This window comes from Nocardioides sp. NPDC101246 (assembly GCF_044767415.1).
Taxonomy (GTDB): Bacteria; Actinomycetota; Actinomycetes; order Propionibacteriales; family Nocardioidaceae; genus Nocardioides.
In genome coordinates this window covers 110,205-167,541 of sequence record NZ_JBIWNX010000012.1, presented here as the reverse complement: position 1 = coordinate 167,541, position 57,337 = coordinate 110,205, and the positions used below count along the sequence as shown (strand labels likewise).

General features: G+C 68.3%; 52 protein-coding genes (1 of these 52 running past the window's edge). 17 read left to right on the top strand and 35 right to left on the bottom strand.

The window, feature by feature from the left end; all coding sequences use genetic code 11:
* The 15 genes from ACIRON_RS21900 to rplJ form a co-directional block, all read right to left on the bottom strand.
* A protein-coding gene (locus ACIRON_RS21900) for a DNA-directed RNA polymerase subunit beta' (protein WP_402995433.1) crosses the window boundary here: on the bottom strand, positions 1–2,047 show its 5' portion. It extends 1,829 nt beyond the left edge of the window; 2,047 of the gene's 3,876 nt are visible here — the first part of the coding sequence; its start codon is at positions 2,045–2,047; the stop codon falls past the left edge of the window.
* A gap of 88 nt (positions 2,048–2,135) precedes the next feature.
* Positions 2,136–5,606 carry a DNA-directed RNA polymerase subunit beta gene (rpoB, locus tag ACIRON_RS21895; protein ID WP_402995431.1) on the bottom strand — a complete coding sequence of 1,157 codons (3,471 nt, stop codon included), beginning with the start codon at positions 5,604–5,606 and terminating at the stop codon, positions 2,136–2,138.
* A 348-nt stretch (positions 5,607–5,954) separates the two neighbouring features.
* The gene (locus ACIRON_RS21890) at positions 5,955–6,905 is read right to left on the bottom strand and encodes a J domain-containing protein (protein ID WP_402995429.1); all 951 of its coding nucleotides are present in this window, start codon (positions 6,903–6,905) and stop codon (positions 5,955–5,957) included.
* Positions 6,902–7,534, bottom strand: a complete 633-nt coding sequence (locus ACIRON_RS21885) for a hypothetical protein (protein WP_402995427.1) — start codon at positions 7,532–7,534, stop codon at positions 6,902–6,904. Before ACIRON_RS21885 ends, ACIRON_RS21890 begins: the two co-directional genes overlap by 4 nt.
* A gap of 139 nt (positions 7,535–7,673) precedes the next feature.
* A complete protein-coding gene (locus ACIRON_RS21880) occupies positions 7,674–8,942 on the bottom strand; it encodes an MCE family protein (RefSeq protein WP_402995425.1) in 1,269 nt (422 codons plus the stop codon).
* Complete coding sequence (locus tag ACIRON_RS21875) at positions 8,939–10,411, bottom strand: MCE family protein (protein ID WP_402995423.1); 1,473 nt, start codon at positions 10,409–10,411, stop codon at positions 8,939–8,941. Before ACIRON_RS21875 ends, ACIRON_RS21880 begins: the two co-directional genes overlap by 4 nt.
* Positions 10,408–11,550, bottom strand: coding sequence for an MCE family protein (locus ACIRON_RS21870; RefSeq protein ID WP_402995421.1), 1,143 nt, complete (start codon positions 11,548–11,550; stop codon positions 10,408–10,410). The genes ACIRON_RS21875 and ACIRON_RS21870 overlap by 4 nt, the downstream gene beginning before the upstream one ends.
* Positions 11,551–11,629: 79 nt before the next feature.
* Positions 11,630–12,604: an MCE family protein gene (locus tag ACIRON_RS21865; RefSeq protein ID WP_402995419.1), complete on the bottom strand. Its 975-nt coding sequence runs from the start codon at positions 12,602–12,604 to the stop codon at positions 11,630–11,632.
* Positions 12,601–13,653 carry an MCE family protein gene (locus ACIRON_RS21860; protein WP_402995417.1) on the bottom strand — a complete coding sequence of 351 codons (1,053 nt, stop codon included), beginning with the start codon at positions 13,651–13,653 and terminating at the stop codon, positions 12,601–12,603. The genes ACIRON_RS21865 and ACIRON_RS21860 overlap by 4 nt, the downstream gene beginning before the upstream one ends.
* Positions 13,650–15,011 carry an MCE family protein gene (locus ACIRON_RS21855; protein WP_402995415.1) on the bottom strand — a complete coding sequence of 454 codons (1,362 nt, stop codon included), beginning with the start codon at positions 15,009–15,011 and terminating at the stop codon, positions 13,650–13,652. The genes ACIRON_RS21860 and ACIRON_RS21855 overlap by 4 nt, the downstream gene beginning before the upstream one ends.
* Positions 15,008–15,835 (bottom strand): ABC transporter permease, encoded by an 828-nt coding sequence (locus ACIRON_RS21850; protein ID WP_091042758.1) that lies wholly within the window; start codon positions 15,833–15,835, stop codon positions 15,008–15,010. Before ACIRON_RS21850 ends, ACIRON_RS21855 begins: the two co-directional genes overlap by 4 nt.
* 13 nt (positions 15,836–15,848) lie before the next feature.
* Entirely contained in the window at positions 15,849–16,631 is a 783-nt protein-coding gene (locus ACIRON_RS21845) for an MlaE family ABC transporter permease (protein ID WP_402995413.1), read from the bottom strand.
* Complete coding sequence (locus tag ACIRON_RS21840) at positions 16,631–17,614, bottom strand: ABC transporter ATP-binding protein (protein WP_402995411.1); 984 nt, start codon at positions 17,612–17,614, stop codon at positions 16,631–16,633. The genes ACIRON_RS21845 and ACIRON_RS21840 overlap by 1 nt, the downstream gene beginning before the upstream one ends.
* Before the next feature lie 394 nt (positions 17,615–18,008).
* Positions 18,009–18,395, bottom strand: coding sequence for a 50S ribosomal protein L7/L12 (rplL, locus tag ACIRON_RS21835; protein ID WP_091042766.1), 387 nt, complete (start codon positions 18,393–18,395; stop codon positions 18,009–18,011).
* An 81-nt stretch (positions 18,396–18,476) separates the two neighbouring features.
* Entirely contained in the window at positions 18,477–19,079 is a 603-nt protein-coding gene (gene rplJ / locus ACIRON_RS21830; protein ID WP_091042768.1) for a 50S ribosomal protein L10, read from the bottom strand.
* Positions 19,080–19,321: 242 nt separating this feature from the next.
* Here rplJ and ACIRON_RS21825 point away from each other — a divergent pair, with 242 nt between their 5' ends.
* The 4 genes from ACIRON_RS21825 (at position 19,322) to ACIRON_RS21810 (ending at position 24,041) form a co-directional block, all read left to right on the top strand.
* Positions 19,322–20,311, top strand: coding sequence for an aldo/keto reductase (locus ACIRON_RS21825; protein ID WP_402995408.1), 990 nt, complete (start codon positions 19,322–19,324; stop codon positions 20,309–20,311).
* Positions 20,312–20,614: 303 nt separating this feature from the next.
* On the top strand, positions 20,615–21,538 hold the full coding sequence (locus tag ACIRON_RS21820; protein ID WP_402995406.1) for a carbohydrate ABC transporter permease: 924 nt from the start codon (positions 20,615–20,617) through the stop codon (positions 21,536–21,538).
* A complete protein-coding gene (locus tag ACIRON_RS21815; protein ID WP_402995404.1) occupies positions 21,522–22,415 on the top strand; it encodes a sugar ABC transporter permease in 894 nt (297 codons plus the stop codon). The genes ACIRON_RS21820 and ACIRON_RS21815 overlap by 17 nt, the downstream gene beginning before the upstream one ends.
* A 15-nt stretch (positions 22,416–22,430) precedes the next feature.
* Entirely contained in the window at positions 22,431–24,041 is a 1,611-nt protein-coding gene (locus ACIRON_RS21810; RefSeq protein ID WP_402995402.1) for an alpha-amylase family glycosyl hydrolase, read from the top strand.
* A gap of 70 nt (positions 24,042–24,111) precedes the next feature.
* Here the strand turns inward: ACIRON_RS21810 and ACIRON_RS21805 are convergent, their stop codons facing one another.
* The 6 genes from ACIRON_RS21805 to cobA form a co-directional block, all read right to left on the bottom strand.
* Positions 24,112–26,142 (bottom strand): hypothetical protein, encoded by a 2,031-nt coding sequence (locus ACIRON_RS21805; RefSeq protein ID WP_402995400.1) that lies wholly within the window; start codon positions 26,140–26,142, stop codon positions 24,112–24,114.
* On the bottom strand, positions 26,139–27,326 hold the full coding sequence (locus tag ACIRON_RS21800) for a purine phosphorylase (RefSeq protein ID WP_402995398.1): 1,188 nt from the start codon (positions 27,324–27,326) through the stop codon (positions 26,139–26,141). Before ACIRON_RS21800 ends, ACIRON_RS21805 begins: the two co-directional genes overlap by 4 nt.
* A 45-nt stretch (positions 27,327–27,371) precedes the next feature.
* A complete protein-coding gene (locus ACIRON_RS21795; protein WP_402995396.1) occupies positions 27,372–28,088 on the bottom strand; it encodes an NUDIX hydrolase in 717 nt (238 codons plus the stop codon).
* A 402-nt stretch (positions 28,089–28,490) separates the two neighbouring features.
* The gene (locus ACIRON_RS21790; protein WP_402995394.1) at positions 28,491–29,294 is read right to left on the bottom strand and encodes a TrmH family RNA methyltransferase; all 804 of its coding nucleotides are present in this window, start codon (positions 29,292–29,294) and stop codon (positions 28,491–28,493) included.
* 88 nt (positions 29,295–29,382) lie between these two features.
* A complete protein-coding gene (locus ACIRON_RS21785) occupies positions 29,383–29,559 on the bottom strand; it encodes a multiprotein-bridging factor 1 family protein (protein WP_402995558.1) in 177 nt (58 codons plus the stop codon).
* Between the two features lie 113 nt (positions 29,560–29,672).
* Entirely contained in the window at positions 29,673–30,899 is a 1,227-nt protein-coding gene (gene cobA / locus ACIRON_RS21780; RefSeq protein ID WP_402995392.1) for a uroporphyrinogen-III C-methyltransferase, read from the bottom strand.
* A gap of 69 nt (positions 30,900–30,968) precedes the next feature.
* Between cobA and ACIRON_RS21775 the strand changes: the two genes are divergently transcribed.
* Entirely contained in the window at positions 30,969–31,496 is a 528-nt protein-coding gene (locus ACIRON_RS21775) for a YbhB/YbcL family Raf kinase inhibitor-like protein (RefSeq protein WP_402995390.1), read from the top strand.
* Between the two features lie 34 nt (positions 31,497–31,530).
* On the opposite strand, the gene ACIRON_RS21770 is transcribed toward ACIRON_RS21775, so the two are convergent.
* From ACIRON_RS21770 to ACIRON_RS21760, 3 genes are all read right to left on the bottom strand, one after another.
* Positions 31,531–32,199, bottom strand: coding sequence for a response regulator (locus ACIRON_RS21770; RefSeq protein ID WP_402995388.1), 669 nt, complete (start codon positions 32,197–32,199; stop codon positions 31,531–31,533).
* Positions 32,200–32,317: 118 nt separating this feature from the next.
* A complete protein-coding gene (locus tag ACIRON_RS21765) occupies positions 32,318–32,962 on the bottom strand; it encodes an FMN reductase (protein WP_402995386.1) in 645 nt (214 codons plus the stop codon).
* Complete coding sequence (locus ACIRON_RS21760; RefSeq protein ID WP_402995556.1) at positions 32,959–34,134, bottom strand: LLM class flavin-dependent oxidoreductase; 1,176 nt, start codon at positions 34,132–34,134, stop codon at positions 32,959–32,961. The genes ACIRON_RS21765 and ACIRON_RS21760 overlap by 4 nt, the downstream gene beginning before the upstream one ends.
* A gap of 138 nt (positions 34,135–34,272) precedes the next feature.
* Between ACIRON_RS21760 and ACIRON_RS21755 the strand changes: the two genes are divergently transcribed.
* The 3 genes from ACIRON_RS21755 to ACIRON_RS21745 are packed head-to-tail and all read left to right on the top strand — an operon-like array spanning position 34,273 to position 36,842.
* On the top strand, positions 34,273–35,094 hold the full coding sequence (locus tag ACIRON_RS21755) for an ABC transporter permease (RefSeq protein WP_402995384.1): 822 nt from the start codon (positions 34,273–34,275) through the stop codon (positions 35,092–35,094).
* Entirely contained in the window at positions 35,087–35,893 is an 807-nt protein-coding gene (locus tag ACIRON_RS21750; RefSeq protein WP_402995382.1) for an ABC transporter permease, read from the top strand. Before ACIRON_RS21755 ends, ACIRON_RS21750 begins: the two co-directional genes overlap by 8 nt.
* A gap of 1 nt (position 35,894) precedes the next feature.
* On the top strand, positions 35,895–36,842 hold the full coding sequence (locus tag ACIRON_RS21745; RefSeq protein ID WP_402995380.1) for an ATP-binding cassette domain-containing protein: 948 nt from the start codon (positions 35,895–35,897) through the stop codon (positions 36,840–36,842).
* Between the two features lie 401 nt (positions 36,843–37,243).
* On the opposite strand, the gene ACIRON_RS21740 is transcribed toward ACIRON_RS21745, so the two are convergent.
* Genes ACIRON_RS21740 through ACIRON_RS21730 form a run of 3 tightly spaced genes read right to left on the bottom strand, consistent with a single transcriptional unit; the run spans position 37,244 to position 41,422 of the window.
* Positions 37,244–38,617 carry a condensation domain-containing protein gene (locus ACIRON_RS21740; RefSeq protein WP_402995378.1) on the bottom strand — a complete coding sequence of 458 codons (1,374 nt, stop codon included), beginning with the start codon at positions 38,615–38,617 and terminating at the stop codon, positions 37,244–37,246.
* Complete coding sequence (locus tag ACIRON_RS21735) at positions 38,598–40,040, bottom strand: condensation domain-containing protein (RefSeq protein ID WP_402995376.1); 1,443 nt, start codon at positions 40,038–40,040, stop codon at positions 38,598–38,600. Before ACIRON_RS21735 ends, ACIRON_RS21740 begins: the two co-directional genes overlap by 20 nt.
* Positions 40,037–41,422 (bottom strand): condensation domain-containing protein, encoded by a 1,386-nt coding sequence (locus tag ACIRON_RS21730; RefSeq protein ID WP_402995374.1) that lies wholly within the window; start codon positions 41,420–41,422, stop codon positions 40,037–40,039. Before ACIRON_RS21730 ends, ACIRON_RS21735 begins: the two co-directional genes overlap by 4 nt.
* A 327-nt stretch (positions 41,423–41,749) precedes the next feature.
* Between ACIRON_RS21730 and ACIRON_RS21725 the strand changes: the two genes are divergently transcribed.
* The 4 genes from ACIRON_RS21725 (at position 41,750) to ACIRON_RS21710 (ending at position 47,427) form a co-directional block, all read left to right on the top strand.
* On the top strand, positions 41,750–43,102 hold the full coding sequence (locus tag ACIRON_RS21725; RefSeq protein WP_402995372.1) for a hypothetical protein: 1,353 nt from the start codon (positions 41,750–41,752) through the stop codon (positions 43,100–43,102).
* Entirely contained in the window at positions 43,102–44,493 is a 1,392-nt protein-coding gene (locus tag ACIRON_RS21720) for a hypothetical protein (protein ID WP_402995370.1), read from the top strand. Before ACIRON_RS21725 ends, ACIRON_RS21720 begins: the two co-directional genes overlap by 1 nt.
* Before the next feature lie 12 nt (positions 44,494–44,505).
* A complete protein-coding gene (locus ACIRON_RS21715) occupies positions 44,506–45,447 on the top strand; it encodes an alpha/beta hydrolase (protein WP_402995368.1) in 942 nt (313 codons plus the stop codon).
* Between the two features lie 366 nt (positions 45,448–45,813).
* Entirely contained in the window at positions 45,814–47,427 is a 1,614-nt protein-coding gene (locus ACIRON_RS21710) for a BCCT family transporter (protein WP_402995366.1), read from the top strand.
* A 45-nt stretch (positions 47,428–47,472) separates the two neighbouring features.
* Here the strand turns inward: ACIRON_RS21710 and ACIRON_RS21705 are convergent, their stop codons facing one another.
* The 5 genes from ACIRON_RS21705 to ACIRON_RS21685 form a co-directional block, all read right to left on the bottom strand.
* A complete protein-coding gene (locus tag ACIRON_RS21705; protein WP_402995364.1) occupies positions 47,473–48,141 on the bottom strand; it encodes a nitroreductase family protein in 669 nt (222 codons plus the stop codon).
* A gap of 18 nt (positions 48,142–48,159) precedes the next feature.
* Complete coding sequence (locus tag ACIRON_RS21700) at positions 48,160–48,948, bottom strand: sulfite exporter TauE/SafE family protein (protein ID WP_402995362.1); 789 nt, start codon at positions 48,946–48,948, stop codon at positions 48,160–48,162.
* Complete coding sequence (locus tag ACIRON_RS21695) at positions 48,949–50,046, bottom strand: SPFH domain-containing protein (RefSeq protein ID WP_402995360.1); 1,098 nt, start codon at positions 50,044–50,046, stop codon at positions 48,949–48,951. It abuts the gene before it with no gap.
* Between the two features lie 47 nt (positions 50,047–50,093).
* Positions 50,094–50,555, bottom strand: a complete 462-nt coding sequence (locus tag ACIRON_RS21690) for an NfeD family protein (protein ID WP_091041090.1) — start codon at positions 50,553–50,555, stop codon at positions 50,094–50,096.
* 69 nt (positions 50,556–50,624) lie between these two features.
* Positions 50,625–51,422: an ABC transporter ATP-binding protein gene (locus tag ACIRON_RS21685; protein ID WP_402995358.1), complete on the bottom strand. Its 798-nt coding sequence runs from the start codon at positions 51,420–51,422 to the stop codon at positions 50,625–50,627.
* Positions 51,423–51,475: 53 nt separating this feature from the next.
* On the opposite strand from ACIRON_RS21685, the gene ACIRON_RS21680 reads away from it, so the two are divergent.
* Both ACIRON_RS21680 and serB read left to right on the top strand, forming a co-directional pair.
* Positions 51,476–52,246 carry a hypothetical protein gene (locus ACIRON_RS21680; RefSeq protein ID WP_402995356.1) on the top strand — a complete coding sequence of 257 codons (771 nt, stop codon included), beginning with the start codon at positions 51,476–51,478 and terminating at the stop codon, positions 52,244–52,246.
* A gap of 34 nt (positions 52,247–52,280) precedes the next feature.
* Positions 52,281–53,525, top strand: a complete 1,245-nt coding sequence (serB, locus tag ACIRON_RS21675) for a phosphoserine phosphatase SerB (RefSeq protein WP_091041087.1) — start codon at positions 52,281–52,283, stop codon at positions 53,523–53,525.
* A gap of 121 nt (positions 53,526–53,646) precedes the next feature.
* Here serB and ACIRON_RS21670 read toward each other — a convergent pair whose 3' ends face one another.
* Genes ACIRON_RS21670 through fabG form a run of 3 tightly spaced genes read right to left on the bottom strand, consistent with a single transcriptional unit; the run spans position 53,647 to position 55,676 of the window.
* Positions 53,647–54,153 carry a SixA phosphatase family protein gene (locus ACIRON_RS21670; RefSeq protein ID WP_402995353.1) on the bottom strand — a complete coding sequence of 169 codons (507 nt, stop codon included), beginning with the start codon at positions 54,151–54,153 and terminating at the stop codon, positions 53,647–53,649.
* An 18-nt stretch (positions 54,154–54,171) separates the two neighbouring features.
* Positions 54,172–54,945, bottom strand: a complete 774-nt coding sequence (gene fabI / locus ACIRON_RS21665; protein ID WP_402995351.1) for an enoyl-ACP reductase FabI — start codon at positions 54,943–54,945, stop codon at positions 54,172–54,174.
* 2 nt (positions 54,946–54,947) lie between these two features.
* Positions 54,948–55,676, bottom strand: a complete 729-nt coding sequence (gene fabG / locus ACIRON_RS21660) for a 3-oxoacyl-ACP reductase FabG (RefSeq protein WP_176883516.1) — start codon at positions 55,674–55,676, stop codon at positions 54,948–54,950.
* A gap of 140 nt (positions 55,677–55,816) precedes the next feature.
* Here fabG and ACIRON_RS21655 point away from each other — a divergent pair, with 140 nt between their 5' ends.
* The 3 genes from ACIRON_RS21655 to ACIRON_RS21645 are packed head-to-tail and all read left to right on the top strand — an operon-like array spanning position 55,817 to position 57,297.
* Positions 55,817–56,140, top strand: a complete 324-nt coding sequence (locus ACIRON_RS21655; protein WP_091041081.1) for a DUF3099 domain-containing protein — start codon at positions 55,817–55,819, stop codon at positions 56,138–56,140.
* Entirely contained in the window at positions 56,140–56,334 is a 195-nt protein-coding gene (locus tag ACIRON_RS21650; RefSeq protein WP_091041080.1) for an acetone carboxylase, read from the top strand. The genes ACIRON_RS21655 and ACIRON_RS21650 overlap by 1 nt, the downstream gene beginning before the upstream one ends.
* A gap of 24 nt (positions 56,335–56,358) precedes the next feature.
* Positions 56,359–57,297 carry a nucleoside hydrolase gene (locus ACIRON_RS21645; RefSeq protein WP_402995347.1) on the top strand — a complete coding sequence of 313 codons (939 nt, stop codon included), beginning with the start codon at positions 56,359–56,361 and terminating at the stop codon, positions 57,295–57,297.
* Positions 57,298–57,337 lie beyond the last annotated feature (40 nt).

Genomic DNA, 57,337 nt, shown 5'->3' with positions numbered 1-57,337 from the left:
TGATCGCTCCGAGCTGCTTCTTACCGACCTCGTAGTTCACGAAGGGGTAGTCGGCGGGGAGGGTGTCGTTGAAGATCACCCGGCCCAGCGTGGTCTCGACGACGATCGGGTCACCCGCGGTCCAGCCCTCCGGCACGTCGTATCCGACGGACGGGACGATGTCGTCGAGGCGGATCTTGATCTTCGACTGCAGCGTGATCTCGAGGTGGTCGAAGGCCATGATGGCCTCGGCCGGGGACGAGAAGGCACGGCCCTCGCCGACCTCACCCTCGCGGTCGGAGGTGATGAAGTACAGACCGATGATCATGTCCTGGGTCGGCATGGTGACCGGACGACCGTCGGACGGCTTGAGGATGTTGTTGGTCGAGAGCATCAGGATGCGAGCCTCGGCCTGGGCCTCCGCCGACAGCGGCAGGTGGACAGCCATCTGGTCACCGTCGAAGTCCGCGTTGAACGCGGTGCAGACGAGCGGGTGCAGCTGGATGGCCTTACCCTCGATCAGCTGCGGCTCGAAGGCCTGGATGCCGAGGCGGTGCAGGGTGGGCGCACGGTTCAGCAGAACCGGGTGCTCGGTGATGACCTCTTCGAGGACGTCCCACACGACCGGACGAGCACGCTCGACCATCCGCTTGGCGGACTTGATGTTCTGAGCGTGGCTCAGGTCCACCAGGCGCTTCATCACGAACGGCTTGAACAGCTCCAGGGCCATCTGCTTCGGCAGACCGCACTGGTGCAGCTTGAGCTGCGGACCAGAGACGATGACCGAACGGCCGGAGTAGTCGACGCGCTTACCGAGCAGGTTCTGACGGAAGCGACCCTGCTTGCCCTTGAGCATGTCGGAGAGCGACTTCAGCGGGCGGTTGCCCGGCCCGGTGACCGGGCGGCCACGACGACCGTTGTCGAACAGCGAGTCGACGGCCTCCTGCAGCATCCGCTTCTCGTTGTTCACGATGATCTCGGGAGCACCGAGGTCGAGGAGACGCTTGAGGCGGTTGTTGCGGTTGATCACACGACGGTAGAGGTCGTTGAGGTCGGAGGTCGCGAACCGGCCACCGTCGAGCTGCACCATCGGGCGCAGGTCCGGCGGGATGACCGGGACGGCGTCGAGCACCATGCCGGTCGGCTTGTTGCCGGTCTTGCGGAAGGCGTCGACGACCTTGAGGCGCTTGAGCGCGCGGACCTTGCGCTGACCCTTGCCGGTGGCAATGGTCTCGCGCAGGTTCTCGACCTCGGCCTCGATGTCGAAGCCCTCGAGGCGCTTCTGGATCGCCGTGGCGCCCATGTGGCCCTCGAAGTACTTCCCGAACCAGGTCTTCATCTCGCGGTAGAGCAGCTCGTCGCCCATGAGGTCCTGGATCTTCAGGTTCTTGAAGGTGTCCCAGACCTCGTCGAGACGGTTGACCTCACGCTCGGTGCGGTCACGCAGCTGCTTCATCTCGCGCTCGGCGCCGTCCTTGACCTTGCGCTTGGCGTCGGACTTGGCGCCCTCGGCCTCGAGCGCGGCCAGGTCGGTCTCGAGCTTCTTGGCGCGGTCGTTGATCGCCACGTCGAGCCGGCCGGTCAGCATCTTGCGCTGCTGGTCGACCTTCGCCTCGAGCGAGGACAGGTCGCGGTGACGCGCGTCCTCGTCGACGGAGGTGATCATGTACGCAGCGAAGTAGATGACCTTCTCCAGGTCCTTCGGCGCGAGGTCGAGCAGGTAGCCCAGCCGCGACGGAACGCCCTTGAAGTACCAGATGTGGGTCACCGGGGCGGCGAGCTCGATGTGGCCCATCCGCTCGCGGCGTACCTTGGAGCGGGTGACCTCGACGCCGCAGCGCTCGCAGATGATGCCCTTGAAGCGCACGCGCTTGTACTTGCCGCAGTAGCACTCCCAGTCCCGGGTGGGACCGAAGATCTTCTCGCAGAAGAGGCCGTCACGCTCGGGCTTGAGCGTGCGGTAGTTGATGGTCTCAGGCTTCTTGACCTCGCCGTGGCTCCACGCGCGGATCTCGTCCGCGGTGGCCAGGCCGATCTTGAGCTGATCGAAGAAGTTGACGTCGAGCACGGTGGCTTCCAGTTCCTTCGTTAGTTCTTGGAAAGTTCAAAGGGGACTGAGGGAGGGGAGGTACGCCCGGAGGCGCACCTCCCGCTCGTCAGACTTCCTCTACGGAAGAGGGCTCGCGACGGGAGAGGTCGATGCCGAGCTCCTCGGCGGCGCGGAAGACGTCTTCCTCCGCGTCACGGAGCTCGATCGCCGAACCGTCCTGGCTCAGCACCTCGACGTTCAGGCACAGCGACTGCATCTCCTTGACGAGAACCTTGAACGACTCCGGGATACCCGAGTCGGGGATGTTCTCGCCCTTGACGATCGCCTCGTACACCTTCACACGGCCGGGCACGTCGTCCGACTTGATGGTGAGGAGCTCCTGCAGGGCGTAGGCGGCGCCGTACGCCTCCATCGCCCAGACCTCCATCTCACCGAAGCGCTGGCCACCGAACTGGGCCTTACCGCCGAGCGGCTGCTGGGTGATCATCGAGTACGGACCGGTCGAACGCGCGTGGATCTTGTCGTCGACCAGGTGGTGCAGCTTGAGGATGTACATGTAGCCCACGGCCACCGGCTCCGGGAACGGCTCGCCGGAGCGACCGTCGAAGAGGCGGGCCTTGCCGTCGGTGCCGACCACACGCCGACCGTCCCGGTTGGGGAGGGTCGCGCTGAGCAGACCGGTGATCTCGTCCTCACGCGCGCCGTCGAAGACCGGGGTGGCCACCTTGGTGCCCGGCTCGGCCTTGTCGGCGTGGATCTTGATGAGGCGCTGCTTCCAGGCGCTGTCCTCGGGGTCCTCGGAGAGGTTGAGGTCCCAACCCTGCTTGGCGAGCCAGCCGAGGTGGAGCTCCAGGACCTGTCCGATGTTCATACGACGCGGAACACCGAGCGGGTTGAGCAGAACGTCGACCGGGGTGCCGTCCTCCATGAACGGCATGTCCTCGACCGGCAGGATCTTCGCGATGACGCCCTTGTTGCCGTGACGGCCGGCGAGCTTGTCACCCACGGAGATCTTGCGCTTCTGCGCCACGTAGACCCGAACCAGCTGGTTCACGCCCGGGGGCAGCTCGTCGCCCTCCTCACGGTCGAAGACGCGGACACCGATGACGGTGCCCTCCTCGCCGTGCGGAACCTTCATCGAGGTGTCGCGGACCTCGCGCGCCTTCTCACCGAAGATCGCGCGGAGCAGACGCTCCTCCGGGGTCAGCTCGGTCTCGCCCTTCGGGGTGACCTTGCCGACCAGGATGTCACCGGTGGTGACCTCGGCGCCGATGCGGATGATGCCGCGCTCGTCGAGGTCGGCCAGCATCTCCTCGGAGACGTTCGGGATGTCCCGGGTGATCTCCTCCGGACCCAGCTTGGTGTCGCGGGCGTCGACCTCGTGCTCCTCGATGTGGATCGAGGTGAGGTAGTCCTGCTGCACCAGACGCTGGGAGAGGATGATCGCGTCCTCGTAGTTGTGGCCCTGCCACGACTGGAAGGCGACCAGGAGGTTGGCACCCAGCGCCATCTCGGCACCCTGGGTCGCCGGACCGTCGGCCAGCGGGGAGCCGACCTCGACCCGGGCGCCCTCGTCGACCAGCGGCTGCTGGTTGACGCAGTTGCCCTGGTTGGAGCGCTCGAACTTCGCGAGCTTGTAGGAGGTGTAGGTGCCGTCGTCGTTGAGGGTCTCGATCAGGTCGGAGGAGACCTCCTTGACCACACCGGCCTTCTTCGCGACGAGCACGTCACCGGCGTCGACAGCCGCGCGGTACTCGATGCCCGTGCCGACCAGCGGCGAGTCGCTGCGGACCAGCGGCACCGCCTGACGCTGCATGTTGGCGCCCATGAGCGCACGGTTGGCGTCGTCGTGCTCGAGGAACGGGATCAGCGCGGTCGCGACCGAGACCATCTGGCGCGGCGAGACGTCGATGTAGTCGACCTCGTCGGCCAGGAGCTCGGAGACCTCACCGTCGCGCTGGCGGACCAGCACGCGCTCGGTCGCGAACTTCATGTTCTCGTCGACGGCCGCGTTGGCCTGCGCGATGACGTAGCGGTCCTCGTCGTCGGCGGTCAGGTAGTCGATCCTGTCGGTGACGACACCGTTCTCCACCTTGCGGTAGGGCGTCTCGACGAAACCGAACGGGTTGATCCGGCCGAAGGAGGCCAGCGAACCGATCAGACCGATGTTGGGACCTTCAGGGGTCTCGATCGGACACATCCGGCCGTAGTGCGACGGGTGGACGTCTCGGACCTCCATGCCGGCGCGGTCACGGGAGAGACCACCCGGGCCGAGAGCCGACAGACGCCGCTTGTGCGTCAGGCCCGCGAGCGGGTTGTTCTGGTCCATGAACTGCGACAGCTGCGAGGTGCCGAAGAACTCCTTCAGCGCAGCGACCACGGGACGGATGTTGATCAGGGACTGCGGCGTGATCGCCTCGACGTCCTGGGTCGTCATCCGCTCGCGCACCACCCGCTCCATACGAGCCAGGCCCGTACGCAGCTGGTTCTGGATCAGCTCGCCGACCGTCCGCATCCGGCGGTTGCCGAAGTGGTCGATGTCGTCGGCGGCGATGTCGATCGTGCCCTGCGGCATGTCGAGCTGGGCGCGCCCGTCGTGCAGCGCCACGACGTACTTGATCGTCGCGACGATGTCGTCGACGGTCAGCGTCTGCTGGTCGAAGGCCTCGGTCAGACCGAGCTTCTTGTTGACCTTGTAGCGACCGACCTTGGCGGTGTCGTAGCGCTTCGGGTTGAAGTAGTAGTTGTTCAGCAGCGTCTGCGCGGCCTCACGCGTCGGGGGCTCGCCCGGGCGCAGCTTGCGGTAGATGTCGAGCAGCGCGTCGTCCTGAGCGGTGGTGCTGTCCTTCTCGAGGGTCAGCATCATCGACTCGTACTCGCCGAACTCCTCACGGATCTGCTCGTTGGTCCAGCCGAGGGCCTTGAGCAGCACGGTGACGTTCTGCTTGCGCTTGCGGTCGAGGCGGACGCCGACCAGGTCGCGCTTGTCGATCTCGAACTCAAGCCAGGCGCCGCGGCTCGGGATCAGCTTGGCGGTGTAGATGTCCTTGTCGGACGTCTTGTCGGCGGTGCGCTCGAAGTAGACGCCCGGGGACCGGACGAGCTGCGAGACGACAACACGCTCGGTGCCGTTGATGACGAAGGTGCCCTGTTCGGTCATGAGCGGGAAGTCGCCCATGAAGACCGTCTGGCCCTTGATCTCACCGGTGTCGTTGTTGGTGAACTCCGCCGAGACATAGAGAGGCGCGGAGTAGGTGAAGTCCTTCTCCTTGCACTCCTCGACGGTGTACTTGGGGTCGTAGAAGACAGGGCTCTCGAACGAGAGGGACATCGTCTCCGAGAAGTCCTCGATCGGGGAGATCTCCTCGAAGATCTCCTGTAGACCGGACTTGTGAGACACGTCCTCGCCCGCTGCTTCGCGGGCGGCGACCTGCTCCTGCCAGCGCTCGTTACCGATCAGCCAGTCGAAGCTGTCGGTCTGGAGGGCGAGGAGCTTGGGAAGCTCGAGAGGCTCTGAGATCTTAGCGAAAGAGATGCGGCGAGGGGTGGAGTCACCCGACGAGGTGCGCGCGGCCAAGAGGAATCCTTCGACAAGGTTCGCAGGTGGATTCGCGCTGCCGACCACCGAACAGCCACCGGGCAGGCTGAGGGGCATATGAAGGCATGCGCAAAGCGCCATAGTACGGCACAAAAGCGCACTTCACAACACCGGGCCCAATTAAAAGTCCGGCGTACCTTCATTCACACCTGCGGCGCTCGAACCTCGGCGTTGTCGGTGCAGTGCCATTGTCGAGCATCGCGGATGATCATGCGCCCCATCGGCACTCCGGGTCAAGCATCCGCGCCAATCGGTCCGAACCACGGAAATGTTATTCCAATCACTTGACAGGTAGCGCAAAGGTCTGGAAGCCCGGGCTGACCTGGCCTAGTCCTTGCTGGGCTGGGTCTCGACCTTGTCCACCAACCACTCGTCGCCGACCTTGGCCATCGTGAGCATCGCGTACTCCTGGTAGCCGATCGGGGTGCTCCGCTGGGCGTTGGTGACCTGGCGGTCGACCAGCACGAGGATCTGCACGGTGTCCTCGGAGACCCGGATGACACCGGCGTCGACCGGGGCGAGCGTCTTCACCACGGTCTTCGTCTCGGGGACGTTGTCGACGAGCACCGCGAAGAGCCGGTCGTAGTCCTCGCGGTAGTCCTTCGTCATCACGTCGTGAGCCTTGCTCTTCGACTCGTCCATCTTGCTGTAGTCGTAGGAGAGCAACGGGACGACGGCCTTCTTCGCCGCCTCGAGCGCGTCGCCGCCCTGCTCCTCGACGAGGAGCTTGTGGTTGCGGGTGATCTGCTTGCCCACCGCACCCTCGACCGTGCTGGTCGTGACGTTGTTGTTGGAGACGGTGGCGACCTTCTCCTGCCCGAAGAAGACCACGCCGGCAGCGACGACCGCGGCCAGGGCGAGCGTGCCGGCGGCGACCAGGCCCCACGTCGGGAGCAGCGGCAGCGTACGGCCCTCGGCCGCCGTCGCCTCGGCGTCCGGCTCCTCGTCGGCAGGCTCGTCGTCCTCGGGCTCGTCGTCGGTCGCGTCGGCTGCCGCCTCGGCCTCGACATCGGCTGCCTCGTCGGTCTCGACGGGGTCCTCGGCGTCATCCTCCTCGGCCGCAGCCTCCTCGAGAGCGGCCAGCTCCGCGTCGTACGCAGCGCGCTTCTTCTCGTCCAGCAGGACGGCGGCGGCTTCGTTGAGGGTGCGGAAGCGGCGATCGGTCGGGTCCAGGTCGGCGATCGCGGACTTCCACGCCGCGCGGATGTCGTCGGTGGCGGCATCGGGCTCGACGTCGAGCAGGTCGTACCAGGTCGGACTAGTCATCGTGGAACTCATGGTGTCACCCCTTCGCTGCTTTCGGCTGTAGGAGCTTCCTCGGCGGGGTACCAGTCGTCGACCAGCCACTTCCCGTTCTGCTTCACGAGCTCCACCTCCGTCCGGGCGAGCTGGCGCGCCGCCTCGACGCGCTCCTCGGAGCCCTCGGCCTTCGGGTAGGTGATCGCGAGCTCGGCGACGACGAGCACGGTCGCGCTGTCCTCGTCGAGGCCGGCGACGCCGGTGCTGTGCACGTTCGTGGTGCGGCCGACGCCCTGCTGGACGACGGTGGCCTCGGCGAAGGCGACGTTGCCCAGGAAGCTCTTCTCGAACTTCGGCGTCAGCAGCTCACCCACCCGCTCGCGATACTTCGGCATCGTCTTCTTGTCGGCGCCGACGTCGTCGGGACCGTAGGTGTTGACCCGGTCGACGAACTTGTCGGCCGCCGCCATCACCTGCTCGCGCTGGCTCACCACCGAGTCGTCGGCGCCGCGGGTCAGCTGCCAGCCGACGTAGCCGACGGCAGCCAGGATCACGGCGATCAGCAGGGCCAGGACGCCCCAGCGGAGCAGTGCGCCCCGCTTCGCGGTCGTCTGGTCGGTCTCTGCGCCGGTCTCCGTGTCGGGTCCGGGGTCGGTCGTGGTGCTCAAGACGGATCACTCTCTGTGGTCAGCGGCTCCAGGAGCCATTTCCAAGCGTCAACACCGTACGCCGCGGGCGGTTCGGTGTTGATTCGGCAGCACTCCGGGGCCCCGACCCCGGTCGGCTGCGTGATGGTCAGGGATGCGGCTACTCGGTCTCCATCGGCTGGAGGTAGAGCCACTTCCAGGCGTCCTCGCCGTAGGAGGCGGGAGCAGGGGTCGACACCGTGGTCTCCTCGGCCTCGCCCCAGGTGAGCTCGCCGGTGTCCGGGTCGAAGCTGGCGATCGAGTCTGTGCCACCGACGGCGGCACGCGGCACCTGGCTGGAGCCACGAGGGTTCGACTTGCTCGGGTCCTCGGTGCAGGAGACCTCCGTGTTGAACGGACGGCTCTGCAGGTCCAGCGGACTGCGCTTCTTCGTGCTCTCGTAGCCCTTCTTGCACGGCGCCTGGGTGGTCAGCGCCAACCCGAAGTGAGCCTGTGCCAGGCCGGGGTGGCCGACGTCGACGACCGCGAAGCTGCCCTCGACGACGACCGGGAAGATCGAGAGCAGGTGCCTGACGCCGGGCAGGTTCTTCTGGACCACCTTGCCGGTCACCAGCACCTCGTTGAGGAGCTCGCTGATCTCCACGTCGTTCTGCTCCAGGAACTGCCGCAGCTCGACCGAGCTGGCCGAGCCACTCTCGATCAGCCTGATCAGGTCCTTGTTGGAGCCGGCCAGGGTGCCGGTGAACAGCTCCAGGTCGGAGGCGAACGACTTGATCGCCGAGCTGCTGTCCAGCTGGCCCTGGAGGACGGTGTTGCTGTCGCGGATCAGCTGGGTGGTGAGTCCGAAGTTCTGGTCGGCGGTCTCGACGAAGGCGGTGCCGGTGTCGATGATGGTCTGCAGGTCCTGACCGGTGCCGGCGAAACCCTTGCCGAGCTCGTCGATGGTCGTCGTGAGCGCCTTCTGGTCGACCGAGTTCACCGTCGTGGTGACGTCCTCGAGGAGCTTCTCGGTCGGCAGCGGCGTGGTCGTCGCGGCGCGGGCGATCTCGGAGCCTTCCTCGAGGTAGGGCCCGCCCTTCGACTGGGGCTGCAGCTCGACGTACTGCTCACCGACGGCGGAGCGGTTGCCGACCACGGCGAGGCTGTCGGCCGGGATCTTGTCCTTCCACTCCTTGTCGATCTTCAGGGTCACATCGACACCACTGCGGTTGAGCACCAGCTCACCGACCTGGCCGATCTTGACGCCTCGGTAGTCGACCTCGGCGTCCTCGTAGATACCGCCGGACTGCGCGAAATGGGCCATCACGACGTAGTGGTCCTTGATGAACAGAGACCCCAGGCGGGCGTAGCGCGCACCGACGAAGCTGACCCCGACGAGGGTGATCAGCAAGAAGATCATCAGCTGCATCTTCGTACGGCGGGTGATCATGAGACGCCCTCCTGGTGAGTGTTGCTCGAGGTGCTCAGCGCGGGGATCATCAGCGAGGTCAGCCCCGGGTCGAGCTCCTTGCTGAGCTCGTCGTACGTCACCGCATGCGTCCCTGGGGTCGCCCCGGCACGACAGAACAGGAGCAGCACGCACCCGGAGCCGTCCTCGGTGGTGCTCCCGCCGCTGGTCGAGGGAATCCCGAGCCCGAGCAGGCCGTCGAGCGTCTTCCCGATCGAACCCAGCACACCCGTCACGCAGGCCTGGGGCGCCGACTTGGACTGTCCGGTCAGCACCTCCTGGCAGGTGTCGATGGCGCTGGCCAGCCCGCCGTCCTTGCAGACGTTCGTGAGGTTGTTGAGCCAGTCGAGAGCCGTCTTCTCGTCCGGGTACGTCTTGAGCTTCCGGTTGATCTCCTCGAGACCCCAGCAGACGGTGCTGCCGACCCGAGGAGCGTTCTGGAGCAGCGTGTCGAGGTTGAGGTCGACGGTGACGTCGAGGTTGACGAAGTCACCCATGTGCAGGTCGCGCGCCGCCTGCGGCGAACCACCGACCGCCGCGTCGACGAACGGATAGGTGAGGATCGTGTTCATCGCCCTGACGAAGTCGTCGCCGGAGTCGGCCAGGTTCGACAGGACCGGCTTGAGGTCCTTGATGATGCCGATGGTGTTGTCCTTGGACGCCCGGATGACGCGTACGCCGGTGTCACCGAGCCGCTCCAGGGCCTTGAGCATCTTGACCAGGTCGGCGCGCTGCTTGTCGATGCTGGAGATCGCCGAGGGCAGCTCGTCGAGGGCGGCGTCGATGGAGCCCATCTGCGCGTTGGTGGCCTTCGCGAGCGCATCGAGCGCCTCGATGGCCGCGACGATCTTCTCCTTGTTGTTGTCGAGGTCGCGCGCCAGCTTCTCCACCTGGTGGAGTACGGAGCGGGCGGAGTCCTCGCGGCCGGCGAGCGCCTTGTTGAGCTCGGTCGAGATCGTCTTCAGCTGGGCGACGCCACCACCGTTGAGCAGCAGGCTCAGCGCACTGAAGACCTCTTCGATCTCCGGGTTGCGGCCGGTCTGCGACAGCGGGATGGTCGAGCCGTCGGCGAGCTTGGTCGACTCGGGCTCGGCCGGCCGCTCCAGCGACACGAACTTCTCGCCCAGCAGGGAGGTCTGCTGGATCGACGCGCGGGCGTTGCTCGGCAGGCTGACGTCCTTCTTCAGCAGCATCTCGACGGTGGCGACACCGTCGTCGAGCCAGATCTTGTTGATCTTGCCGACGTCGATGTCCTCGAGCTTGACGGTCGACTGGGGCACCAGATCGAGGGTGTCCTCGAACTGCGCGGTGACCGAGATAGCGTCGTCACCGGCGTCCACACCGCCCGGGAGCGGCAGGTCGTAGACGGAGAACGTGCCGCAGCCGGTCAGCATCAGAGCACCGGCGACCACACCGACGAACGCCTGGACGGCGCGCTTCATCGTCGTCATCGTTTCACCTCCACGAGGCCGCCGAGCGACATGTCATAGGGCACTCCGTAGGACGACCCCGTGCCGAGACCGATCGCCGCGGAGCGGTTCAGCCCCGGCAGCTGCCGGATCTGCGTGCAGATCTCGGCGCTGCTGCCGTTGGTCGCCTGGTCCACGAGGCTGCACAGGAACGAGGCCGGGTTCTCGAGGATCTCGTCGAGGAGCATGGTGATGTTGGCGTTGGTGTCGAGCGTGCCGGTCTCCGGGTTGTACGCCAGACCCAGGTTGTTGAGCGCCAGCGGTGCGGTCCGGAGGCTCTCGTCGAGCGCCTTGCGCTGCCGCACCAGGACCTTGCCGATCCGGTTGAGGCTCTGGATGTCCTCGCGCAGGATCGACTTGTTGTCCCGGACGAACTGGGTCACCTTGGTCAGCGCCACCGAGAGGTTCTTCATCGACGCGGCGAGCTCTTCGCGCTCACCCTCCAGCATCGAGGAGACCTCGGCGAGCGCCTGGGCGAAGTCGCGTACGGTCTTGTCGTTCTCGGCGAGCGTGCCGATGAAGCCTTCGAGCTGCTCGGCGGAGTCGAAGAACTGCTCGTCGCGGTTGTCGAGCGTCTTGGTCAGCTTGCCGAGGTCGCCGACGGTCGAGTTGATCTTCTCGCCCTGGCCGCCGAGGTTCTTCGCGGTCTGCTGCAGCAGGTCGGTGAGGGCGCCGTTCTTGTTGGCTCCGTCGGGACCGATCGCGACGACGAGGTCGTCGACGCTGGAGTAGATCTGGTCGAGCTCGACCGGGACCGAGGTCTTGGCGGTGCTCAGCACCGCACCGTCGGCCAGCTTCTTGCCGCCGTCGTAGGCGGGCGTGACCTGGACGTAGCGGTCGCCGACGATCGACGGCGAGATGATCACTGCCTTGGCGTCCGCGGGCAGGTCGACGTCGCCCTTGTATTCCAGGGTGACCTTGACGTCGGTGCCGTTCGGCTCGACCGCGGTGACCTTGCCGACGGCGACCCCGAGGACGCGCAGGTCGCTGCCCTCGTAGACGGAGACGGTGCGCGGGAAGTGCGCCACCAGCGTCTTCTCGCCGGTGTCGCGGACCAGCGCCCAGGCCCCGACCCCGAGGACGAGAGCACCGATGATGATCGGAACGATGAACTTGTTCACGCCGTCACCCCCGTAGCGCAGGCGCCAGAGTACGGCCGCGGCGGCGTGAAGGGCTTCATGTTCACTCGCTGTCGCTCGTTCATGGGGTCCTCCCGGTGAGCGCCGGGACGGGAGGCATGTTCTGGATGTAGGTGTCCCACCACGGGCCGTTGCCCAGGGTGTTGTTGAAGACCTTGTAGAACGGCGCCATCAGCCGCAGGGACTTCTCGAGGTTCTCCTCGTTCTTCGTGAAGACGTCGAGGATCACGTCGAGGCTCTCCAGCGCCGGCTTGAGGTCGGCGCGGCTGTCGTCGACCAGCTGGGAGAGCTCCTTGGAGAGCTGCTGGGTGGAGATGAGCAGGTTGTGGACCGCCTCACGCCGCTCGACCAGCGCCGCGAAGAGCTGGTTGGCGTCGTTCATCAGCGTGATCAGATCCCCGTCGCGCTCGTCGAGCACCTTGGTCACCCGGTCGAGCTGGGTGAGCAGCGACTCGATGCGCTCGTCCTTGGCAGCCAGGTTGCGGGAGAGGTCGGAGACGCCGGTGAGGGCGGCCTGGAACTCCTCCGGCGTCGACCGGGTCAGGTCGGCGAGCGTGGTGAGCGCCGCTGCGAGCTGGTCCTTGTCGATGTTGGCTGAGGTGTCGGCCAGGCCCTCGAAGGCCTCGACCACGTCGTAGGGCGACTCCGTGCGGTCCACCGGGATGGTGGCACCCGCCTTCATCTGGCCCTCGCCTGCCGGCTGCAGCTCGAGGAACATGTCGCCGAGCAGCGTCTTCACGCGTACGCCGGCTCCGGAGTTCTCACCGAAGTTGACCTTCTCGCGGATCTTGAAGCCGACCTTGACCTGGTTGCCGTCCAGCTCGATCGAGTTGACCTTGCCGACCCGGACACCGGCCACCCGGACCTCGTCGCCGGACTTCAGACCACCGGCCTCGGAGAAGTTGGCGTAGTAGGTGGTGCCGCCACCGATCAACGGCAGGCTGTCGGCCTTGAAAGCCATCACCAGCAGCATCAGGAGGACGGCGATCGAGACGATGCCGATCTTGACCGGGTTACGTTCACGGAAGGGAATCATCCGAGGTTGCACCTCTTCTGACCGGGCTCGTAGAGCGGAATCTCGAGGTCCTTGCCCTCAGGGTCTCGGATCGTGCCGCGCAGGCCGCACAGGTAGAAGTTGAACCAACCGCCGTAGCTGGCCGTCGCGCCGATCTTGTCCAGCTTGATCGGCTGGAGCTCGAGGGCGTTGTCGAGCTGGCGCTTGTCCTTGGCCACCTCGTCGGAGAACCTCCGGGCCTGCCGCAGGTCCTCCAGGAGCGGGTCCTTCGCGTCGTGCACCAGGCCGGCGGTCTCCACGGAGAGCGCCGAGATCTGGTCCAGGGAGCCGAGGATCGCCTCGCGGTCGTTGTTGAGGCCGCCGACGAAGTCACGGAAGGTCACGATCAGGCTGGAAAGCTCCTTCTCGCGATCGCCCACGTGCTCGAGCACCTCGGTGAGGTTGTCGATCAGGGCGTTGATGACCTGGTCCTTCTCGGCCAGCGTCGAGGTCAGCGAGGCGGTGTGGGAGAGCAGGCTCTCCAGCGTGCCGCCCTCACCCTGGAAGACCTGGACGATCTCGTACGAGAGGGTGTTGACGTCGTTGGGCGACAGCGCCTGGAAGAGCGGCTTGAACCCGTTGAAGAGCACCGTCAGGTCGAGCGCCGGGTGGGTCTGTCCGACCGGGATCGTCTGGCCCTCCTGCATCGCGGAGGCGTCGCCGACCAGCTGCTTGGTCAGAGCGAGGTAGCGCTGGCCGATCAGGTTGCGGTACTTGATCGTCGCCTCGGTCGTGGTCGCGATCTGCTGCGCGCTGTCGACGGTGAAGGTGACCACCGCGCTGCGGGCATCCTCGGAGATCTCGATGCCCTTGACCGAGCCGACCTTGACCCCGGAGATACGTACGTCGTCGCCCTTGTTCACGCCGGTGACGTCGGTGAAGACCGCCTTGTACTCATCGGTCTGCCCGAAGGTGACGTTGCCGATCGTGATCGCGAGCAGGCTGGTGGCCAGGGTGGTGACGATCACGAAGACGACCAGCTTCCAGAAGTCCTGGAAGGTCTTGGCGTCGAAGAGCTTCACTGCGCTCATTCGTAGGTCACCTCCGCTCCACGTGCGGCCGGACCGAGCATCAGCGCACCGAGGTCGGGGACCTCGTCAGCGCTCATACCCATACCCGGGGCGAACAGCTCGTTGATGACGTCGGCCTCGGCCGACGTACCGACATAGGACAGGGCCGAGTAGCCGGTCGTCCCGGTGGCGGAGCGCATGACACCCTTTCCGGTGGGCTCGTCGACACCGTCGTCCTTGTTCGGGAAGGGCGCGAACGGCTTCTTCTGGCTCCAGGACGCGTTCGGCATCTCACCGCAGTAGGGCCCGCTGTCCTCGCCGTAGCGCGGCTTGTCCTTGGTGGAGTAGGGACGCGCCTGGTGCGGCAGGGTCTCCAGGGTGATGTGAACGGTGTTGTTGCGGAACACTTCGGTGAACTCGTCGGTCAGGATGTCCATGCCCCCGATGAGGCACGGGAACATCGGGGCGTAGCGGGCCAGCGTCTGGGTGACCGGTCGACCGACCTCGCCGACCTGGATCAGGGTGTCGCCGTTGTCGTCGAGGAACTTGTCGGCCGTGTTGGAGAACGCGGTGACGTCGGTCAGCATCTTCTTGAGCTCCACCTCGCGGTCCTCGAGGGTGGTCGCGGTGATGATGGTGTTGCGCAGGATCTGACCGATCTCCGGGAGCACGGCCTGATAGGTGCCGGAGACCTCGGTGGCGAGCTCGAGGTCCTCGATCAGCGCCGGGATCTCCGGGTTCAGCCGCTTCAGGTAGGAGTCGAGCGTGTCGAGCGACTCCCCGAGCTTGTCGCCGCGGCCCTCGAGCGCGGTGGCGAGGGCGTTGAGCGTGTTGTTGAGGTCGGCCGGCTGGATCGTGCGCAGCAGCGGGTAGAGGTCGCGCAGCACGGCCTGGACCTCGGTGGCCATCTTGGTCTTCTCGATGACGGCACCGGCCTTGATCGGCTCGGTGAAGTCGGTGTCGGGCGGGACCAGCGAGACGTACTTCTGGCCGAAGAGGGTCTTGGGGAGGATCGCGCCGGTCACGTCCGGGTGGACCTTGCTGATCTCCTCGGGGAACAGGCCCAGGGTCAGCTCAGCACCGTCGTCGGTCGGCTTCATGTCGAGGACCTCGCCCACGAGCAGGCCACGAACCTTGACGTCGGCACGCTCGGGGAGCTGCAGGCCGATGCGGTCGGCCTTGAGGGTGATCTCCTCGTACTGGGCGAACCTGTTGGTGAACTGCGCCCAGGTCAGGACGAGCGCGGCCAGGAGCAGCGCGAGGAAGACGATCCCGAGGATCTTGCCCTTCTGCCTGCCCCAGGCGAGCGCAACGGCGCTCCGCTTGTGAGGCGTGGGCAGGTCGTGATGGATCTCGTCACGAGTCAGTGTCTGGGTCATCCCGCCAACCTCACTGTCGTCGTGCTGCCCCAGATCGCCATCGAGAGCATCAGGTCGAGCACGGACACGGCGACGATGCTCGTACGCACCGCCTTACCGACCGCGACACCGACCCCTGCGGGGCCGCCGGAGGCGTTGTAGCCGTGGTAGCAGTGGATCAGGATCACCACGACCGAGAAGATCAGCACCTTGCCGAAGGACCACAGCACGTCGCCGGGCGGCAGGAAGGTGTTGAAGTAGTGGTCGTACGTGCCGGAGCTCTGTCCGTAGAAGAGCGTCACCGTGAACCGGGTGGCGACGTAGGAGGAGAGCAGGCCGACCACGTAGAGCGGCACGATCGCGATCAGGCCGCCGATGATCCGGGTGGTCACCAGGAACGGCAACGACGGGATCGCCATCACCTCGAGCGCGTCGACCTCCTCCGAGATCCGCATCGCACCGAGCTGGGCGGTGAACCCGCAGCCGACCGTCGCGGCGAGCGCGATGCCGGCGACCAGGGGCGCGATCTCACGGGTGTTGAAGTAGGCCGACACGAAGCCCGAGAACGCCGAGGTGCCGAGCTGGTCGAGGGCGGTGTAGCCGGAGAGCCCGACCTGGGCACCGGTGAAGAAGGTCATCGCCAGGATCACGCCGACGGTGCCGCCGATGACGGCCAGCGCGCCGGAGCCGAGGGTGACCTCGGCGAGGATCCGGAGGATCTCCTTCTTGTAGCGCGTCAGGGTGCGTGGGGACCACGCGAGCGCGCGCAGGTAGAAGCCGAGCTCGTCACCGAGGTGGTCGAGGCTCTTGGCAGGCTTCTGGTAGATCGCCTTGATGTTCGCCATCCGTCTCGCCTCCTCAGGTCTTGCTCGGAACGATCTGCAGGAAGATCGCAGACATCACGAAGTTGACGATGAACAGCAGCAGGAAGGTGATGACGACCGACTCGTTCACGGCGTCACCGACGCCCTTCGGGCCGCCACCCGCGTTCATGCCCTTGTACGCAGCCACGATCGCCGCGATCAGACCGAAGATGAGCGCCTTCGCCAGGCCCTGCCAGAGGTCGGCCATCTGGGCCAGTGCGGTGAAGCTGGCCAGGTAGGCACCCGGGGTGCCGCCCTGGATGATGACGTTGAAGACGTACCCGCCCATGACGCCGACGATCGAGACCAGACCGTTGAGGAAGACCGCGATCATCATCGCGGCGAGTACACGCGGGACCACCAGACGCTGGATCGGGTCGATGCCCAGAACCATCATCGCGTCGAGCTCTTCACGGATCTTCCGGGCACCGAGGTCGGCGGCGATCGCCGAACCTCCGGCACCCGCGACCAGCAGCGCGGTCGCGATCGGGGCAGCCTGCTGGACGACCGCGAGGACCGCGGCCGATCCGACGAAGGACTGCGCACCGAACTGGACGACGAGTCCACCGACCTGCAGCGCGATGACCGCGCCGAAGGGGATCGCGACCAGCGCGGTCGGGACGATCGTCACCGACGCGATGAACCACGCCTGCTGGATGAACTCTCGGAACTGGAAGGGGCGCCGAAACACGGCTCGCCCCACGTCCAGACCGAACGCGAAGAGTGAGCCAGCGGTCCCGATCGGCTTCAGGACCCTGGCGGCGGTCAGAGATGACATCAGTGAGGAGCCTCTGTGGGGTCTGCTTTCACTCCGCCGGGGGCCATGGCCGCATCTGCTCTGAAGGATCCCGGCGGCGGGGTGACACCGTTCTCTCGGCACCAGGCGCCCGGCGGACGCTGGTACTTGCGCGGAATGCCGTTGGACGGCTCGAGCTGCATCGGGATCGGCGGCAACGGCGGCAGACCCATGTCCTTCTCAGCGGCCAGCTCGTCGGCGTCCTTCTCCTCCGACATCCCGATCGGGCCGATCGTCTGGGCGTTGAGGAACTGGCGCACCACCGGCTCCTCCGAGCTCAGCAGCATCTCACGGGGACCGTACATCGCCAGGTGCTTGTGGTAGAGCAGGCCGATGTTGTCCGGCACCGTCCGCGTCGAGTTGATGTCGTGGGTCACGATCAGGAACGTCGCATCGATCTGCGCGTTCAAGTCGATGAAGAGCTGGTTGATGAACGCCGTACGCACCGGGTCCAGGCCCGAGTCGGGCTCGTCGATCAGCAGGATCTCGGGGTCGAGGACCAGAGCCCGCGCCAGACCGGCACGCTTGCGCATACCACCGGAGATCTCACCGGGGAGCTTGTTCTCCGCACCGATCAGACCGACCAGGTCCATCTTCTCCATGACGATGTTGCGGATCTCGGACTCGGACTTCTTCGTGTGCTCACGAAGCGGGAACGCGACATTGTCGAACAGATCCATCGAACCGAACATGGCGCCGTCCTGGAACAGCACACCGAACAGCTTGCGAACCTCGTAGAGGTCTCGCTCCGAACAGCTGGCGATGTCGACACCCTCGATGACCACCGAGCCCTGGTCGGGCTTGATCAGACCGATCAGCGTCTTGAGGAGCACCGACTTACCCGTGCCCGACGGCCCCAGCATCACGCTGATCTCGCCCGCAGGCAGGGTCAACGAGACATCTCTCCAGATGAGCTGCTTACCAAAGCTCTTGGTCAGCCCTTCGATCTTTACGTCTACACCCATCCGGGCCGGCTCCCTTCCTGTTCGCGGGGGTCTCCCTCAAGTCCCCTACTGCCGACTAACGGCAGTATGTGACGGGGGTTACGCACTTCCTGCGACACGCGTCACACTTTTGTAAACCATAGTGGCCTGCGAACGATGACGGTGATCACCACCCGAGACGAACTCCCCCAGCCAACACGTCGACGGTCGGATTGCGACCTTTCACGCCCGGTGTGTGTTCAAGATAACGAAACAAGCCGCGAGTTGCTACTCGGGAGTAGCAACCCACGGCTGAACGATCGCGGCGCTGCGCTGAAGCCTGACCGATCTGTTGCGGAACTGTGTCCGCGATGTAGAAAGCCCGGGCCCGGCGGAATCCGCCGAACCCGGGCTCTCAAGGGCCGAAGCCCTCAGATCACTTGACGGTGACCGTGGCGCCGGCGGCCTCGAGGGCCTCCTTCGCCTTGTCAGCGGTCTCCTTGTTGGCGGCCTCGAGGACAGCCTTGGGGGCACCCTCGACGAGCTCCTTGGCCTCCTTCAGACCGAGGGAGGTCAGGGCGCGCACCTCCTTGATGACGTTGATCTTCTTGTCGCCAGCGGACTCGAGGATGACGTCGAACTCGTCCTTGGCCTCCTCAGCGGCGGCGGCCGGGGCGCCCGGGGCGCCGGCAGCGGCAACGGCGACCGGAGCGGCGGCGGTGACGCCGAAGGTCTCCTCGAACTCCTTCACGAACTCGGAGAGCTCGATGAGGGTGAGCTCCTTGAAAGCGTCGAGCAGCTCTGCGGTGGTGAGCTTCGCCATGATGGCATTTCCTTTCGTGGTGGCATCCCGGCGTTTCGCCCGCCGGGGACCGGGTTACAGGTGGTGTGGACCGAAGCCTTCTCAGGCCTCGGCGGTCGCCTCGGCCTCAGCAGCCGGGGCCTCCTCGGCGGCGGCCGGCGTACCAGCACCACCTGCGAGGATCGAGGGGTCCTCCGCGGCCTTGGCCTCGAGAGCGGCAGCGAGCTGCGCGGTCTTCGAGGGCAGAGCGTTGAAGGCGTACAGAGCCTGCGACAGCGACGCGGTGAACGCGCCCGCAAGCTTGGCGAGCAGGACCTCGCGCGACTCGAGGTCGGCAAGCTTGCCAACCTCAGCAGCGTCGATGGCCTTGCCGTCGAGGTACCCGCCCTTGATGACAAGGTTGGGGTTGGCCTTGGCAAAGTCACGCAGACCCTTGGCCGCCTCGACGACGTCACCCTTGATGAAGGCGATCGCGGTCGGGCCGGTCAGCAGGTCGTCGAAGCCTTCGATGCCGCTCTGGGAGGCAGCGATCTTGGCCAGCGTGTTCTTGACCACGGCGTAGTTTGCGTTCTCACCGAGCGAGCGGCGAAGAGTCTTCAGCTCGCCCACGGTGAGACCACGGTACTCGGTCAGCACGGCACCGCTGGAGGCGCTGAACTCGTCAGCGATCTCCGCGACGGCAGCCTGCTTGTCAGCCCGCGCCATGGGTCTCCTTCTTCCGGGAATCGATCCCACCGGCGAGGGCCCTCAATGACAAACGCCCCGAGCGCAGGCTCAGGGCGTGACGTACGATCTCGTCTTGCTCTTCACCTACGCTGGCCGTCCGCATCCTGCGGAACCTTCGATCGAGTGCGTGCGCACCTGACAACCGGCGGTCTCTGGTTTCAGACAACAATTATGCGTACGCCGCGGGGTGCCGCCAAATCGACGGGCAGTACCTTGGCGGCATGGAGAGCCACACCTTCGGAAGGATCGGGCGCTCGGCGTCCGTCATCGGTCTCGGCACCTGGCAGCTCGGCGCCGACTGGGGCGAGGTCAGCGAGTCGGACGCGCTGGCGGTGCTCGAGGCCGCGGTGGGCGACGGGGTGACCTTCCTCGACACCGCCGACGTCTACGGGGACGGCCGGAGCGAGCAGGTGATCGGGCGGTTCCTGCGGTCGCGCGACGGCATCTTCGTGGCGACGAAGATGGGGCGCCGGGTGGACCAGGTGCCCGCCAACTACACGCTCGCAGCCTTCCGCGAGTGGCTGGACCGCTCGCGCACCAACCTCGGGGTCGACACCATCGACCTGGTGCAGCTGCACTGCCCGCCGTCGGAGACGATCGAGTCCGCGGCCACCTACGACGCGCTGGACACCCTGGTATCGGAGGGGGTGATCGCTGCGTACGGCGTCAGCGTGGAGACCTGCGACCAGGCCCTGGCAGCGATCGCGCGGCCCCACGTGGCCTCCGTCCAGATCATCCTGAACGCGTTCCGGCTCAAGCCCTTGGATCTCGTGCTGCCGGCGGCCGCGGAGGCCGGGGTCGGGATCATCGCGCGGGTGCCGCTCGCCTCCGGGCTGCTGTCCGGGCGCTACTCGGCGTCGACGACCTTCGCCGCGGACGACCATCGCTCCTACAACCGCCACGGCGAGGCCTTCGACGTCGGCGAGACCTTCTCCGGTGTCGACTACGCCACCGGGGTCGAGGCCGCCCAGGAGTTCGCCGCTCTGGTCGCCGAGCACGGCCCCGAGGACGCGACACCCGCGCAGGTCGCCCTCGCCTGGGTCACCCAGCAGCCCGGCGTCACCACCGTCATCCCCGGCGCCCGCAACACGTCCCAGGCCCACGCCAACTCCGCCGCAGGCTCGCTGCCTGCGCTCTCCGATGCGCTGCTCTCCGGCGTACGTCAGATCTACGACACCCACTTCCGCGAGGCCGTCCACTCGCGCTGGTGACGCCCCTCGCCGAGGCGTCACTCCCGCAGGCCGAAGCGTCAGCCCCGTGGGGGGGGGGGGGGGGGGGGGGGGGGGGGGGGCCCCCGCGCGGGGGGGGGGGGGGGGGGGGGGGGGGGGGGGGGCCGGGCGCCCCCCCCCCCCCCCCCCCCGGGGGGGGGGCGGGCCCGCGCCGCCCCCCCCCCCCCCCCCCCCCCGCCCGGGGGCCGCCCCCCCCCCCCCCCCCCCCCGGCGGCGCCCCCCCCCCCCCCCCCCCCCCCCCCCCCCCGGGGGGGCGGCCCCCCCCCCCCCCGCCCCGTCCAGCGCATGCGCGACTCCTACCGCCGCTACTGGTACGCCTACGCGATGGTCGCGCCCGTCGTGATCGTCCTCGGCGTGCTGGTCGGCTACCCGCTCCTGCGCGGCTTCTACCTGACCCTGACCGACGCCAACAGCCTCAACTCGGCACGCACCATCGGCGTCAACACGATCGACGCGACGTACAAGTTCATCGGTCTGGACAACTACGCCGAGATCCTGTGGGGCCCGGCGGCCTACGACCGCTTCTGGTCCCACTTCGTGTGGACGATCGTCTGGACCGTCACCTGCGTCGTCCTGCACTACGCGATCGGCCTCGGTCTGGCGATGCTGCTCAACCAGCGGCTGCGCGGGCGCGTGGCGTACCGGCTGCTGCTGATCCTGCCCTGGGCGGTGCCGACGTTCGTCACCGTCTTCGCCTGGCGGATCATGCTGGCCGACGCGGGCGTGATCAACTCGATGCTCGACACGATCGGTCTCGCCTCGCCGAGCTGGCTCGAGGACCCGACCTGGCAGCGTACGGCCGCGATCATGGTCAACACCTGGTGCGGCGTGCCGTTCATGATGCTCTCCCTGCTCGGCGGGCTGCAGTCGATCGACGAGAACCTCTACGAGGCGGCCGAGATCGATGGCGCCAACGCCTGGCAGCGGTTCCGCCACGTCACCCTGCCGGGGCTGTCGTCGGTGAGCTCGACCGTCGTGCTGCTCGGCGTGATCTGGACCTTCAACCAGTTCGCGATCATCTTCCTGCTCTTCGGCAACACCGCGCCGGACGCGCAGATCCTGGTCACCTGGGCCTATCGACTCGGATTCGGGCAGCAGCCCCGCGACTTCGCCATGTCGGCGGCGTACGGCGTGCTCCTGCTCGCGATCCTGATCGTCTTCACGTCCTTCTACTACCGGTGGTTGAAACGCAATGACCAGCTCGCCTAGCACCCACTCGCCCAGGACGGTCGCTCCCAGAAACCGGCAGAGGCGACGCGGCGAGCTCGGCCCCGTCGCACGCGTCGGCACGCACGTGACGCTCACGGTGGCGTCGCTGATCGCGCTGTTCCCGATCGTCTGGCTCATCTACCTGTCCCTGGGACCGGACAAGGACGACTACCTCCACCCCGGCGGGATCTTCGCGAAGGCGACGCTGGACAACTACTCGTTCGTGCTGACCAACACCGCCTTCTTCAACTGGCTGTGGTCGACGCTCGTGGTCGCCGGGGGCACGACGCTGTTCGGCGTGATGTCGGCGGCGACGACCGGCTACGCGGTCTCGCGGATGCGGTTCCCCGGTCACCGGCCGCTGATGTGGGTCCTGCTGCTGACGCAGGCGTTCCCGATCGCGGTGCTGATCGTGCCGATGTACGAGATCTTCTCCCAGCTCCGCCTGGTCGACTCGCACCTGGGCCTGATCCTGGTCAACTGCACCACGATCGTCCCCTACTGCTCCTGGCTGCTGAAGGGCTACTTCGACACCATCCCGGTCGAGCTCGACGAGGCCGGCATGATCGACGGGCTCACCCCGTTCGGTACGTTCTGGCGGCTGATCCTGCCGCTGGCCCGTCCGGGCCTCGCGGTGGCCGCGTTCTACGCCTTCATCACCGCCTTCGCCGAGGTCGCCTTCGCCTCGACGTTCCTGCTCGACGACTCGAAGTACACCTTCGCGGTCGGGCTGCAGAGCTTCGTCAGCGAGCACGACGCGCAGTGGAACCTGATGGCTGCCACCGCGGTCCTCATCGCCATCCCCGTGACCCTCTTCTTCTATCTCGTCCAACGACACGTCGTCACCGGTCTGACCGCCGGCGGCGTCAAGGGCTGAAAGGTATCTCTCCTCATGAGCACCGAATGGTGGCGCGACGCCGTCATCTACCAGGTCTACCCGCGCAGCTTCGCCGACAGCGACGGCGACGGCACCGGTGACCTTCCCGGGATTCGGGCCCGCCTCCCCTACCTGCGCTCGCTGGGCGTGGACGCCGTCTGGCTGAGCCCGTTCTACGCCTCGCCGCAGGCCGACGGGGGCTACGACGTCTCCGACTACCGCGCGGTCGACCCGCGCTACGGGACGTTGGACGACGCTCGGTTGCTGATCTCCGACGCCCACGAGCTCGGGCTGAAGATCATCGCCGACATCGTGCCGAACCACTCCTCCTCGGAGCACGTGTGGTTCCAGCAGGCGCTGGCGGAGGGTCCCGGGTCGCCGATGCGGTCGCGCTACCACTTCCTGCCCGGGCTCGGCGAGGACGGTTCGGAGCCACCCAATGACTGGGACTCGATCTTCGGCGGTCCGGCGTGGACCCGCGTCGAGGACGGCGAGTGGTATCTCCATCTGTTCGCCCCCGAGCAGCCCGACTTCAACTGGAACTCCCCCGAGGTGCACGCGGAGTTCCTGGACATCCTGCGGTTCTGGCTCGACCTCGGCATCGACGGGTTCCGCATCGACGTCGCCCACGGTCTGGTCAAGGCCGAGGGCCTGCCCTCCATCGGCCACGCGGACCAGCTCCACCTGCTCGGCAACGACGTGATGCCCTTCTTCGACCAGGACGGCGTCCACGAGATCTACCGGTCGTGGCGGCGGGTCCTCGAGGACTACCCGGGCCGGATCTTCGTCGCCGAGGCATGGACCCCGACGGTGGCGCGGTCGGCCAACTACGTACGCCCCGACGAGCTGCACCAGGCCTTCAACTTCGAGTACCTCGACACCGCCTGGGACGCCGCGGCGCTGCGCAAGGTCATCGACAGCTCGCTGGACGCGATGCGCCCGGTCGGCGCTCCGGCGACCTGGGTGCTGTCCAACCACGACGTCACCCGACACGCCACCCGGTTCGCCAACCCGCCGGGATCGGGGACCCAGATCCGGACCGCCGGGGATCGTGATCTCGGGCTCCGGCGGGCTCGTGCGGCAACGCTGCTGATGCTCGCGCTGCCCGGTTCGGCGTACGTCTACCAGGGCGAGGAGCTCGGCCTCCCCGACGTCACCGACCTGCCCGACGAGGTCCGCCAGGACCCGTCCTTCCACCGCGCCAGCGGCCAGGACGGCTTCCGCGACGGCTGCCGGGTGCCGCTGCCGTGGACCCGTTCCGGCTCGTCCTACGGCTTCGGCGACGGTGGCTCCTGGCTGCCGCAGCCTGCCGAATGGGGCGAGCTGAGCGTCGAGGCCCAGACCGGTGTGGACAGCTCGACCCTCGAGCTCTACCGCTCCGCCATCGCCATCCGCCGCTCGACCTCCGGCCTTGGCGCCGGCGACGCCGTCACCTGGCACGACGAGGCCCCCGCCGGCGTCCTCTGGTTCGAGCGCGACGGCTTTGCCTGCACGGTCAACACCACCAAGGAGCCCGTACGCATCGCCGCCCCCGGCGACGTACTCCTCTCCTCCGCGGGCCCCATCCCCGTCACCGACGGCTCCGCCGACCTCCCCGGTGACACGACCGTCTGGTGGCAGCTCTAGCCGAGAAGTCACCTACGCAGGCCGAGTTGGCACCGCCGTGCCAACTCGGCCTACGGGCATGACGCTTCGATCACGCGCTGGCGTGACGCTCGATCCAGCCCTTGCCGTCGGCGCCGATGCCCTCGAGCAGCCGCAGGGCGTGGTCGAACCCGGTGGCGTCGAGGTTGAGCCTCACGAGCTCCGACGACTCCGGGTCCTCCTCTGCGGACGTGGTCGTTTCGGTCCGCTCGTCGTCCGCGTAGGGGTCGTCGAGCGTCTCCGACCTGACCGGCTTCGGCGGCACGGTGCCGTCGACCACACGGATCTCACTTGGCTCTCCGTTGTTCAGCATGACGCCGAGCACCCGGCCACCACCGACTTCCTCCGTGACCTCGATGGCGGTGATGTTGTCGAGCTGGAAGTTACGGCGCGACTGTTCGCCGATGATGCCCTTCTTGAAGTCGAGCTCAGCGACCACGTTCCGCACTCCGTCGACAGTGACCAAGAAGATGTGGAGCCGGTATTTCGAGTAGCGCCAGGGGCCGCCTTGCTCTCGCTGACGAACGCTCCCCGGGGCAGGTTCGCGAATCACGGCGTGGGAGATGACATCCGACCAGTCCATCGTCGCCTCGCTCAGCGCCTTGTCGATCAGCACGGTGATGTCACTGAGCAGCCAGGTCTCCATCTCGTCCTCAGCGGGACACCAGTCGGCCAGCCGCTGCTTCCAATGCTCGAACGCCTGCTTTCGCCGGTCGAACTGCTCCTCGGCGTCCTCCGCATCCTCGTGTAAGTCCCGTCGGGCACGATAGAGGCGATAGCCGACGACCACGGCGAGACTGCCGGTCAAGGCCGCCACGAGCAGAACCAGCTGAGCGCCGATGTTGCTGGCCCGAAACAGCAGCACCCCAGCGAGGACTGCCGCAGCGACAGACCCGACGAATCGGACGACGGCCCGCCAGTCGATGTGGCTGTTAGCGCCGAAGTCGTAGAAGGTGCCGGCTCGATAGCTCTCTTTGGCCTCGATGGCGTGATAGCGGACCAGCCACCTGATCCTGACCACCGACGTACGCTGCTCGCGGTAGGTCTCCGCGAGTTCGCCACAGAGACGTTCCCTGACCCCGGTCGTCTCTTCGAGCCACTCTTGGGCCGTCTTGTCGGCTGGCCGATACTTGGCGAAGTTGTACTCGAACGACCTTCGCAGTGTCGCCACGAAGCCCTTCTCGTCAGCTGGTCTGCCGATGGGAAGTCCGTTCCCGTAGTGACGACGCTCGGTGAGGGCGACCCTATCCGTGCGGTAGCACCACTTGTAGGCGTCCCGCCCCGCGACCACGCTCGCCGCGACGAGCACCGGAAACGCAACGACCGCCACCGCGTTACCGCTGGTCAGTGCCAGCCAACCGAGGAGCAGGCTTGCGATCAGGAACACGCCTACGCCGGCTACCTCGGACGGATGGCCCTCCGGAGGATCGTGGGCTTTCGGCAGCGCCCCGAGCCGCGGCCTGGTCGGATCTGGCTCGAAATAGCTCCAGACCCGCCCCGACCGATCGTTCGCGAATTGCGTCATCTTGGCGCGCTCGAGGGTCCGCTTCCACAGCTGCTGCTTCGCGACGCCCGAGAGCACCCACTCGAGGTGATGGGTGATCTTGTCGAACAGGTCCGGATCCAGACCTAGGATCTGCTTCTCCACCGCTCCGGCATCGCCGTCCGCGCCGCTCAGCAGGTGGCCGATCAGGGCTCCGAGGGGCTCAAGGGCCCGGGCGTAGCGGTCGTGGCCGGCGATGGTGGCGAACGTCCCGATGGCTACCTGGAGCTGATCACGATCCACCTTATTGAGGTCCCGGAACGAGCGCTTGCTGAACATCGCCAGAACCCAGTGGAACCGAACCTCCGCATGGTCGTAGCCGCGGTTGATCGCCTCATTGATCAGCTCCTCCGCTCGGCGCGGCGATCCGCTGTCCAGGTACCGGATCCCGATCTTGTAGCGCTCTTCCGGCGCATCGTCCGGCGAGGAGCTGTAGTAGTGGTTCTGGTGGATCTCCTGCGCCTGGTTCTCCACATAGCTGCCATCCCCGGCAAAGTTGTAGGCGTTTCGCGAGCCCGGTTCTGCCTCCCAGCCGTTCACAACAGCCCCTGAACGTGACCAGCGGCGGTCGCCGCCTTGGCCGCGATCTCTGTCACGTCGGAGACGACCGCACCGAACTTCTTGAGCGCGAACATCGTCTTACGCCGACTGCTGGGGTCCTGCTGCTGCGCCAAGGACTCGGCGACCTCGAGCTCGTCGCGCGCCTCCTCGTACGTCTCCTGGTCGACATTCCCAGCCGTGTGCTGAGCCCTCAGAAGTGTCCGCAGCTCGACGATGAGGGCCTCGATGTCCGCGCCGCCTCCGCGCGCGGGTGACGGCATGTGCACGGTGGCATGGGTGATCGTGTGAGCCTGCATGCCCACCGTGCCCGAGCTGAAGTTGAACGCGTTGCCGCTGCCACCGATGCGAGCCCTACGCGACTCGTCAACGGACGAGTCGGGCCGGCGGCTGCCATCGTGGCGGAGCTCTTCCGTCGCCGCCTCGATCAGCTTCACCGCGAGCTCAACAGCGAAGGCCGCCGCATGGGCCGCCGCGCGCGGCTGCCAGTGCTCGTCGTTGGCCACCGTCTTGCCACCGTCCGCACGGTCGCTGATCCCGCGGACAACGCCGATCGGGACACCGTTGAGACGCCCCGCCTCAGCGATTCCGGCACCTTCCATCTCGATGGCGGCCGTGTCGTTGTAGTGCTCACGAAGCCACGTCGCCTCGCGCGAGATCCGCGACTTCTGCACCACGTCTCCGGCCGCGATGGGAGCGCGGGTGACCCGCGGCACGCCACCTCCCATCAGCAGCCGCTTCGTCCACGCCTCGCTCCCGGCGACGTAGCGAGCAGTCTCACTGACACCGTGATCCAGCGGCCACGCCTGCGGCCGCGCCATGAGGCCGTCATCCTCGCCCGCGGCGCTCTGGTAGGCGTAGATCTTCGACCCGACCACTACATCACCCAGGTTGATCGAGTCCTTCATCGCACCTGCGACGCCCGAGAAGAGGAGCGCCACCGGCGCATAGCGCTGAATGGCTCGTTCAGCGAGCACCGCGGCCGAGCTGTTGCCCGCTTCCGTCACGCCGATCACCACTCGGCACGAGGTGCCGCGAACGGTGCCGATCTCATAGCGCGTGCCGGACTCGAGACGCTGCGGCTCGAGGTCGACGAGGTGCTCTCGTACGGCGTTGTACTCAATATCCAGGGCGGTCAGCACGACGGCTACCCGTGGCTCAGTCATGGTGTCTCCTTGGTGTGGTTCGATCTGGTGTTGCCTGGTCTGGTGTCACTTATTGGATTCAGGACGCGTGATCGGCGGATGCAACACGGTGGCTTGGCCGGCGTGGAACAGGCGCGCAGGACGGCCTTTGGTCGCCCGGCGCTCAGTACCTGCAGACACGATGAAGCCCGACACGCCTTGGACCTTGCGATAGAAGTTGCGTGGATCGAGTTCGACGCCCCATACCGCTTCATAGACGCGCTGAAGCTCGGCGATCGTGAAGGTCGGTGCACAGAAAGCCGTGGCCAGCGCAGTGCCCTCGAGCTTCGTGCGCGCCCTTTCAAGGGCATCGTCGAGGATCTGTCGATGATCGAAGGCGAGCGCTACCCGACCGGAGATGATCTCTTCGACCGGCGTCCACGCGGCCGCCGTTGCGTCGGTCCCTGCGACGGGCTCAGGCAGGCCAGGTGCGATGGCCAGATAGACCACCGACACCACGCGTCCCCTCGGGTCGCGATCCGGCTTGCCGTAGAAGCCAAGCTGCTCGATGTGCAGCCCAACGCCATCTAGGTCGGTTTCTTCTTGCAGCTCACGCAGAGCCGCGTCGTAGACGTCCTCATCAATGCGCTTGAGAAATCCTCCCGGAAGCGCTCGAGATCCTCTGAACGGTTCGTTTCCGCGTTCGATCAGCAACACCTGGAAACTCGACCCGCGCAGCGTGAGGATCACCAAGTCAACCGCCACCAGTACGGGCGGCCGCGGCCGTGGCTTCTTCTCCTGCACCAAGCATCACCTTCTTTCTGTCGATCTGACAATAAGAAGGCTAGTTCAGGTTCTCGACGTCCGTGCCGACTTCTCTGGATTCGTGCCGCAGACCGGCACCGCGAACCAGCCGTCCCTGGTGCCAGCACCACTCCAGCGGCACAGCCACTACGGTCTGAGCAGGCTGGCCGCGCAGGCATAGACGACCTCGAACATGCCCCTTTCGGTCCTCAGCCTGAGCACGTACGGCATGCCCTATTCATTAGGTCGCTGCAGACTCCGTGGTGCCGCCCTCTGCGGATGCTGACGAAGTCCGGTCGCCCGGTTGCCGAGAAGTCACCTACGTCGGCCGAACTAACACATCAGTGCCGGCTCGGCCGACGCACGTGACGGCTCGGCCGACGCACGTGACGGCTCGGCCGGCTATCGGCGGGCGGTGACGTAGCAGGCGACGGCGGTGGCGGCGGCCACGTTGAGGGAGTCGATGCCGGCGGACATCGGGATGATGGCGCGGCGGTCGGCGGCCTGCTGCCAGCGCGGGGAGATGCCGTGGCCCTCCGAGCCGAGGACGAGGGCGACCTTGTCGACGCCCTCGACGGCCTTCTCGATGTCGACGGCGTCGTCGGCCAGGGTCAGGGCGACGGTGGTGAAGCCTGCGGCGGAGAGGGACGGGAGCGCTTCGTACCAGTCCGGGAGGCGGGTCCACGGCAGGGCGAAGACCGCGCCCATCGCGACCTTGATCGCCCGTCGGTAGAGCGGGTCGGCACAGCGCGGCGCCAGCAGCACGGCGTCGAACCCCAGTGCGGCGCCCGACCGGAAGATCGCGCCCACGTTGGTGTGGTCGACGATGTCCTCGAGCACCAGGACGGAGCGGGCGCCGGCCAGGACCGTGTCGACCGAGGGCAGCGGCCGCCGCTTCAACGACGCCAGCGCGCCCCGGTGCACGTGGAACCCGGTCACCTCCTCGGCAGCCTTCTCGCTCATCACGTAACACGGCGCATCGGTCGTGGCGAGCACGTCGGCGAGCCCGTCGAGCCACTTCGGCGCCATCAGGAACGACCGCGGCTCAAAGCCGCCGGTCACAGCACGGCGTACGACCTTCTCCCCCTCGGCCAGGAACAGTCCCTCCGAGGATTCCATCGACTTCCGCAGCTCGACGTCGCGCAAGTCGCGGTAGTCAGCGAGCCTAGGATCGGCAGGGTCGGAGATCTCGATCAGGTTCGCCATGTCTTCACAAGAGTAGGCCCGGAGTCCACGGCACGCCATTTGGGCAAAGAAGGGCCCGCTCTCAGATGGAGGAGCGGGCAGACGTGTGTCACTCCACCGGTCGATCCGTCACGCCACGGAGGCCCGCGCCTTCCTCCAGTCGCGAGATCACAGACTCGTTGGTCCCCAGCCGGGCAGCCAGGTCGCGCTGACTCAGCCCTGCCTCCGTACGCAACTCGTAGATCAGTTGAGCGAGGGCAAGATCTTGCTCAACGCTCACCCTCATCTCGTCGGACGGCGCGGAACGCTCAGCCCGGACGTCGGCCCATCTCATGCGGAAACAGTACGACCGGACTCATGGCAACGAGTCGACGGCGCGCCGAGTGCACGCGGCTGGACTCAAAACGAGTCGGGGTGGGCGACGCGGACGACCTCACCGACGACGATGATCGCCGGGGGTTGGACGTTCTCGTCGGCCAAGGTCTTCTCGAGGGTCTCGAGGGTCGCCAGGACCGTACGCTCGGTGGGCATCGTGCCGTCGCAGATGACCGCGACGGGGGTGCCGGGCTCGCGGCCGCCATCGAGAAGAGCCGTCGCGATCGCGGGGGCGTTCTGGACGGCCATGAGAAGGACCAGGGTGCCGCCCAGGCCGGCGACGGCGGACCAGTTGGTCAGGGACGTGGGATCGTTCGGCGGGACGTGGCCGGAGATGACGGTGAACTCGTGCGCGACGCCGCGGTGGGTCACCGGGATCCCAGCGACACCGGGCACGGTCACCGGCGAGGTCAGGCCGGGGATGACGTGGACCGGCACGCCGGCCTCACGACACGCCAGCACCTCCTCGAAACCGCGGCCGAAGATGAAGTTGTCGCCGCCCTTGAAGCGGGCGACCGCCTTCCCCTCCAGCGCCGCCTCGACGATGATCCGGTTGATCTCCTCCTGCTGGGCCGAGCGGCCGCGGGGAAGCTTGGCGACGTCGACCAGCTCGACGTCGGCGGGCAGCTCGGAGAGCAGCTCTCGCGGCGCCAGCCGGTCGGCGACGACGATGTCGGCCTCCATCAGGGCCTTGCGGCCGGCGACCGAGATCAGCCCGGGGTCACCCGGGCCGCCACCGATCAAGGTCACTCCGGGCACGCGCTGGCGCTCGTGCGGAGCGATCAGGTCACCGGAGCGCAGTCCGTCGAGGATCCGGTCGCGCACGCCCGCGGAGCGCCGCGGGTCACGGTTGGCGAGCACGGCGACAGTCAGGTCGCCGTCGTGTCCGGTCGCCGGCGTCCAGGCGGTGGCCTGGGTGCCGTCGTCGGAGCGTACGCAGAAGATCCGTCGCTCCTCGGCGGCGGCCGAGACCTCCTCGTTGACGTCGGCGTTCTGGGTCGCGGCGATGACGTACCAGGCGCCGTCGAGCACGTCGGCCGAGAAGCGGGCCTGGTGCCAGGTGATCTCGCCCGAGCCGAGCAGCCCCTCCAAGGCGGGGGTCAGCGACGGCGAGACGACCTCGACCCGCGCCCCCGAGGCGATCAGCGCAGGCACGCGCCGTTGCGCCACCCGGCCACCACCCACGACGACCACCCTGCGCCCCTCCAGGATGAGACCGGCGGGATAGGGAACGGCATGCTCAGAACTCATGGGTACATCCTCGCCCAACACCGGGGCGCGGCCTGACAACGGGTCGATTCGCGGACTACGTTGGTGGGCATGGCACTCGATCGTCCGGTGAAGCCGGATCCCTACTCGCTCATGCCCGCCCTGCCCTCCTTCACGTTGACCAGCGAGGACGTGACCGACGGCCAGCCGCTCAAGCAGGACCAGGTCTACGACGGCGGCAACACCTCCCCGCAGCTCAGCTGGAGCGGCGCACCCGAGGGGACGAAGTCGTACGTCATCACCTGCTTCGATCCCGACGCGCCCACTCCCAGCGGTTTCTGGCACTGGGCACTGGTCGACGTCCCCGCCGACGTGAGCGAGCTGCCCGCCGGTGCCGGGGCCGGCACCGCCGAGCTCCCGGGCAAGGCGTTCCACGTCGCGACCGACTTCGGCACCAAGGAGTTCGGCGGCGCCGCTCCCCCGGCCGGCGACCAGGTCCACCGCTACTACTTCGTCGTCCACGCCGTCGGCGAGGAGACGCTGGGAGTGAACGACGAGGTCACCCCGGCCGTCGTCTCCTTCAACCTGGCCTTCAAGGCGCTGGCCCGCGCCGTCGTCGTGGGCACCTACCAGCACTGAGCCTCCGACGGCGGGAGCCGCAGGGCTCCCGCCGTCAGCCGGATGCGAGGTGGGTCAGCAGCGTCGGCGTACGTCGATGCTCGACGTCGCCGGAGAGGCCGAACGCCAGAAACATCTCGCTCAGACACTGCTCGAACTGCCGCCTGCCACTGAAGAACCTGCTGATGATCGCGCGGTTGGGGAATCCGGCGTGGATCATGCCCAGCACCTCGCTCTGCCGCACCGTCAGCCTCGCGATCGCCTCCGGATCGGCGTCCTGCGACGCCTCGAGCATCTGAGAGATGACCTCCGGGTCGACGACGACCTCACCTGAGGCCACCCGGCCGACGACGTCGAAGAAGTGGGGGATGGTGCGTACGCGGGACTTGCGCAGGTAGCCGAGACCGCCGGTGCCGGTGCCGGCGAAGACAGCGGCCGCGTAGGTCGTCTCGACCGTGTCGGCGAGCACGACGATGCCCATCTCCGGGACCTTCTCGTGCAGCCGGAGGGCGGCCCTGATGCCCTCGTCGTCCGGTCCTGAGCCGAGCCGGGCGTCGGTCACGACCAGCGTGGGCAGCGTGTCGGTCGCCGCCTGGACGAGCGCCTCGGCATCAGCGGCGTCGGCGACCACCTGGTAGCCACCACGCGCGAGCAGGGCCGTGAGTCCAGCACGAAGGAGAGGCGACTCGTCGGCAACGACGACGCTCGGCTCATAGCTGGGCACAACGGCTCCGCTCGGTGCTGGGGGTAGCGGTCGAGACGCATTCTGTCGCACTTCCTCGCAAACCCCCGGTATCTCGGCTCCGTGTTCGCATCGGCAGCCGAACCGAACCCCCGACGGGTCAGAACTCCGGCGGCCCTTCGGAGGCTCGCTTGAGCAGCGTCTCGAAGGACGTCGGGTTCGCGAACTCGTCCTCCACCAGCGTCCGATGCTGCGCCGGGGAGGGCGAGGCGACGCCCACCGCCAGCAGGGCGGCGAGCTCGGTGGCGGCACGGTCGACCCGCTTGGGGAGCTCCGGGCCGCCCGCGAAGTCCTCGGTGGCGGCGAAGACCCCGGTCGGGACGACCACGGCGTGCAGGTACGCGAAGAGCGGCCGCAGCGCGTGCTCGAGCACCAGCGAGTGCCGGGCCGTCCCGGCGGTGGCGGCGATCAGGACCGGCTTCGCGTCGAGAACGCCCTGCTCGAGTACGTCGAAGAACGTCTTGAACAGGCCCGAGTAGGAGGCCGAGAAGACGGGCGTCACCGCGATGACGGCGTCGGCACGGCGTACCCGGTCGATGGCCGACTGGAGCGCCGGCTTGGCGAAGCCGGTGAGCAGGTTGTCGGTCAGCTCGTGGGCCAGGCCGCGCAGCTCGACGTGCTCGACCTCGACCTCCGCGCCCCGGGCCTGGACGGCCCGGGTCGTGGCGTCGCCGAGCATGTCGGCGAGCAGCTTGGTCGAGGACGGGACCGAGAGCCCCGCGGAGACCACGACGATCCGGGTCACAGCTCCCCCTCGAGCACCTTGGCGACCTCAGGGTCGGTCAGGTCGCGGTCGGAGGAGCCGGTGGCGGAGTCGCCCTCGGCGTAGACCGTCGAGTCCTTCGCGCCGCCGGCCTTCTCCACCAGGGAGGCGTGGGTCGGGGCGTCCGGGACACCGGGCTTGCGCAGCTTCTCGAACTCCGCGCGCAGGGTCGGGAGGATCTCGCCGTAGAGGTCGAGCTGCTCCAGCACCGTCTTCAGCGGCAGCCCCGCGTGGTCGAGCAGGAAGAGCTGGCGCTGGTAGTCACCGACGTACTCGTGGAACGAGAGTGTCCGCTCGATGACCTGCTGCGGCGACCCGACGGTCAGCGGCGTGGCCTCGGTGAAGTCCTCCAGCGAGGGGCCGTGACCGTAGACCGGGGCGTTGTCGAAGTAGGGCCGGAACTCATCGATCGCGTCCTGGGAGTTGGGCCGCATGAAGAACTGCCCACCCAGCCCGACGATGGCCTGGTCGGCGGTGCCGTGGCCGTAGTGCTCGAAGCGCTGCCGGTAGAGCTGCACCATCTGCTTGGTGTGCGAGGCCGGCCAGAAGATGTGGTTGTGGAAGAAACCGTCGCCGTAGTACGCAGCCTGCTCGGCGATCTCGGGCGAGCGGATCGAACCGTGCCAGACGAACGGCGCGACGCCGTCCAGCGGCCGCGGGGTCGAGGTGTAGCCCTGCAGCGGGGTCCGGAACCTTCCCGACCAGTCCACCACGTCCTCGCTCCACAGCCGGCGCAGCAGGGCGTAGTTCTCGACCGCCAGGTTGATGCCCTGGCGGATGTCCTTGCCGAACCAGGGGTAGACCGGGCCGGTGTTGCCGCGGCCCATCATCAGGTCGACGCGACCGTCGGTGAGGTGCTGGATCTTGGCGTAGTCCTCCGCGATCAGCACCGGGTCGGTGGTGGTGATCAGGGTGGTCGCGGTGCTCAGGATGATGTTCTCGGTCTTGGCGCCGATGTAGGCCAGCGTCGCGGTCGGGTTCGAGGCGATGAACGGCGGGTTGTGGTGCTCACCGGTCGCGAAGACGTCCAGGCCCACCTCCTCGGCGTGCTTGGCGATCTCGACCGTCGCCTTGATGCGCTCGTGCTCCGTCGGGGTCCTGCCGGTCGTCGGGTCCATCGTGACGTCACCGACGGTGAAGATGCCGAACTGCATACCCATGGTTCCCTGCCCCTTTCGTGGACTCTTCCACGATAGTTGAAATCCGAACTACTCGGCAAACAGTTGCTGCATCAACCTTATTCCAGGAAACCCGTTGGCGTACGCAGGCCCTGCTGTGCCAACGTACGTCAGGTGTCCGGGGCGCTGCATGCACAGATCAGTCTGTACGCCGCGATCGCGACCAGGTCCTTCCGCCGCTACTCCACCTACACCGTGGCGACGCTCGCCGGGATCTTCACCAACTCGGTCTTCGGCATCATCCTCAGCTTCGCCTATCTGGCGCTGTGGGAGCAGAACCCGTCGGCCGGCGGCTATGAGGCCGACCAGGCGGTGACCTTCGTCTGGATCGGCCAGGCGCTGCTGATGACGATCGCGCTGTGGAGCGGCGGGGCGACCGACGACCTCGCCGAGCGGATCCGCAACGGCGACATCGCCGTCGACCTCTACCGTCCCGTCAGCGTGCTCGGCTGGTATCTCGCCGCCGACCTCGGTCGCGGGCTCTACCACTTCGCGACCCGGGGCGTGGCCCCGACGATCATCGGCGCGCTGCTGTTCGGGCTGGTCATGCCCTCTCCCGCGGGTGCGATCGGGTTCCTCGTCAGCGTCACGCTCGCGGTGGTGGTCAGCTTCGCGGTCCGGTTCCTCTTCGCCGCCAGCGCGTTCTGGCTCCTGGACGCGACCGGGCCACGGGTGCTGCTGAGCGTGCTGGCGACGTTCTTCAGCGGGCTGACCCTGCCCCTCAACCTCTTCCCCGACGGCCTGCGCCAGGTCGCGCTGGCGCTGCCGTTCGCCTCCTACATCCAGACCCCGGCCGACATCTGGCTGGGCCGCCACACCGGGCTCGACATGCTCGCCGCTCTCGGTCTGCAGGTCCTCTGGGCGATCGTCCTGCTGGGGGCGTGCGCGCTCGTGCTGCGCGCCGCGACCCGCAAGGTGGTGGTCCAGGGTGGCTGAGGTCGCTCATGCGGTGCGCTCCTACTGGCTGATCGCACTGCTGTGGATCCGGGCGGCGATGGCCTATCCGCTCTCCTTCTGGACGATGACCGTCGGCGGGGTGCTGATCACCTTCCTCGACTTCGTGGCGATCTGGCTGATGTTCAGCCACATCGACTCCTACGGCGGCTTCTCGCTGCGTGAGATCGCGCTGCTCTACGGGATCACCTCGATCGCGTTCCGGGTCGCCGACATGCTGGTCGGCAGCGTGGAGAAGATCGGCCAGAAGGTACGCACCGGGGAGCTGGACGCGATGATGACCAAGCCGGTCCCGGTGCTGGTGCAGCTGTGCGCCGACCGGTTCGAGCTGCGCCGGCTCGGCCAGATCGCCCAGGCCGTCGCGGTGTTCGCGTGGGCCGCACCGATCGTCGAGTGGACCCCGCCGCGGCTGGCGGTGCTCGTGATGGCGCTGGTCTCGGGCGTGGTCATCTACTTCTGCGTCTTCGTGACCTTCTCGACGATCCAGTTCTGGACCCTGGACGCCTCCGAGTTCGCCAACGCCTTCACTTACGGCGGGAACACGATCATGCAGTACCCGATGACGATCTTCCCGCGCGAGGTCGTCCGGTCGCTCACCTACCTGCTGCCGCTGACCTTCGTGAACTGGTACCCCTGCCTGTTCCTGCTCGGCCTCCACGACCCGTTCGGTGCCCCGGACTGGTTCCGCTTCGCCTCTCCCCTGGCCGCGCTCGTGCTGGTCGGCGTGACCACGCTGGTGTGGCGCCAGGGGCTTCGCCGCTACCGATCGACAGGGAGCTGATGTGTCGCTGATCGAGGTGCGGGACCTGTCCCGCGATTTCACGATCCGCAAGAGGGCGGGTCGTCTGAGGCGTACGTCGGTGGTGAAGCACGCCGTCCACGACCTCTCGTTCGAGATCGACGCCGGTGAGATGGTCGGCTACATCGGCCCGAACGGCGCCGGGAAGTCGACGACCATCAAGATGCTCACCGGCATCCTGGTGCCCTCCGGCGGGTCGGCGCGGGTGGCCGGACTCGAGCCGTCGCGCCAGCGCCGGGAGCTCGCCCGGCGGATCGGGGTGGTCTTCGGGCAACGTACGTCGCTGTGGTGGGACCTGCCGCTGCGCGACTCCTTCGAGCTGCTGCGACGCATCTACCGGATCGGTGACCAGACCTACCACCGCAACCTGGACGACCACGTCGCCCTGCTCGACCTCGGCGACCTGATGGACACCCCGGTACGGCAGCTCTCCTTGGGGCAGCGGATGCGGGGCGACATCGCGGCCGCCCTGCTTCACGACCCCGAGATCCTCTACCTCGACGAGCCGACGATCGGCCTCGACGTGATCTCCAAGGGACGGCTGCGAGAGTTCCTGCGCGCCCTCAACCACGAGCGCGGCACTACCCTGATGCTCACCACGCACGACCTGCAGGACATCGAAGCGCTGTGCGACCGGGTCATCGTCATCGACCACGGCACCGCCGTCTTCGACGGCCCCCTGCCCTCCCTGCGCGCCAACGGCGACGCCTCCCGCACCCTCGTCGTCGACCTCGTCGACGAGGCCTCCCCGATCGCAATCGAGGGCGCTCGGGTCCTGAAGGTCGAGGGCCCCCGCCAATGGCTCTCCTTCCCCGCCGGCGCCTCCGCCGCGCCCCTGGTGGCGCAGGTCGCGGCTGCGTACGACGTCGCCGACCTGTCCATCCACGAGCCCGACATCGAGGACGTCATCCGGCAGCTCTACTCGCGCTGATCGTCACATGGGTCGCGCGTCGGCGACCTGGCGTAATGCTGAGACCGTGCCTACCCATGCGCCGGCCTCCGGATGAACCCATCCGACGAGCTCGACGGCGTCCTCGAGGTCCGGCGCTCATGTTCCACTCGTACAGCCGCAGGGAGCGACTGATGTCCTCGTCGCAGGCATGCAGGTAGGAACTCAATCTCTCTGCGGTCAGGAGATGACGAAGCGTCGCATCAGTCCATCCGCCGTTCCCTCGACTGGCGTTTGACATCCCACCGTTCCCCCGTAGAGTTGAACGCGAAGACCCCGGAACGATCCCTGGCAGCAGCCACATCGCCGGGGTTTCGCCTTGTCCGCGGCCTTGTGGCCGACTGTAGACGGACCCACCGACAACCTCGGATGACGCGGAGAGCTCAGGAGTCGATGCGGAGGATGGCGAGGTCGTCGGGCTGGCGGGAGAGGTCGGCGAGGGTGTGCCGCAGGCGGTCTAGGAGGAACTCGACGGAGGCTGCGGCGACCGCGGTGTCGGGGTAGCGGACGCGGACGGACAGGCCGGTGTGGGTGCGGGCGAACCAGATCTGGACGTCGTCGGCCTGGGTGGAGGCCGAGATGTGCTGGGCGTCGCGGTCGAGGTGGGCCGAGCCGCCGGGGACGTGGCGGTAGTCGACCCAGGAGACGACGAAGACGTCGCTGCGGGTCTGCACCAGCGGCTCGGTGAGCGAGCCGAGGACCTGGTCGAGCGGCACCGACCCGAGGCGTACGCCCTGACGGACCGCGTCGCCGGCCTCGGCCAGGCCCAGATCGGTGAGCGAGGCGGGGACGGTGAGCGGGACGGTGGTGGTGTACCAGCCGATCGAGCGGGTCAGCGCCTCGGCGGAGCGGGTCGAGACCGGCGCCATCGTGTCCAGCCGGTCGCCGCCACCGAGGTCGGAGATCGCGGTGGCGAGGCCGGCCAGGACGGCGGCGTACGTCGATGCGCCGCTGTTGCGGGCGCGGGTGCCGATGCGCTCCATCAGGGCGGCGTCGGCCAGCGCAGCGACGGCGGTGGCCTGGGCGGCCCGCTCCCCGGGCGCGAGGCCGAGCGGGAGCGGGAAGGTCGGCAGCCGGTGGTCGCGACCGCTCAGGAACTCGCTCCAGCCGCGGAGCAGCGGGTCGTCGGCGGCCACCCAGGCGGGACCGTCGCGTCCCTCGGCGACGGCGTCGAGGAACGACGTCACCGGCGGCAGCGACGGCTCCTCGCCGCTCTCGGTGAAGGCGGCGTAGAGGTGAGCGAGCTCCTCGACCGCGACGGCGACCGAGTGGGCGTCGCAGTGCAGGTGGTCCATGCCGAGGACGATCGTGGAGCGGTCGGGGCGGGAGATCGCGGCCGGCAGGAACGCCGGGTAGGCGAAGGGGCCGCACCGTTCGTCGAGGGCGGCGTGCAGCGCGGCGCGGGTCTCCTCGACGGTGACGGTGTGACCGACGGTGGCGACCGACCAGGTCAGGGTGCCGGGGTGGTGCCGGCGGGCATCGAGCCCCTCGGCCCCGGCGACGACCTCGAGCTGCAGGCTGCCGTGGCGGGCGAGGAAGGCGCGCCAGGTGCGCGAGAGCGCGACCGGCTCGATGGGCCCGTCGACGTCGAAGGCGGCGGCCAGCCAGACGGTCGGTGCCCCGGCCATCGCGCCGGCGAGGTGGTTGCGCTGGTTGAGCGAGAGCTCAACCAGCGCGCCGCGACCGGGCGCGGAGAGGTCCCAGCGCAGCAGCGTGCCCGGCCGGGGCTCCCACAGGTCAGCGGTCGTGACCAGCATGTCCGGTCCCGATGATCGCTTCGACATCGACCGGGCGCACCGACAGGCCGAGCCCGGCAAGAACGTCGTGGACAGCTTCGAAGAAGGTCGCCACCGCCAGTCCGCCCTGCGGCGTGTCGGGGCTCTGGGTGGCCAGCTCGAAGCGGTCCTCGAAGCGGTTGACCCACAGGCTCGCGTTGGCGGTGCGGCCCTCGCCGGTGAAGTGCAGCCCCGTGTCGAAGGGGGTGGTCCCGGCGCCGGGGAACTTGCGTACGTCGAGGTAGGAGACCATCTGCGGGCTCGCCAGCTCGGTCGGCGCGAGGATCCCGCCGGCGACCATCGCACCGAGCGGCACGTGGACCGGGGTCCTGGCCAGCTCACGAGCCACGCCGAAGGCCTTCTCCGCGCCGACCACGGTCTCGGCGAAGGTCTCCCCCAGCGGCATCGAGACGGGGGCGAAGTTGCAGAACCAGCCGTGCGACATCGCGGTCTGCTGCGACCGGGTTCCCAGGACGGTGATCCCCAGATAGTCCGAGGCGCCGGTCAGACGCTGCTCGGCGTGGGCCAGCAGCGCGAAGACGCCGCTGGTGAACCGTCCTCCGGCGGCACGGCACGACGACTCGAGCGCGTCCACCGCCTCACCCTCGAGCGCGGTCCACCGCCGGATCCGGACCGGCGCGGTCTCACCCTCGGCCAGCCCCAGCGAGACCGGGAACCGCGGCAGCCGCCCGTCGTGGCGCGAGACGATCTCGGCCCACTCGCGCACCGCGGGGGTCTCCGCGTCGCACGACGCCGCGAGCTGCTGCTCAGCGGCTGCGTACGTCACGAAGCTGTCAGCCTCCGGCAGCTCCGGCGACGGGGCTCCCAGGGCCGCGGCATAGGCGGCGCCGAGCTCGGCCGGGACCATCAACTGCGATGCGCCGTCGGTGAAGGCGTGGTCGCAGCCCCAGAAGTAGCTGAAGCCGTCCTCGCGCACGATCGCGCCGAGCAGGAACGGGGTCCAGGAGTCGGGACGGCACTGCTCGTCCCACAGGCTGACGAGGAGGTCCTGCCAGCCGCCGGACCAGTCGGCCGGTGCCTCGACCTCGACGGCCTCAAAGGCGATCGCCTCCGCCGGGACGAGATGTCGGACAGGGGTTTCGCCCGAAAGGTCGAACCAGGTCCGCAGGCCCTCGTGGCGCCGCACGAACGTGGTCAGCGCTGCACCATAGGCCGGCGCGGAGAACGCGACGTCGAAGGACCCCGCGGTGCCGGTCCAGGCGCGGTGCACGCCGCCGGAGGCGACCTTGGCCCGATAGGCGTTGAGGTGGTCGGCCTGCAGGAACGACGGCGCTCCGGGAGAGACCGGCGCAGCGTCGGCCGCCGCCTGACACGCGGCCGTCGGCCGCAGCACGACCACTCGCCCGGGCGCGGGCGCCAGCTCCGAGAGCGCCCCGATCCTCATGCCGTGCCCTCCAGCTCGGCGGTCTCAAGGCGCGCGATCTCCTCGAAGAGGTCACTCATCCCGCCGATCAGGTCGCGGACGACCCGCTCGGCGGCAACGGTCTCCGGGTAGCGCGTCGAGACGTTGAGACCGTCCCGGTCACGCACGAGCCAGAGGTAGACCTCGTCGTCTGCGCGGACGGGGGCGCGCAGCGTACGGGCGTCCCAGGAGTTCCAGCGCTCGGCGCCGGGGATGAAGCGGGTGTCGACGAAGGTGACCACGAAGTGGGGTGCGTCCGAGACGCCGAGCAGGTCAGCGACCCGCGCGAACGGCTGCGGGACCAGCGGCTTCGACTCGGCGAGCGCGGCCTGGACCCGGGCGGCGACCTCGGGCAGCGTCGACGCGCCGGAGATGTCGAGGGTGATCGGGACGAGGCCGACGTACCAGCCGACCGCGGCGGCGTGCTCGGCGGTGTAGCGGGTGTGCATCGGCGCCACGAAACGCATCCGTTCCACGCCGTGTCGGGCCCGCAGGACGTACGCCATCGCGCCCATCATCCCGGCCTGGAAGGAGACGCCGGTGCTCTTGCACAGCTCGCCGAGGGCTCTGGCCTGGCGCGGATCGCCGAGCCACTGGGACAGGCTCGCCTGCGGCAGCGGCTCCGCGGAGGCCGGTACGTCGGTGATGCCCGTGACCGGGAAGTCGGCGAACCGCAGCGTCCCCGAAGGGGTGCTCAGCCAGTCGCGCCAGACCCGCACCGACTCGCTCTCCAGCGACATCGCATCCCCGGTGACCCGCTCGGCGGCAGCGTGGTCGATGTGGCTCCCGGTCTCGGCGACGGCGAGGGCCGAGAACGGTTCGCCGGCCTGCGCCCGCTCGTAGAGCGAGGCGATCTCCTCGAACCAGAGCAGCTGGGAGTAGGCGTCCATCACACCGTGGTCGGCGCCGAAGACCAGGGTGAAGCCGTCGGCGTCGGCCACCGTCGCGAAGACGACGTAGGGCCAGGCCGAGGGGTCGATGTGATCGGCGAGGAAGTCCGAGATACAGCCCCGGGCGTCCTCGCCGTCGAACCGGCCGAGAACGGTCGTGGTCATCGACACGTCCGCGGGGGCGACCGCACGACGCTGTCTGCCGGCCGGCGTCTCCTCGACGGTCCCGCGCAACGCCTCGTGGCGGCCGATCCAGGCGCGGAGCGCGAGGTCGAGTGCCGTCACGTCGAGCTGCCCGTGCAACCGCATGATCGAGCCGATCCAGGAGCCCGCCTCGGCGGTGTCGAGGTGCAGCTCGTGGTTGTGGGACAGTCGGCGGTCGTCGTCGACCCAGGCACTCGGCTCCGCGGTGGGGATCCACGCGGTCACCTCGCCCGGGGGTACGTCGTACGCGGACAGCTCGGTGTACTCCATCGGAGGTGGAGTTCCTCTCTGAGGTGGGGGGCTCATTGCGGCAAAACGTCATCTCGGGGACCCGAACGAACCTCAAGAACGCCGTAGCCCGAGAAGGCGACCCGCCTGGGGACGACAGCGATGTCGTCCATGTCGCGGCCTATTGTGCACACAGGTCCGCACCCGAATTCGACCGCCCCCGGACGTGGGAATCGCCACACTTCTTTATTGCCCCCGGGGGTTTACATGACGTATCAACTCCGATTGACTCCTCCCCCTGCGCGCGCTATCGCTGTGTGATCTTGCCGGGCCTTCGCCCGGCCGCCCGCCTATCTCGAGGACTCCCCCATGCCCGCTGCCACTCGTGCACCCATCGACAACTCCGGCCGTCTCCAGTTCGCCGACGACCTCTTCGCCCGGCGTCATCGCGGTCTCGGAAGCCCGATCGCCAACCAGTGGATCTGGCGGATGAACAGTCCCTACGACGCCGACCGGCTGCGCTACATCGCGGCCGGACTGGCCGAGGGCGGGCTCTCGCGCAGGCTCCACCGGGCGAAGTTCCCGGGCGCTCGCGACCTGTGGACCAACGCCGACCGCGACCCGTCGATCGAGCTCTACGACGAGATCCTCCCCGTCGCCGAGATCACCGACTGGCTCCAGCAGCGTCACAGCGACCACCTCGACCCGCACGAGGGCCTGACCTACCGGCTGACCGCGACCAACCTCGACGACGGCACCTCGGTCGTCTCGATGCTGCTCGCCCACGCCGTCGGCGACGGTGGCTCCGTCCTCGACGCCGTGTCCCGGGCCTCTCGCGGCGAGCCGCTGCGGCTGCCGGCCGCGCCCGCCAAGGGCTGGGACCGCGTCCGCGCCGAGGCCGCCGACAGCCGAGCGCAGTGGCGCGCCGTGAGCGACTGGACCAAGGCCCGCCGTCAGGCGAAGAAGGACGGCACCGCCGCCCTGGCCACCAAGGCACCGCGGGTCTACCCGGAGGCCAACCCGAACCAGGCGCCCGAGGCCTGGCGGATGCCGCGGATGATCGCCGAGTTCGACACCGAGGCGATGACGAAGATCGCCGCCGAGCACGGCGGCTCGACCAACGCCTGGTTCATCAACGTGGTCGCCGACCTGCTCGTCCGCATCGACCACGTGCCGGTCGACCGGGGCGACGTCCCGGTCTCGCTGCCGATGAGCGACTTCCAGCCCGGGGACGTGCGCTCCAACTCGACGCGGGTGGCCATGGTCGAGGTGCCGCGCGACGTGCTCGAACGGCGCGACCTCGCCGCGATCAAGAAGCTCTCCAAGGCGGCCTACATCCGCCTCGGCCAGGCCGGCCCGGGGCTGGTCCCGGTGCCGCTGGCGATGATGCAGATGCTCCCCGACGCGGTGCTCGACAAGCTTCCGCAGCCGCCGGCGGCGGCGTGCATGGCCTCCAACCTGCCGCAGCTGCCCGACGACTACCGCTACGCGATGGGCGAGGACGTACGCCTCGTGGCCGGGCTCGCCGGCTATCAGAACGCCACCGCCCAGGACGCCTACGACGTCGGCGGCGGGATCATCTCCTGGCTGATCCAGTCGGGGCCGCGTACGACGCTCAACCTCGTCGCCGCCGAGCCCGACCGCGTGCCCGACCTGGAGTTTCTCAAGAATCTGGTCGTCGAGGAGCTCGGCTCGTGGGGTCTGAGCGTCGAGGTGTGGTGATGCTGCCGCCCGCGAGCCCCGGTGCCCGCCCGGCGCCGTTCACTCCCGAGCCGACCAACCGGCTGACGTACGACGACGAGGTCTTCCTCCGGACGGCGACCGTGATCGGGGTCCCGGTGGTCGCCCAGAGCGCCTGGCGGTTCCCTGCCGAGATCTCGGTGGAGGCCGTCCAGGAGGTCGTCGACGAGCTTGCCGAGGGCCCGCTCAACCGGCTGGTGGTCCGCCCCCGTGCCATCGGCGCGCGCTCGCACTGGGTGCCGGCGACGACGGTCGAGCCGGTCCGTCTGCACCCCGACCGGATCAAGCTCGACCAGGTCATGGCCTGGCTCGACAGCACCGCCGAGCAGGTGCCGTTCGACCCGGTGACGGGCCCGCTGTGGGCGTTCTTCATGGCGCAGACCACCGACGGTGGCACGGTCGTGGCCTACAACGCCTCACACATCGTCTGCGACGGCGGGATGAAGCTCGGGGCGCTGATCGCGGCCGTACGCCGCCAGCCCCTGCCACGGCTTCCCGTCGCCGAAGCGGAGACCGAGGTCACCCGGAAGGACGATCGGCGCGACGCGCGCACGATGGCCCGCGCCGCCGCTCGCGGCCTCCGCGCGGCCCGCAAGGCCGGGAAGCCCCCGGCGCTGGAGGCCCAGTCCTCCGAGCAGCGGCCGCTGCCCGCCCCACAGCCCGACGACGACGTCGTCCAGGAGGTCGCCTTCGCCGGCGTCGACTGCCCCGTCGAGGAGTGGGACGCGGCCGTGGAGCGGGCCGGTGGCACCTCCAACGCGCTGCAGGTCGCGATCTCGGTCGAGGTGCTCCTCGAGGCCGGGATCGTCCGCCCCGGCGAACCGGTCAAGATGTCGCTGCCCGTCTCGATGCGCGGCGAGGGCGACCTGCGCTCCAACGCCACCTCGGGCGTCTCGATCGCGGTCGAGACCGAGCTGCGCGACGGCGTCGGCCGGGTCACCGATCTCGCCCACATCCGGGAGCGCTCGAAGAAGGAGTTCTCCGCTCTCTTCAGGGGCACCCGCCCCGACCCGATCGCGCACATCGCGCCGCTGGCTCAGATGATCCCGGACAAGCTGGCCGGACCGTTGCTCAAGAACGTCGTCACCCCGCTCGGCCTGGCCTCCAACCTCGGCCGCCCCGACCCCGACTTCGTGGCGCCGTTCGGCGTGGCCGCCGACTCGATCCTCTTCCGCGCGCTGACGCTCGGCGCGACCCGCGGCGAGCTGCGCCGGATGCGCGGCGGCGTCACATCGTGGTGGAGCGAGGTCGGAGCGACCTGCACCTTCGGCATCCGCGCGCTCGACCCCGACGCGATCCCCGACTCCGAGCGGCTGAAGGAGATCGTGACCACCGTCTACGGACGTTGGGGACTCACTCCTTCCTTCTGGTGAGAGGATGCGTTCATGACGATCGACGTACTCGGTGAGCCCTACACCGTGGAGACCATCGAGCTCGCGGACGACTTCGAGGGCACGGTCGTGGCCACGCTGGTCAAGCGGCCGGCCGACGGCGACGCCAAGGGCGCCGTCCTCTACGTCCACGGCTTCTCCGACTACTTCTTCCAGAAGGAGTACGCCGAGTGGTGGACCGCCCGCGGCTACGACTTCTACGGCCTCGACCTGCGCAAGTACGGTCGCTCGCTGCGTGAGCACCAGTCGGGGACGTACGTCGGTGATCTCGTCGAGTACTTCGACGAGATCGACGCCGCCTGGGAGCGGATCACCGAGCGTGACGGTCACTCGCACGTCATGCTCAGCGCCCACTCCACCGGCGGGCTGACCGTCTCGCTGTGGGCCGACGACCGGCAGCCCGACGCCCTGGCCGGGATGGTGCTCAACTCGCCGTGGCTCGACCTGCAGGGCTCGTTCCTGCTGCGCGAGGTCGCCAGCCCGGTGGTGCGCCGGGTCGGCCACCGCGCCCCGATGCGCGAGCTCGGCCGCGACGTCAGCGGCTTCTACACCATGTCGCTCCACGTCGAGCACGACGGCGAGTGGGAGTTCGACCTCGGCCTCAAGCCGGTCGGCTCCTACCCGATCCGGCTCGGCTGGCTCAAGGCGATCCGCGACGGCCACGCCCGGCTCCACCGTGGCCTGGACGTGAAGGCGCCCGTACTGGTGCTCTCCTCCGACCGCTCCAGCAAGCCGAAGGCGATGGGCGAGCTCGTCCACTCGACCGACATCGTGCTCGACGTGCGCCAGATCCGCCGCTGGTCGACGGCCATCGGCAGCCATGTCACCTACGTCGCGGTCCCCGGAGCGAAGCACGACGTGATCCTGTCGCGCTCCGAGGTCCGCAAGCAGGCCTACGCCGAGATCGAGCACTGGCTGGCCGCCTACGGCGTCTGACCCCGTAGGGGTATTCCGGTCCCCTCAGATCCAGAACAACCCATGAACTGGCCCGACACAGTCGGGCCAGTTCTCGTTGTCAATCACCCGGTCGCCGCCCCCCCGGTGAACGTAAAGCAAAGTCGGTGCGCGTTAGGGTGCTGTGGTCCCGAACCCAACCGGAAGGACAACAGTGTGACTTCTGAGAAGAAGACAGACAGTCCGAAAAATTCCGACCATCACAACGCAACTGGTCTCATCAAATCCCCCACGGGCGAAGTCGTTCCCCACCCTGCGCTGGACCTGCCGATCTCGAGCGAACAGGACCAACGCAAGGGAATCGACTGGGTAGTCTTCGGCGTCGCGGCGGCCATCGCCATCGCGTTCATGGCCTGGGGCTTCATCAACACCGATGGCTTGAGCAAGGTCGCCGGCGACGCCCTCGCCTGGGTGCTGGACAAGGCCGGCTGGTTCTTCGTCCTGACCGCCAGCGGCTTCGTCATCTACATCATCTGGCTCGCCGTCAGCAAGTACGGCAACATCCCCTTGGGCCGCGACGACGAGAAGCCGGAGTTCAACACGGCGTCCTGGATCGCGATGATGTTCAGCGCCGGAATGGGCATCGGTCTGATGTTCTACGGCGTCAGCGAACCGATCTCGCACTTCGTCACGCCGCCTCCGGGCACCGGCGAGGCGGGCAACCCCGAAGCCATCCAGCACGCGATGGCGACCACGATGTTCCACTGGACGCTGCATCCCTGGGCGATCTACGCGGTCGTGGGTCTGGCGATCGGCTACGGCGCCTACCGCAAGGGCCGCGTCAGCCTGATCTCCGCGGCCTTCACGCCGTTGCTCGGCAAGAAGACCGTGGAAGGCCCGACGGGCAAGGCGATCGACATCTTCGCGATCTTCGCGACCCTCTTCGGCTCGGCCACCTCGCTCGGCACGGGCGCGATCCAGATCGAGAGCGGCCTGCAGATCGTGGCCGGGCTCGGCGAGGTCGGCAACAACGTCCTGATCGGGATCATCGCTGTCCTGACGGTCTGCTTCGTCATCTCCGCGGTCTCGGGCGTGGCCAAGGGCATCCAGTGGCTCTCCAACATCAACATGGTGCTGGCGTTCCTGCTGGCGCTGTTCCTGTTCGTGGTCGGCCCGACGGTCTTCATCCTCGATCTGATCCCGACCTCGCTCGGCACCTACATCGGCGACCTCGCGCAGATGTCGGCCCGCACCGGCGTCGGCGGCGAGGAGACCTCGGCCTGGCTCGGTTCCTGGACCGTCTTCTACTGGGCCTGGTGGATCTCCTGGACGCCGTTCGTCGGCATGTTCATCGCGCGGATCTCGCGTGGGCGCACCATCCGGCAGTTCGTCGCCGGCGTGCTCCTCGTCCCGAGCGTCGTCAGCGTGATCTGGTTCTGCATCATGGGTGGCACCGCCATCGACCTGCAGCGTGACGGCACCGTCGACATCGCCGGTCTCGGCGGGGTCGAGTCGCAGCTGTTCACCACCCTCGACCAGTTCCCGCTGGCTACGGTGATGAGCATCCTGGTCATGGCCCTGGTGGCGATCTTCTTCGTCTCCGGCGCCGACGCGGCCTCGATCGTGATGGGCACCCTCTCCGAGCGCGGCACCGAGGAGCCCGGCCGGCCGACAGTGGTCTTCTGGGGTGTCGCGACCGGTGTCGTGGCCATCCTGGGTCTGATCGCCGGTGGCGCGGACGCACTCTCCGGTCTGCAGACGATCACGATCGTGGCGGCGCTGCCGTTCACGGTGATCATGGTCGGCCTGGCGGTCTCGCTACAGCGCGACCTGGCCCATGACCCGCTGATCGTGCGAGGTCAGTACGCCGCGGAGGCGGTCGAGCAGGCGGTCATCACCGGCGTCACCGAGCACGGTGACGACTTCGCGCTCGCGGTCGTCGAGGACGACCACAGCAGCAACGGCGTCGAGCCGGCTTCGGCCGAGGACACCGCCACCGCGGTTCCTGCCGACAAGGCCTGATCCTCGAAGGTCTGAATCTGATGGCGGGTCCTCCGGGACCCGCCATCAGTCGTCTCTCAGCGGCGTCCCTGCGTACGTCTCCAGGGTGACGAACTCCTCGACCGGCTGCCTGCGCAGCCTGGTGAGCTGCTTGACCGGCCTGCCCATCGGGACCACCGCGGCGACGGCATGTCCCTCGGGGGCGCCGAGCAGCTCGAGGAGCGCCGGCTCCTCGGCGACCGCCATCGTGGTGATCACGCCACCGAACCCCTCGTTGCGCGCGGCCAGGAGCGTGTTCCACACCAGCGGATAGACCGAGGCGCCGGAGACGACGCCTACCCGGTCGAGCTCCGAGTCGATCGAGGCGACGACTCCCAGGTCGACGAGGAAGACGAGCACCACCGGAGCCGTACGCAGCGGCTCGGTCATCGCGTGCGGCACCCGGGTCGCGGCGATCTGCTCATCGGTCACCGCCGTCGGGTGCACCGTGTTCCACGGCATCTCCCCCGCCCTCTGCTGCGCGAGGTATCTGCGGGCACCCGTCCCCGTCAGCTCGACCAGACGCTCACGGGTCTCCTGGCTGCGTACGACCACGACGTGGGCGCCCTGCCGGTTGCCGCCCGAAGGCGCGAACCGGGCGTTGTCGAGGATCCTGGCGAGGATCTCGTCGGGCAGCGGGTCGTCGGTGAAGTCGCGTACGGCATGGGTGGTCCGCATCGCTTCGTAGAGCTCCATGGCTCCATCCCAGCAGACTCAGCCCAGAAGGAAGGCGACCAGTGCCGTGATGCCGACCACGACGATCACACCGCGGAGCACGTTGGGCGGCAGCCGGCGGCCGATCCTGGCACCCAGCAGGCCACCGATCGTGGCGCCGACGGCGATCAGGGCGGCGATCTTCCAGTCGACATCTGCCACGAGGGCGAAGATGAGCCCGGAGATGCCGTTGGTGATGGCGACCAGGATGTTCTTGAGCGCGTTGAGCCGCTGCAGCGACTCGGCCACTCCGATGCCGATGATGGCGATCATCAGCACGCCCTGAGCAGCGCCGAAGTAGCCGCCGTAGACGCCGAGCATCGCGATCGCCGGCCAGACCCACCAGCGCTCGCTCTTGCCGCGGTGTCCTGAGCTTGTCGAAGGGTCATCGGGCGCCTCGCCGTGCCGCTCGGCCACCCAGCGGGAGATGCGCGGGCCGGTGATCACCAGGACCACGCCGAGCCCGATCAGCACCGGGACGATCGCCTCGAAGGCACCCGGCGGCAACACGAGCAGCAGGATCCCGCCGACCGCGCCGCCGATGAGCGCCGCGACCCCGAGCCGCAGGATCCGCCCGCGCTGACCGGCGAGCTCGCGACGGTAGCCCCAGGCGCCGGCCAGCGAGCCCGGCACCAGGCCGATCGTGTTGGACACGTTGGCGACGACCGGAGGTACGCCGAAGGCCAGCAGCGTCGGGAAGGTGATCAGCGTCCCGGAACCGACGGCGGCATTGATCGTGCCCGCCCCCACCCCGGCGATCAGGATGAGGGCGGACTGAAGAGGATCCACTTAGGCGGTCGGCTCTGCGGGAGGCAGCGGAGTCTTCGGTGTCTGCGGCCGGTTGGGGGCCTCTGCCTGCTTGGCCTCGGCGAGCGCCTCCTGGACGGCAGCGGCTGCGGCCGACTGCTCGAGGTCGAGCTTCGGCTCGGCCGAGCCCATGTCGACCCGCTTGACCGGGCCCTCGACCTCGTCCGGGATCCCCTTGAGGCTGTTCATCGTCGAGCCGAGGCCCTCGAGCGCGGCGCCGATCTCGCTCGGGATGATCCACACCTTGTTGGCGTCGCCCTCGGCGATCTTCGGCATCATCTGCAGGTACTGGTAGGCCAGCAGCGACTGGTCGGGGCGGCCGTCGTGGATCGCCTGGAAGACGGTCTGGATGGCCTGGCCCTCACCCTGGGCGCGCAGGATCGCGGCCTCCCGGTCGGCCTGCGCCGCGAGGATCTGCGACTCGCGCTGACCCTCGGCGTTGAGGATGGCGGACTGCTTGTTTCCCTCGGCCGAGAGGATCGCGGACTGGCGCTGACCCTCGGCGGTGAGGATCGCGGCGCGCTTGTCGCGGTCGGCGCGCATCTGCTTCTCCATCGCGTCCTTGATGGACATGGGCGGGTCGATCGACTTGATCTCGACGCGCTTGACCTTGATGCCCCAGCGACCGGTGGCCTCGTCCAGGACGATCGAGAGACCGGAGTTGATCTGCTCGCGGCTGGTCAGCGTCTCCTCCAGGGTCATGCCACCGACGATGTTGCGCAGGGTGGTCATGGTGAGCTGCTCGACGGCCTGGATGTAGTTGGCGATCTCGTACGTCGCCGCCACCGGGTCGTTGACCTGGAAGTAGATGACCGTGTCGATCGAGACGGTCAGGTTGTCCTCGGTGATCACCGGCTGCGGTGCGAACGCGACGACCTGCTCACGCATGTCGATCATGTAGCGCACCTTGTCGACGAACGGGATCACCGCGTTCAGGCCGGGGTCACGCTTCGACTGGAACTTGCCGAAGCGCTCCACGATGCCGACCCGCGCCTGCGGGATGATCTTGATCGTCTTGGCCAGCGTGGTGATCACCAGCACCGCCAAGATGACCAGGAGGGCCAGGATGATGCCACCCATTGCCAATCAGTCCTTGTCTGTTCGTTGTGCGTCAGGTTGCCCGGAAGCTACGGAGTCCCGAGCTCCGGAAGAGGATGGACGTACGCCGTCGCTCCTCTGATCTCGAGCACCTCGACCGGCGTACCGGCCGCGATCACGAGCGTCTCGTCGTAGGGCTGAGCGGTCCAGAGCTCGCCCTCGAGCTTGAGCTGCCCCGGCTTGTGGGCGCTGATCTCGACGGGCGAGATGGCCTGGACGCCGATCAGCTTCTGCGCGCCGATCTGGATCTCCGGGCCGTTGTGGAGCCGCCTGGCCAACCCCGGGCGTACGACCGCGAGCATGGAGACAGAGACCGCCATCGCGACGATCGCCTGGATCACGAAGCTGTCGGTGAACGCGCCGGTCAAGGCACCCGCGAAGGCGCCGGTGGCGAGCATCAGCAGGATCAGGTCGAGGCTGAAGAGCTCTCCGACGACGAGCAGCGCTCCGAGTGCCGTCCAGATCGCCCAGTCCCAGTCCTGCCAGTCCATGGGCGTCACCCTATCCAGACGGGCCACACGTTGTGGGGAGGTTCGGGTACCGACTTCTTAACGTTCGGCCTACCGGGTGTGACGGGCCCGACGCTTGGCCCAGAAGCGGCCCTCGCTCTCCTCGAGCTCGAGCGGCATACCGAAGGTCTTGGACAGGTTGGCCGAGGTCAGGGTGTCCTCGATGAGCCCCTGGGCGGTGATCCGGCCGGAGCGCATCATCAGCACGTGGCTGAAGCCGGGCGGGATCTCCTCGACGTGGTGGGAGACGAGCACGGTCGCCGGGCTGTCGGGGTCGTAGGCCAGCGTCGACAGCGTCGAGACCAGGTCCTCGCGACCGCCCAGATCGAGCCCGGCGGCGGGCTCGTCCAGGAGCAGCATCTCGGGGTCGACCATCAGCGCACGGGCCAGCTGGACACGCTTGCGCTCACCCTCGGACAGGGTGCCGAACCGGCGCTCGCCCAGGTGCTTGATGCCGACCTCGATCAGCAGCGCCTGGGCACGGTCGTGGTCGAGGTCGTCGTAGTGCTCGCGCCAGCGTCCGACCACACCGTAGGAGGCACTCACCACGACGTCGCGGACGAGCTCGTGACGCGGGATCCGGTCGGCGAGCGCCGCTGAGGTGAGGCCGATGCGCGGGCGCAGCTCGAAGACGTCGATGCGGCCGATCTGCTCGCCGAGCACCTTCACGACGCCCGAGGTGGGGTGGAGCTGGGCCGCGGCGGTCTGGAGCAGCGTGGTCTTGCCGGCGCCGTTGTGGCCGAGGATGACCCAGCGTTCATCCTCTTCGACCACCCAGCTCACAGAGTCGAGAAGGGCGTTGCCCCCGCGGCGTACGGTGACGTCGGTGAACTCCAGCACGGCTGCCATGGCCGCAAATCTATCGGCAGGGGTCGGCCGGCCCGGGGTTAGGGTAGGCACCTGTGAGCGTTGACGAATCCGAGTCGCTGGAGACCACTCCCGAGGCGCTGCGGCTGGCCTGGTGGGTGACGGCGTGGCTGCGCGGTGAGGCGGTCACCGACCTGGTGCTCGATGCGGTGATCGGGCCCGATGCGACCCACACCGTCAGCGGGCTCGCCACCCTCGGCCTCGGTGGCACCGAGGGGGTCGCGGACACCCTGGTCAGCGGGATGGGACGGCTGCGTACGGAGGGGGCGACCGGTGTCGGGGTCGCGTTCCCTGCCGAGGGCGACCCGGTCGGGCTGGGTGGGCCGCGGGCCTTCAACTCGGCCGCGATGGAGGCCGGTGAGGCGGTGGTGTGCGACGCCGGCATCGGGCTCGTACCGGTCCGGGTCGGCGCGGTCCTCGAGTGGCAGGCGTACGCGGCATCTCGACGTCAGCTGCCCGATGTCGGCGAGGCCGACCGTGCGCTGCGGCTCGCGCTGAGCGAGTCCGCGACGGCGCTCGCCGAGCTCGACGTCGCCCGGTGGCGGCCCGAGGTCGCCGACCGGCTGATGAACCTTCGCCACCGGCCCTCGCTGGCCGGGGCACCCGGCGTGCCGACGCGGTGCGTGGAGCTCGCTGCCCGTGGCGTACAGGCCAGAGAGATCGTCGCGGTGGCACTCGAGGACGAGGGCGGCGCGGTGTCCGCCTCGGAGATGCTCCGGCGGCGAGAGGCGCTGGTCGGCCTCGACCGCGCGGCCCGGAGGGCGCTCACCGCGGCGGGATCGCCCGAGGTGTGGCCGCCGAACTGAGACGCAGGGGCCGGCTCCACTATCCTGTGCAGCGATGACCGAGGAATTCGACGCGCTCGAGCGCCGTCCCGACACTCTGCTGATCACCCTCGCCGGAAACGACCGACCCGGGCTGACCTCGGCCACCCTGGCGACGCTCGCGTTGGCGGGGGTCGACGTGGTCGACCTGGAACAGATCGTGCTGCGGGCGCGGCTCGTGCTCGGGCTCCTGGTGACCGCGCCGGCCGACGCGGCGAGCACCGAAGCGCTCAAGCACGCGATCGAGGAGACCGCCCACGCCCTCGACATGACCGTCGAGATCGAGGAGGGCGTCGGCGACACCCCACGGGAGCCCGCCGACCGCGCCCGGGTGACGGTGCTGGGCCTGCCGCTCAAGGCGGCCGCGCTCGCGTCGGTGACCCGTACGATCGCCTCGGCCGGGGGCAACATCGACCGGATCATCCGGCTGGCCCGCTACCCGGTCACCGCCTTCGACCTGCACGTCTCCGGCGCCTCTCCCGACGAGCTGCGCGTGACGCTGGCGGCCGAGGCCGCCGCCCAGGGCGTCGACATCGCGGTGCAGCCCGCCAACCTGGTCCGCCGCGGCATGCGCCTGATCGTGATGGACGTCGACTCGACGCTGATCGACGGCGAGGTGATCGAGATGATCGCCGCCCACGCCGGCTACGAGAAGGAGGTCGCCTCGGTCACCGAGGCGGCCATGCGCGGCGAGCTCGACTTCGAGGAGTCGCTCCGCGGACGGGTGAAGTATCTCAAGGGCGTCCCCGCGACCGCGTTGGACGAGGTCTACGCCGGGCTGCAGCTCAACCCGGGAGCGCGGACGATGGTCCGCACCCTGCGCCGCCTCGGCTACCGCTTCGCCATCGTCTCGGGCGGGTTCTCGCAGATCACCGACCGGCTGGCTGCCGACCTCGGCATCCACTACGCCCGTGCCAACGAGCTCGAGATCGTCGACGGCGTACTGACCGGTGAGGTCGTCGGTGAGGTCGTCGACCGTGCCGGCAAGGCCCGCGCACTCCGCGAGTTCGCCGCCGAGATCGGCATCCCCGAGGCCGCCACGGTCGCCATCGGCGACGGCGCCAACGACCTCGACATGCTCGCCGCCGCCGGCCTCGGCATCGCCTACAACGCCAAGCCCGCGGTCCGTTCGGCAGCCGGGACCGCCATCAACGTGCCCTACCTCGACACGATCATGTACCTCCTCGGGATCTCCCGCGAGGAGATCGAGGCCGCCGACGCCGAAGCCGGCATCGTCACTCCCGCCCCGCCGCTCATCTGAGCCCTGCCGAGGCGTCAGCCGCGTCGGCCGAGGCGTCACTCGCGTCGGCCGAGATGGCAGGCGCGTGACGTCTCGGCCGACGTACGTGACGTCTCGGCCGACGTAGGCGACGCCTCGGCGGTCAGGCTCGGCCGACGTGAAAGGCGGTGACGGAGGCCTCGGCCTCGTCGAGCTCGGACCAGTCGCCGTCGTAGGTGAGTACGGCGACGGCGGCCGTCGGGAAACCGAGGGCGAGCTCGTTGCCGGCCTCGTCGTCGCCCTCGCCGTCGTCGAGGAGCTGCACGAGCGAGGACGCGGTCGGGTTGTGCCCGATCACCATGACGGTCGAGATGCCGTCATCGACGCCCCGGACGAGGTCGAGGGCGGTGGAGGTGCCGGCGGCGTACAGACCCTGGTCGTACTCGGCCAGCGTCAGGTCCCACGACGCCGCGACGGCGACGTCCTCCCAGGTCTGGGTGGTGCGGTCGGCCGCCGAGACCAGGGCGTAGTCCGGGACCACGCCCTGCTCGGCCAGCCACTTCCCCGCCTCGACGGCGTCAGCATGGCCGCGCTCGGTCAGCTGCCGTTCGTAGTCGGTGGGTGCCGACGACTCCGCCTTGGCGTGCCGCATGATGACGAGGGTCCGCATGCGGGCAACCCTATGACCTCACGCCCCCAGCGAGTGATAGCCCCCGTCGACGTGGATGATCTCGCCGGTGGTCGCCGGGAAGAAGTCCGAGATCAGCGCGCAGACGGCCTTCGCGGTCGGGCCCTGGTCGGTGTTGTCCCAGCCCAGCGGCGCCCGGGTGCCCCAGCCCTCGTCGAGCTCCTCGAAGCCCGGTATGGCCTTGGCGGCGAGCGTCTTGAGCGGCCCGGCGGAGACGAGGTTGCAGCGGATCCCGTCGGGACCGAGGTCGCGGGCGAGGTAGCGCGAGGTCGACTCGAGCGCGGCCTTGGCGACACCCATCCAGTCGTACGCCGGCCAGGCGATCGTCGCGTCGAAGGTCAGCCCCACGATCGAGGAGCCCGGGGCCAGCAGCGGCCGGGTCGCCATCGCGAGCGACTTCAGCGAGTAGGCGCTGACCTGGACCGCCTGAGAGACGTCGTCCCACGGGCCGTCGAGGAACTTGCCGCCGAGGAGCGTCTCGGGGTTGCCGTACGCGATCGAGTGCACGACCCCGTCGAGCCGCTCGACACCCTCGGCCCGGAGCGCGTCGGCGAGGCCGTCGAGGTGCTCGGAGTTGGTCACGTCGAGGTCGAGGACCGGCGGCTCCTCGGGGAGCCGCTTCGCGATCCGCTTGGTGATCGACAGCGCGCGGCCGAAGTTGGAGATCAGGACGCGGGCGCCCTGCTCCTGGGCGACCTTGGCCACCGCGAAGCCGATCGAGGAGTCCATCGTGACCCCTGCGACGAGAACAGTCTTGCCGTCCAACAAACCCATGATCAGTGCCCCATTCCAAGTCCGCCGTCGACCGGGATCACGGCCCCGGTCACATAACCCGCATCTGCCAACCACGTCACGGCCGAGGCCACCTCGTCCGGTGAGGCGTAGCGCCCCAGCGGCACCCGGTCCGTGATCGCCTTCTGCTGCTCATCGGTCAGGACCGCGGTCATCTCGGTCTCCACGAACCCCGGCGCGACCACGTTGGCGGTGATCCCTCGCGAGCCGAGCTCGCGCGCGAGCGAGCGGGCCATGCCGACCAACCCGGCCTTCGACGCCGCGTAGTTGACCTGGCCCGGGTTGCCCAGCAGCCCGACGACCGAGGAGATGAAGATGATCCGCCCGCGGCGCAGCCGCAGCATGCCCTTCGAGGCCCGCTTGGCGAGCCGGAACGAGGCGGTGAGGTTGGTGTCGATCACCGAGGTGAAGTCGTCCTCCGACATCCGGAGCACGAGGGTGTCCTTCGTGATCCCGGCGTTGGCGACGAGGACCTCGACGGGTCCGTGGGCGGCCTCAGCGGCGGCGTACGCCTCCTCGACGGCGGCCGGGTCGGTGATGTCACACACCAGGTCCAGGGCCCCTTCCGGAGCCCCGCCCTTGCGGGAGGTCACGGCCACGTTGTCGCCGTTGGCCACGAAGGCCTCGGCGATCGCCCGGCCGATGCCACGGCTGCCGCCGGTGACAAGCACCGAGCGAGGCGGCTTGCTTGTGGGGTTTTCACTGTCAGTCACAGGCGCGACGGTAGCGATTACTTCGGCGTACGACCAATGTCTTGGATTTGCTTGTGAGAACCATCCAAAGTCCATCGGAGCGCCCCTGTTGGGTCCACACCATTGACCGGATGCCATCGGCCACGACCTAGACTGGCGGTATGTCCAAGGCACAACCGATCAGGATCACCACCGCCGGCCGTAGCCGCGCCGAGGACATCGCGATCCGCCAGAAGCGCTACGCCATCTCGATGTCGATCCGCTCGCTGTGCTTCATCGGTGCCGTGATCGCCGGCCTGGCCGGTATCGGCTGGCTGTGGCCGATCCTGATCGTGGCGGCCCTGATCCTGCCCTACGTCGCGGTCGTCATGGCCAATGCGACCAACACCAAGAGCGACGAGATGAACCTGATGGACTCGCCCTACGGCCCGCGCCAGCTCTCCAGCGGCCGCGAGCAGCAGCTCAACGAGAAGGACGAGAGCTGATGGGCGCGCTCGACTCCGACCTGTGCTCGGCCAAGGGCTGCCAGGACCCCGGTTCGTGGGAGCTGCAGTGGAACAATCCGAAGATCCACACGGCCGATCGGCGTAAGATCTGGCTCGCGTGCGAGACCCACAAGGAGTCGCTCAGCGACTTCCTGGGAGCGCGCGGATTCCTCAAGGACGTCGTCCCTCACTAGCTGTTCCCCCGGAGAGGTCGTGCGTTGAACCCGATCCCTGTTCTCCTCGACTGCGACCCCGGCCACGACGATGCCATCGCGATCCTGCTGGCCCTGGGCAGCCCGCGCATCGACCTGCTCGGGATCACCACCACGTTCGGCAACTGCCGGGTCGAGAAGGCGACCTACAACGCCCAGCGTCTCCTGGCCCTGGCGGGGCGGCCCGACATCCCGGTCTCCGCGGGGGCTGCCGCGCCCCTGGCCGGCACCGCCCACATCGGCGACTTCATCCACGGCGCGACCGGGATCGACGGTCCCGACCTTCCCGAGCCGCTCGCTCCCCCGGTCGCCGCCGGAGCGGTCGAGTTCCTGCGTACGTCCCTCCTGGCCGCCCCGGACCCCGTCACCGTCGTCGCCACCGGCCCGATCACCAACATCGCGCTGCTGCTGCGCGACCATCCCGAGGCCGGTCCGAAGATCGCCGAGATCGTCTTCATGGGCGGCTCGACCGAGCGCGGCAACACCACGCCGGCCGCCGAGTTCAACGCCTACGCCGATCCGGAGGCGCTCGACCTCGTCCTCACCAGCGGCCTCCCGATCCGGATGGTCGGACTCAACCTGTCCCACCAGGCGCTGGCCACTCCCGACGTCGTCGCGCGGATGCGGGCCATGGACCATCCGGTCGGCCGGGCGTGCGCCGACCTGATGGGCTTCTTCGGCGGCACCTACTCCGACGTCTTCGACTTCGCCGCTCCCCCGGTCCACGACCCCTGCACCATCGCAGCCCTCATCGACCCCGGCCTGATCACCTGGCACAAGTCGTTCGTGGCCGCCGAGACCGAGGGCCGCTGGACCCGCGGCGCCACCGTCGTCGACCTGCACGGCCGCCTCGACGAGCCACCCAACGCCCAGGTCGCGATCACCCTCGACGTACCTGCCTACTGGGACCTCGTCCTGGACGCTCTCGACCGCGTAGGCAGCTGACGAGGCGTCACTCCCGTCGGCCGAGGCGTCAACGCGGTGC

Coding starts and splice junctions, on each gene's coding strand:
- ACIRON_RS21735 (WP_402995376.1), bottom strand. CDS start 40,040: ATGAGGATCGGGGCGCTCTCGGAGCTGGCGCCCGCGCCCGGGCGAGTG.
- ACIRON_RS21865 (WP_402995419.1), bottom strand. CDS start 12,604: ATGATTCCCTTCCGTGAACGTAACCCGGTCAAGATCGGCATCGTCTCG.
- ACIRON_RS21820 (WP_402995406.1), top strand. CDS start 20,615: ATGCGCGACTCCTACCGCCGCTACTGGTACGCCTACGCGATGGTCGCG.
- ACIRON_RS21815 (WP_402995404.1), top strand. CDS start 21,522: ATGACCAGCTCGCCTAGCACCCACTCGCCCAGGACGGTCGCTCCCAGA.
- rplL (WP_091042766.1), bottom strand. CDS start 18,395: ATGGCGAAGCTCACCACCGCAGAGCTGCTCGACGCTTTCAAGGAGCTC.
- ACIRON_RS21860 (WP_402995417.1), bottom strand. CDS start 13,653: ATGAGCGCAGTGAAGCTCTTCGACGCCAAGACCTTCCAGGACTTCTGG.
- ACIRON_RS21875 (WP_402995423.1), bottom strand. CDS start 10,411: ATGACGACGATGAAGCGCGCCGTCCAGGCGTTCGTCGGTGTGGTCGCC.
- ACIRON_RS21880 (WP_402995425.1), bottom strand. CDS start 8,942: ATGATCACCCGCCGTACGAAGATGCAGCTGATGATCTTCTTGCTGATC.
- ACIRON_RS21715 (WP_402995368.1), top strand. CDS start 44,506: ATGACGATCGACGTACTCGGTGAGCCCTACACCGTGGAGACCATCGAG.
- ACIRON_RS21705 (WP_402995364.1), bottom strand. CDS start 48,141: ATGGAGCTCTACGAAGCGATGCGGACCACCCATGCCGTACGCGACTTC.
- ACIRON_RS21650 (WP_091041080.1), top strand. CDS start 56,140: ATGGGCGCGCTCGACTCCGACCTGTGCTCGGCCAAGGGCTGCCAGGAC.
- ACIRON_RS21775 (WP_402995390.1), top strand. CDS start 30,969: ATGGCACTCGATCGTCCGGTGAAGCCGGATCCCTACTCGCTCATGCCC.
- ACIRON_RS21740 (WP_402995378.1), bottom strand. CDS start 38,617: ATGCTGGTCACGACCGCTGACCTGTGGGAGCCCCGGCCGGGCACGCTG.
- ACIRON_RS21890 (WP_402995429.1), bottom strand. CDS start 6,905: ATGAGTTCCACGATGACTAGTCCGACCTGGTACGACCTGCTCGACGTC.
- rplJ (WP_091042768.1), bottom strand. CDS start 19,079: ATGGCGCGGGCTGACAAGCAGGCTGCCGTCGCGGAGATCGCTGACGAG.
- fabI (WP_402995351.1), bottom strand. CDS start 54,945: ATGGGTTTGTTGGACGGCAAGACTGTTCTCGTCGCAGGGGTCACGATG.
- ACIRON_RS21845 (WP_402995413.1), bottom strand. CDS start 16,631: ATGTCATCTCTGACCGCCGCCAGGGTCCTGAAGCCGATCGGGACCGCT.
- ACIRON_RS21685 (WP_402995358.1), bottom strand. CDS start 51,422: ATGGCAGCCGTGCTGGAGTTCACCGACGTCACCGTACGCCGCGGGGGC.
- ACIRON_RS21850 (WP_091042758.1), bottom strand. CDS start 15,835: ATGGCGAACATCAAGGCGATCTACCAGAAGCCTGCCAAGAGCCTCGAC.
- ACIRON_RS21760 (WP_402995556.1), bottom strand. CDS start 34,134: ATGCAGTTCGGCATCTTCACCGTCGGTGACGTCACGATGGACCCGACG.
- ACIRON_RS21855 (WP_402995415.1), bottom strand. CDS start 15,011: ATGACCCAGACACTGACTCGTGACGAGATCCATCACGACCTGCCCACG.
- ACIRON_RS21785 (WP_402995558.1), bottom strand. CDS start 29,559: ATGAGGGTGAGCGTTGAGCAAGATCTTGCCCTCGCTCAACTGATCTAC.
- ACIRON_RS21690 (WP_091041090.1), bottom strand. CDS start 50,555: ATGGACTGGCAGGACTGGGACTGGGCGATCTGGACGGCACTCGGAGCG.
- ACIRON_RS21655 (WP_091041081.1), top strand. CDS start 55,817: ATGTCCAAGGCACAACCGATCAGGATCACCACCGCCGGCCGTAGCCGC.
- cobA (WP_402995392.1), bottom strand. CDS start 30,899: ATGAGTTCTGAGCATGCCGTTCCCTATCCCGCCGGTCTCATCCTGGAG.
- ACIRON_RS21670 (WP_402995353.1), bottom strand. CDS start 54,153: ATGCGGACCCTCGTCATCATGCGGCACGCCAAGGCGGAGTCGTCGGCA.
- ACIRON_RS21810 (WP_402995402.1), top strand. CDS start 22,431: ATGAGCACCGAATGGTGGCGCGACGCCGTCATCTACCAGGTCTACCCG.
- ACIRON_RS21725 (WP_402995372.1), top strand. CDS start 41,750: ATGCCCGCTGCCACTCGTGCACCCATCGACAACTCCGGCCGTCTCCAG.
- ACIRON_RS21730 (WP_402995374.1), bottom strand. CDS start 41,422: ATGGAGTACACCGAGCTGTCCGCGTACGACGTACCCCCGGGCGAGGTG.
- ACIRON_RS21825 (WP_402995408.1), top strand. CDS start 19,322: ATGGAGAGCCACACCTTCGGAAGGATCGGGCGCTCGGCGTCCGTCATC.
- ACIRON_RS21710 (WP_402995366.1), top strand. CDS start 45,814: ATGGCCTGGGGCTTCATCAACACCGATGGCTTGAGCAAGGTCGCCGGC.
- ACIRON_RS21790 (WP_402995394.1), bottom strand. CDS start 29,294: ATGGCGAACCTGATCGAGATCTCCGACCCTGCCGATCCTAGGCTCGCT.
- ACIRON_RS21800 (WP_402995398.1), bottom strand. CDS start 27,326: ATGACTGAGCCACGGGTAGCCGTCGTGCTGACCGCCCTGGATATTGAG.
- serB (WP_091041087.1), top strand. CDS start 52,281: ATGACCGAGGAATTCGACGCGCTCGAGCGCCGTCCCGACACTCTGCTG.
- ACIRON_RS21695 (WP_402995360.1), bottom strand. CDS start 50,046: ATGGGTGGCATCATCCTGGCCCTCCTGGTCATCTTGGCGGTGCTGGTG.
- ACIRON_RS21720 (WP_402995370.1), top strand. CDS start 43,102: ATGCTGCCGCCCGCGAGCCCCGGTGCCCGCCCGGCGCCGTTCACTCCC.
- ACIRON_RS21840 (WP_402995411.1), bottom strand. CDS start 17,614: ATGGGTGTAGACGTAAAGATCGAAGGGCTGACCAAGAGCTTTGGTAAG.